The 57,671-nt window shown below is 49.0% G+C and carries 47 protein-coding genes (1 of these 47 running past the window's edge); 30 read left to right on the top strand and 17 right to left on the bottom strand.

The genetic code is table 11. From position 1 onward, the window contains the following. The 3 genes from ACM9J1_RS03245 to ACM9J1_RS03235 all read left to right on the top strand — a co-directional run. Positions 1-921 carry the final stretch of a glutamine--tRNA ligase/YqeY domain fusion protein gene (locus ACM9J1_RS03245; RefSeq protein WP_415580500.1) on the top strand. 1,050 nt of this gene lie to the left of the window's left edge, so 921 of the gene's 1,971 nt are visible here — the last part of the coding sequence; its start codon lies beyond the left edge, outside the window; its stop codon occupies positions 919-921. 114 nt (positions 922-1,035) lie between these two features. Further along, positions 1,036-3,318, top strand: a complete 2,283-nt coding sequence (locus ACM9J1_RS03240) for a T9SS type A sorting domain-containing protein (protein ID WP_415580499.1) — start codon at positions 1,036-1,038, stop codon at positions 3,316-3,318. A gap of 292 nt (positions 3,319-3,610) precedes the next feature. Further along, positions 3,611-3,907 (top strand): YtxH domain-containing protein, encoded by a 297-nt coding sequence (locus tag ACM9J1_RS03235; protein ID WP_415580498.1) that lies wholly within the window; start codon positions 3,611-3,613, stop codon positions 3,905-3,907. Positions 3,908-3,955: 48 nt separating this feature from the next. Here ACM9J1_RS03235 and ACM9J1_RS03230 read toward each other — a convergent pair whose 3' ends face one another. Beyond that, complete coding sequence (locus ACM9J1_RS03230) at positions 3,956-4,924, bottom strand: SPFH domain-containing protein (protein WP_415580497.1); 969 nt, start codon at positions 4,922-4,924, stop codon at positions 3,956-3,958. A 71-nt stretch (positions 4,925-4,995) separates the two neighbouring features. On the opposite strand from ACM9J1_RS03230, the gene ACM9J1_RS03225 reads away from it, so the two are divergent. Both ACM9J1_RS03225 and ACM9J1_RS03220 read left to right on the top strand, forming a co-directional pair. Then, entirely contained in the window at positions 4,996-5,628 is a 633-nt protein-coding gene (locus tag ACM9J1_RS03225; protein WP_415580496.1) for an outer membrane beta-barrel protein, read from the top strand. 3 nt (positions 5,629-5,631) lie between these two features. After that, entirely contained in the window at positions 5,632-6,084 is a 453-nt protein-coding gene (locus ACM9J1_RS03220) for a hypothetical protein (protein WP_415580495.1), read from the top strand. Between the two features lie 2 nt (positions 6,085-6,086). Here the strand turns inward: ACM9J1_RS03220 and ACM9J1_RS03215 are convergent, their stop codons facing one another. Both ACM9J1_RS03215 and gltX read right to left on the bottom strand, forming a co-directional pair. Next, entirely contained in the window at positions 6,087-6,629 is a 543-nt protein-coding gene (locus tag ACM9J1_RS03215; RefSeq protein ID WP_415580494.1) for a hypothetical protein, read from the bottom strand. Positions 6,630-6,633: 4 nt separating this feature from the next. Beyond that, positions 6,634-8,139 carry a glutamate--tRNA ligase gene (gltX, locus tag ACM9J1_RS03210; protein ID WP_415580493.1) on the bottom strand — a complete coding sequence of 502 codons (1,506 nt, stop codon included), beginning with the start codon at positions 8,137-8,139 and terminating at the stop codon, positions 6,634-6,636. A gap of 149 nt (positions 8,140-8,288) precedes the next feature. Here gltX and ACM9J1_RS03205 point away from each other — a divergent pair, with 149 nt between their 5' ends. The 6 genes from ACM9J1_RS03205 to ACM9J1_RS03180 all read left to right on the top strand — a co-directional run bounded on the left by ACM9J1_RS03205 (position 8,289) and on the right by ACM9J1_RS03180 (position 17,830). Next, positions 8,289-11,642 (top strand): DUF4175 family protein, encoded by a 3,354-nt coding sequence (locus ACM9J1_RS03205; RefSeq protein WP_415580492.1) that lies wholly within the window; start codon positions 8,289-8,291, stop codon positions 11,640-11,642. Further along, positions 11,639-12,058, top strand: a complete 420-nt coding sequence (ybeY, locus tag ACM9J1_RS03200) for an rRNA maturation RNase YbeY (protein WP_415580491.1) — start codon at positions 11,639-11,641, stop codon at positions 12,056-12,058. Before ACM9J1_RS03205 ends, ybeY begins: the two co-directional genes overlap by 4 nt. Before the next feature lie 2 nt (positions 12,059-12,060). Further along, the gene (mnmG, locus tag ACM9J1_RS03195) at positions 12,061-13,932 is read left to right on the top strand and encodes a tRNA uridine-5-carboxymethylaminomethyl(34) synthesis enzyme MnmG (protein ID WP_415580490.1); all 1,872 of its coding nucleotides are present in this window, start codon (positions 12,061-12,063) and stop codon (positions 13,930-13,932) included. Between the two features lie 67 nt (positions 13,933-13,999). Next, positions 14,000-14,848 (top strand): class I SAM-dependent methyltransferase, encoded by an 849-nt coding sequence (locus ACM9J1_RS03190; protein WP_415580489.1) that lies wholly within the window; start codon positions 14,000-14,002, stop codon positions 14,846-14,848. A 59-nt stretch (positions 14,849-14,907) separates the two neighbouring features. Then, on the top strand, positions 14,908-15,474 hold the full coding sequence (locus ACM9J1_RS03185) for an OmpH/Skp family outer membrane protein (protein ID WP_415580488.1): 567 nt from the start codon (positions 14,908-14,910) through the stop codon (positions 15,472-15,474). Between the two features lie 76 nt (positions 15,475-15,550). Next, on the top strand, positions 15,551-17,830 hold the full coding sequence (locus tag ACM9J1_RS03180; RefSeq protein ID WP_415580487.1) for a helix-turn-helix domain-containing protein: 2,280 nt from the start codon (positions 15,551-15,553) through the stop codon (positions 17,828-17,830). Here ACM9J1_RS03180 and ACM9J1_RS03175 read toward each other — a convergent pair. Continuing rightward, positions 17,822-18,202, bottom strand: a complete 381-nt coding sequence (locus ACM9J1_RS03175; protein ID WP_415580486.1) for a DoxX family membrane protein — start codon at positions 18,200-18,202, stop codon at positions 17,822-17,824. The two genes, ACM9J1_RS03180 and ACM9J1_RS03175, sit on opposite strands and share 9 nt — an antisense overlap. Then, on the bottom strand, positions 18,199-19,353 hold the full coding sequence (locus ACM9J1_RS03170; RefSeq protein ID WP_415580485.1) for a DNA polymerase III subunit: 1,155 nt from the start codon (positions 19,351-19,353) through the stop codon (positions 18,199-18,201). Before ACM9J1_RS03170 ends, ACM9J1_RS03175 begins: the two co-directional genes overlap by 4 nt. Before the next feature lie 100 nt (positions 19,354-19,453). Between ACM9J1_RS03170 and ACM9J1_RS03165 the strand changes: the two genes are divergently transcribed. The 4 genes from ACM9J1_RS03165 (at position 19,454) to ACM9J1_RS03150 (ending at position 24,412) form a co-directional block, all read left to right on the top strand. Then, positions 19,454-20,641, top strand: a complete 1,188-nt coding sequence (locus ACM9J1_RS03165; RefSeq protein ID WP_415580484.1) for a phosphoglycerate kinase — start codon at positions 19,454-19,456, stop codon at positions 20,639-20,641. 237 nt (positions 20,642-20,878) lie between these two features. Continuing rightward, positions 20,879-22,918: a LysM peptidoglycan-binding domain-containing protein gene (locus tag ACM9J1_RS03160; RefSeq protein ID WP_415580483.1), complete on the top strand. Its 2,040-nt coding sequence runs from the start codon at positions 20,879-20,881 to the stop codon at positions 22,916-22,918. 76 nt (positions 22,919-22,994) lie between these two features. Then, on the top strand, positions 22,995-23,978 hold the full coding sequence (locus tag ACM9J1_RS03155; protein WP_415580482.1) for a DUF4837 family protein: 984 nt from the start codon (positions 22,995-22,997) through the stop codon (positions 23,976-23,978). After that, on the top strand, positions 23,975-24,412 hold the full coding sequence (locus ACM9J1_RS03150) for a GNAT family N-acetyltransferase (RefSeq protein WP_415580481.1): 438 nt from the start codon (positions 23,975-23,977) through the stop codon (positions 24,410-24,412). The genes ACM9J1_RS03155 and ACM9J1_RS03150 overlap by 4 nt, the downstream gene beginning before the upstream one ends. On the opposite strand, the gene ACM9J1_RS03145 is transcribed toward ACM9J1_RS03150, so the two are convergent. The 11 genes from ACM9J1_RS03145 to ACM9J1_RS03095 form a co-directional block, all read right to left on the bottom strand. After that, positions 24,409-25,224: an OmpA family protein gene (locus ACM9J1_RS03145; RefSeq protein WP_415580480.1), complete on the bottom strand. Its 816-nt coding sequence runs from the start codon at positions 25,222-25,224 to the stop codon at positions 24,409-24,411. The genes ACM9J1_RS03150 and ACM9J1_RS03145 overlap by 4 nt on opposite strands. Continuing rightward, positions 25,221-26,858 carry a S41 family peptidase gene (locus tag ACM9J1_RS03140; RefSeq protein ID WP_415580479.1) on the bottom strand — a complete coding sequence of 546 codons (1,638 nt, stop codon included), beginning with the start codon at positions 26,856-26,858 and terminating at the stop codon, positions 25,221-25,223. The genes ACM9J1_RS03145 and ACM9J1_RS03140 overlap by 4 nt, the downstream gene beginning before the upstream one ends. Positions 26,859-26,860: 2 nt before the next feature. Continuing rightward, positions 26,861-27,697, bottom strand: coding sequence for a DUF4349 domain-containing protein (locus tag ACM9J1_RS03135; RefSeq protein WP_415580478.1), 837 nt, complete (start codon positions 27,695-27,697; stop codon positions 26,861-26,863). 39 nt (positions 27,698-27,736) lie between these two features. Then, positions 27,737-28,126, bottom strand: a complete 390-nt coding sequence (gene rnpA, locus ACM9J1_RS03130) for a ribonuclease P protein component (RefSeq protein ID WP_415580477.1) — start codon at positions 28,124-28,126, stop codon at positions 27,737-27,739. A gap of 293 nt (positions 28,127-28,419) precedes the next feature. Further along, a complete protein-coding gene (locus ACM9J1_RS03125) occupies positions 28,420-30,294 on the bottom strand; it encodes a M1 family metallopeptidase (RefSeq protein ID WP_415580476.1) in 1,875 nt (624 codons plus the stop codon). Positions 30,295-30,311: 17 nt separating this feature from the next. Next, a complete protein-coding gene (locus tag ACM9J1_RS03120; protein ID WP_415580475.1) occupies positions 30,312-31,922 on the bottom strand; it encodes a S8 family peptidase in 1,611 nt (536 codons plus the stop codon). A gap of 75 nt (positions 31,923-31,997) precedes the next feature. Beyond that, positions 31,998-33,104, bottom strand: coding sequence for a DUF2911 domain-containing protein (locus ACM9J1_RS03115; protein ID WP_415580474.1), 1,107 nt, complete (start codon positions 33,102-33,104; stop codon positions 31,998-32,000). Beyond that, the gene (locus ACM9J1_RS03110; protein ID WP_415580473.1) at positions 33,104-34,423 is read right to left on the bottom strand and encodes an alpha/beta fold hydrolase; all 1,320 of its coding nucleotides are present in this window, start codon (positions 34,421-34,423) and stop codon (positions 33,104-33,106) included. Before ACM9J1_RS03110 ends, ACM9J1_RS03115 begins: the two co-directional genes overlap by 1 nt. Before the next feature lie 9 nt (positions 34,424-34,432). Then, positions 34,433-36,871 (bottom strand): TonB-dependent receptor domain-containing protein, encoded by a 2,439-nt coding sequence (locus ACM9J1_RS03105; protein ID WP_415580472.1) that lies wholly within the window; start codon positions 36,869-36,871, stop codon positions 34,433-34,435. A gap of 48 nt (positions 36,872-36,919) precedes the next feature. Further along, entirely contained in the window at positions 36,920-37,348 is a 429-nt protein-coding gene (locus ACM9J1_RS03100; protein ID WP_415580471.1) for a MarR family winged helix-turn-helix transcriptional regulator, read from the bottom strand. A gap of 119 nt (positions 37,349-37,467) precedes the next feature. Then, on the bottom strand, positions 37,468-38,325 hold the full coding sequence (locus tag ACM9J1_RS03095; protein ID WP_415580470.1) for an MBL fold metallo-hydrolase: 858 nt from the start codon (positions 38,323-38,325) through the stop codon (positions 37,468-37,470). Positions 38,326-38,517: 192 nt separating this feature from the next. Between ACM9J1_RS03095 and ACM9J1_RS03090 the strand changes: the two genes are divergently transcribed. The 14 genes from ACM9J1_RS03090 (at position 38,518) to ACM9J1_RS03025 (ending at position 50,334) form a co-directional block, all read left to right on the top strand. Further along, positions 38,518-38,847, top strand: coding sequence for a HesB/IscA family protein (locus tag ACM9J1_RS03090; protein ID WP_415580469.1), 330 nt, complete (start codon positions 38,518-38,520; stop codon positions 38,845-38,847). 82 nt (positions 38,848-38,929) lie between these two features. Next, a complete protein-coding gene (sufB, locus tag ACM9J1_RS03085) occupies positions 38,930-40,378 on the top strand; it encodes a Fe-S cluster assembly protein SufB (protein WP_415580468.1) in 1,449 nt (482 codons plus the stop codon). 59 nt (positions 40,379-40,437) lie between these two features. After that, complete coding sequence (locus tag ACM9J1_RS03080) at positions 40,438-40,836, top strand: four helix bundle protein (protein ID WP_415580467.1); 399 nt, start codon at positions 40,438-40,440, stop codon at positions 40,834-40,836. Positions 40,837-40,862: 26 nt separating this feature from the next. Further along, positions 40,863-41,609, top strand: coding sequence for a Fe-S cluster assembly ATPase SufC (sufC, locus tag ACM9J1_RS03075; protein ID WP_415580466.1), 747 nt, complete (start codon positions 40,863-40,865; stop codon positions 41,607-41,609). Between the two features lie 88 nt (positions 41,610-41,697). After that, complete coding sequence (gene sufD / locus ACM9J1_RS03070; protein WP_415580465.1) at positions 41,698-43,014, top strand: Fe-S cluster assembly protein SufD; 1,317 nt, start codon at positions 41,698-41,700, stop codon at positions 43,012-43,014. Positions 43,015-43,107: 93 nt separating this feature from the next. Beyond that, entirely contained in the window at positions 43,108-44,103 is a 996-nt protein-coding gene (locus ACM9J1_RS03065; RefSeq protein ID WP_415580464.1) for a DUF2157 domain-containing protein, read from the top strand. Continuing rightward, entirely contained in the window at positions 44,090-45,259 is a 1,170-nt protein-coding gene (locus tag ACM9J1_RS03060) for a hypothetical protein (RefSeq protein WP_415580463.1), read from the top strand. Before ACM9J1_RS03065 ends, ACM9J1_RS03060 begins: the two co-directional genes overlap by 14 nt. Positions 45,260-45,345: 86 nt before the next feature. Then, the gene (locus ACM9J1_RS03055; RefSeq protein ID WP_415580462.1) at positions 45,346-46,431 is read left to right on the top strand and encodes a hypothetical protein; all 1,086 of its coding nucleotides are present in this window, start codon (positions 45,346-45,348) and stop codon (positions 46,429-46,431) included. 51 nt (positions 46,432-46,482) lie between these two features. Next, complete coding sequence (locus ACM9J1_RS03050; protein WP_415580461.1) at positions 46,483-47,700, top strand: aminotransferase class V-fold PLP-dependent enzyme; 1,218 nt, start codon at positions 46,483-46,485, stop codon at positions 47,698-47,700. Positions 47,701-47,706: 6 nt separating this feature from the next. After that, a complete protein-coding gene (locus ACM9J1_RS03045; protein ID WP_415580460.1) occupies positions 47,707-48,123 on the top strand; it encodes a hypothetical protein in 417 nt (138 codons plus the stop codon). Then, positions 48,124-48,546 (top strand): SufE family protein, encoded by a 423-nt coding sequence (locus ACM9J1_RS03040; RefSeq protein WP_415580459.1) that lies wholly within the window; start codon positions 48,124-48,126, stop codon positions 48,544-48,546. A 2-nt stretch (positions 48,547-48,548) separates the two neighbouring features. Next, positions 48,549-48,872, top strand: a complete 324-nt coding sequence (locus tag ACM9J1_RS03035; RefSeq protein ID WP_415580458.1) for an SUF system Fe-S cluster assembly protein — start codon at positions 48,549-48,551, stop codon at positions 48,870-48,872. Beyond that, a complete protein-coding gene (locus ACM9J1_RS03030) occupies positions 48,872-49,375 on the top strand; it encodes a DUF2480 family protein (RefSeq protein ID WP_415580457.1) in 504 nt (167 codons plus the stop codon). The genes ACM9J1_RS03035 and ACM9J1_RS03030 overlap by 1 nt, the downstream gene beginning before the upstream one ends. A gap of 50 nt (positions 49,376-49,425) precedes the next feature. Continuing rightward, positions 49,426-50,334, top strand: coding sequence for a DUF3078 domain-containing protein (locus ACM9J1_RS03025; protein WP_415580456.1), 909 nt, complete (start codon positions 49,426-49,428; stop codon positions 50,332-50,334). A gap of 56 nt (positions 50,335-50,390) precedes the next feature. Here ACM9J1_RS03025 and hflX read toward each other — a convergent pair whose 3' ends face one another. Further along, positions 50,391-51,617, bottom strand: a complete 1,227-nt coding sequence (gene hflX, locus ACM9J1_RS03020; protein WP_415580455.1) for a GTPase HflX — start codon at positions 51,615-51,617, stop codon at positions 50,391-50,393. Positions 51,618-51,796: 179 nt separating this feature from the next. On the opposite strand from hflX, the gene ACM9J1_RS03015 reads away from it, so the two are divergent. Then, positions 51,797-57,671: fibronectin type III domain-containing protein (locus ACM9J1_RS03015; RefSeq protein WP_415580454.1), on the top strand; the 5,875-nt coding region annotated here is incomplete at its 3' end.

The following is a 57,671-nucleotide window of genomic DNA, read 5'->3' as shown; positions in this document are numbered from 1 at the left end:
GTAAAATTGGTCATCACAAATTATCCTGAAGGAAGTTCAGCATGGCTCGAGGCCGAGAACAATCCAGAAGACGACAACGCCGGTTTCCGCCAGGTGCCTTTTTCCCGTGAATTGTACATTGAGCGCGAAGATTTCATGGAAGACGCGCCGTCCAAATTTTTCCGTTTGTCTATCGGGAAAGAAGTCCGGTTGAAAAACGCCTACATCATCAAAGGCGAAGGCGTCGTGAAAGATGCCAACGGAAATATTACCGAAATCCATGCGACTTACGATTCAGATTCACTCAGCGGCAGCGGCACCGAAGCCAGCCAGCGCAAGGTTTCCGGAACGTTGCATTGGGTTTCTGCGGCGCATGCACTCCAGGCCGAAATCCGGTTGTACGACCGTTTGTTTACGGATGAGTCGCCGGATACGCACAAAGAGAAAGACTTTTTGGAATTCGTCAACCCGGACTCATTGAAAGTTGTCACCGGGTTTGTTGAGCCCAGTTTGAAATCGGCTAAAAATGAAGACAAATTCCAATTCCAGCGGATCGGTTATTTCGTGGTCGATAAGGATTCGACTTCGGAAAAACTGGTATTCAACAAAACCGTCGGGTTGAAAGATGCGTGGGAAGAAAAAGGCAAGAAAGAAGAAAATGCCATCAATAACGGATTGAAGGAAATTAATCGCTATTTCAAGGCGACAACCGATGAAGAACGCGCTGCCGTAGAAAGATCTGTGGCCGAAAATATCCAATCGGTCACGAGCTTTTCATTGCTTCAGAATGCAATTAGAAAAAATGTGAACAACAACAAAAGTTCCTTGCTATTCGTGAACTGGATTTTCAAATACAACAACAATATCTCGAAATCGGATGTGGACCAAGAACTGCTTGAAAAGTTGAATACGATGTCGGAGCGCGCCAAACTGAGCCTATAATTTTATAAAAGCCGACGGTAAACGTTGGCTTTTTTTAAATAAGGTATGTCGAGATTGCGCGAAGCAGAATAACACCATGTAAAAATTAATTTCATTAAAGTGAATTTGAAGTTTATGAAAAAGTTTTACCTATTATTAATGTTCGCAGGGATTTCTGTTTTTGCACAAAATGCGTGGCGTCCGTTGGGACCAGGCGTTTTAGATCAGTTGTCGCCCGACGGTACGGGCGGTCCGGTGGAATTAGACAACACCGACACGCCTTACGTGTATTGTAACGGAAGATTGCTCGCTTTTAACTCGGGTGGTTGGCAGCAAATCGGCGACTCCAACTCCGAAACCTATGCGTTCGATTTAGTGTTTGATTCCGCCAATACTCCCGTTATCGCAGCCAGCGATAGCGATGCAGGTTTTTCTGTCAAAAAAATGATCGCCGGCGTTTGGCAACCTGTTGGCAATTTTACTATATCGGCCGGACCGGTTATCGATGCGATATTGGCAATTAGTCCGTCCGACGAAATTTATATCGCTTACACCGTCGGCTGGGATGTGTATGACCTTTTTATTAAGAAGTTTGATGGCATGGGTTGGAGCGATGTCGGCAATATCGCGTCGGCTGCGGTGCCAATGAGCCTGTGCTCACTGCGGTTTGGACCTTCTGGTGAATTGTACGTTGCGGGAACAGACATGTTTCAAAACTATAACGCAATCGTTATGAAGTTAAACGGTACGTCATGGGAGAATGTGGGCCAACCGTTTCCGTCGTCGACACCGGTATTATCCTTTGACTTCGCGTCCAATGGCGACCCTTACCTTTTGACGAGAACCGGTTTTAACCAGAGCCCGACATTGCTGAAATATGAAGGTGGAAGTTGGGTTACCGTAATGCAACTGCCGGCCGAATATACTTCGGTAATTTTTATGAATATTGGTACAGACTCATCGATTTATCTGACCTACTACACAGCTGTAAATGATGTAGAAGTTATTAAGACTGTCAAGTTGACCGGTGGGGATTTTGTTGAGATAGGCAGTCATGAAATATGGGGCGGTGTTTCTTTCGAGGTCGAACTGAATAGCAACAATGATCCTGTAATTGCTTATAGAACCAATGTATTGTCGGGTTTTAATGTCCTGCGCTATGAATCAGGCGCATTGGTGCAATTGGGTAACGCTGGGTTTAGCGACGAGTATGTCGATGCGCAGCAAGCGATTCCTTTTGAGATAAACCATCACAACATCCCGTATCTCGCGTATAGAAAAAATCAAAATCAAGGTGTCGTAATACGTAAGTTTAATGGATCGTCTTGGGAAGAAGTTGGCAACGATTGTCCCGGTTCGTTTCCAGACAAAATTTTGTTCGACAGCTTGGACCAAACATATGTGCTGACCAGGACTTATACCTCTGATGGTTTTTCAGCGTGGTTAAATCGTTTCTCGGGCACAACATGGGAAAATATATACCAGTCAAATTCCCTTCACGACGTGGCAATTGCTTCAAATGACGACGTTTATCTTTTAGAAGGCGATGCGGTTAAGAAGTATGACGGCATCGGTTGGCAGACACTGCCGTCGTTTTTAGGGCCTTCTGCGAGCGTGTATCGACAGCATATTAGACTAGATAGCCAAAACAGGCCTTACGTGCTAACGCAAACTATTTCGGACGAAAATATCTTCATCTGCCAATTTAAACGATTTGAAAGTGGCAACTGGCAAGATGTGGGAAGCAGCTTTACGATCCCGACCTCAAGTATGGATGTTACTTATGAACTTACTGGCGATGATACGCTTTATTATGCGTACATAAGCGACGTTGATTTCAGCCTTAAATTAACGCGGATCATGAACAGCCAGACAGTCATGCTGGGAGGCATTACTGAAACGCCACTCGGCCTTCCTACATGGGCGGTTGACCAAAATGGAACACCCTACGTAGCTTTCACCCGCGCCAATGCCGTCACAAACGAAATCTATTATCCTCTTGCCTATAAATTCAACGGCTTGTCATGGGAGTTGGTCGATGATATGGTGGTCGATTGTGTTGGATTTGGTACAAATATCAGGGTCAGCAATTTCAACCAGCCATTGACAGCCTTTTTCAATAGGGGATTTTACGTTTATTACTACGGCGAACAAGACAGTTATACCCTTGGGTTGACTGATCAAATCGGAAATCAATCACACCGCATCACACTATCTCCGAATCCGGCAAGAAGCCTGGTTTCAATTCATTCGCAATTGCCGGTCGAAGAAGTAGTGATCTACGACCTATCTGGCAAAAAAATCCATTCGGTCAAAAATACGAATCAAGTTTCTGTCGAAAATCTCTCTCCGGGACTTTACATTGCAAAAGTGAAAACCGGAAACGGAATTCAATCCCTAAAATTGATAAAGGAATAACAATAAATTTTTGAAATCAAAAGCGGACATAACAGTCCATTTTTTCTATTATAGGGTTTCGCAATTAATAATTAATAGTTAATAATTAATAATGATTAAAAGTGGCTTTCAGATTTCGCTTTTAATCCATTTTTGAAAATCGGCAAGGTGATTTTATTTTGTTGGATTCGAAAATCGCTTAAATCGGCTTATTTCGCGTTTGGTGATTTTTGATAGTTCTTTTAACGGTCGGTTAACAGCGAAGTGCGTTTTTTGGCCGTAATTTTATGTGATAACCAAAATTCAAGAAATCATGTCAAAAACAGGAATAGGTTTGGCGCTTCTGGCAGGCGTAGCGATCGGAGCCGGAATCGGAATTTTACTCGCACCGGACAAAGGTTCTGAAACCCGTAAAAAAATTAAAGGCAAAATCGATGAAGGAAAAGAAAATCTCAAAGGCAAGTACGATGATTTGAAAGGCAAGGCAAAAACATCTGCCGAAGAAGCGTACTCAGACATCGTTTCGGATTTGAGCCACAAATCAGAAGACGTGATTTCCTTCCTGGAATCCAAACTGGCGGCGCTCAAAAAAGAAGTCGCCAAGTATTAAAAAGAAAAGAGGCCGCAAAGCCTCTTTTTTTATGGTTCGTCACGTGGGTTATTGTACCGGCCCGTTGTCGTAATCGTCTTTCTCTTCTTTCTTTGATTTGCGTTCTTTCAGGTTGCCTTGTTTAATAGATTCACCTATTTGGTTGGAAGCCGAGAACGACGCCACCATGTTGTTGAGCATATCTGAGGCCGCGCCCGGTGTGTTGGGCATTAATATCAAGTTTGAATTCGTGTCGCCACCGATGGCCTGCAACGTGTCATAATGCTGCGTCACGACAATCAGCGCCGAAGCTTCCTGCGAATTGATCCCGACTTTGTTCAAAACATCCACGCTTTCTACCAAACCGCGTGCAATCTCACGGCGCTGGTCCGCAATACCTTGGCCTTGAAGCCTTTTGCTTTCAGCTTCGGCTTTTGCTTTAGCCACGATCCGGATGCGCGTACTTTCGGCTTCGAATTCCGTGGCGGTTTTTTCGCGGTCGGCGGCGTTGATCCGGTTCATCGCATTTTTCACCTGGATGTCCGGGTCGATGTCGGTCACGAGCGTGTTGATGATATCATAACCATAAGTCGTCATCGCTTCGTTGAGTTCACGTTTTACCGCAATGGCAATGTCGTCTTTTCGCTCGAACACGTCGTCCAGCTTGAGTTTCGGGACTTCGGCGCGCACCACGTCGAACACATACGCCGTAATCTGATCGTGCGGATATTCCAATTTGTAGAACGCATCGTAGACTTTGTCCTTGATGACCATGAACTGGACCGAAACCTTCATCTTGACAAATACGTTGTCCTTGGTTTTGGTTTCGATGATGACGTCGAGCTGTTGGATCTTGAGGTTGATTTTGCCCGCAATCTTGTCGATGATCGGCAGTTTGAGTTGCAGACCGGCGTGGCGGATGTTCAGGAATCTGCCGAAGCGTTCCACGATGACGGCGGTTTGCTGCTTCACCGTAAAGAACGACGAGAGTAAAATGATGAAGCCGAAGAATAGAATGACCAATAGTGCAATGTTCATAGGAAATAATTTAGTTGAAATTTCCGTTAAAATACGAAAAATACTTTAGGTTTGCCGTGAAATCCAGAAACATGAAGAAGTACATTTTTACGGCAATCCTTGCCATAGCGAGCATTTCGGCCCAGGCGCAATATGGCGAGAAAGATTCCAACCGCATCGGCATCAGCGTGGGCGTGAACCAATTCACGATGAATTCGTCTGATTTTGACTCGAAGCCCGGCATCGGCTGGAACGCCGGATTGTCGGTCCGGGGCAATTTCTACAACGATTGGGACATGGTGTACGACATCCGTTTCGCCGAACACAGTTTCACCGTCGAATCAAAAAATCCAATCCTGGACGATGTCGATGCGAAAATCCAGTCGGCCCAGATTTCACTATTGTTTAGCTATAAGTTTATCGAAAACCATCTGAGCGTGGAAGTCGGTCCGATGTTTCAATTCAACGGCAAGCTCGACATCGATGAAGAAGACGAACTGACGACCATCGATGCCCAAGGTACGACCATGAAAGACATCCAGGAAATCAAGGTTTTCAATTTTTACCCAACAGTAGGCATTACTGGCGGCGTGAAACACGTTCGGGCGCACATCTTCGCGCAATACGGCGTGCTCAATACGTTCCGCGGCCTGGAGAAACCCAACGGAGACAGCATTACCGGCAACGGATTGGTCTTGGGCGGCAACATCTGTTTTTACCTCTAATCGTTGACCATCAGGACAATCATATTGCTGTTGTTCTTCGGAAATTTCGGCGTTGCCCAGTCATGGCTTGACGATCAGATGGGCAAGTACATTTCCGTTGAACGAAAGGCAATTCCGCCAGACTTTGGGAAAGATGCCGGCGAGGTTACGATTTTCGTATTGTCGGGCAAGAAAAACTACGACAAAAATCTACGGGAAATCGTTGCCGAACATTACAAAGGCCCGCATGTGTTTGCCACGAAAACCGAACTTAATGTCACTTACGACGATCTGGCAAAATACCGTTTTCTATTTGTCGCCAGCCGTGACGATGACGAAGGCGCGCGCATCTACGAATTCGTGATCCGCGACCGCAAGACTGAAATTTTCTACACGAACCGGCAAACCTGGTTTCACCTCAAGAAAGTCCTTACTTTTTACATACAGCAGCTCGAGCTGAAGCGGCAACACCCATAACGTCAGGGATGATACATGGCGGCCACGTCCGGATATGCTGACGAGTACATGATGGGAAGCGTCATGCCTTCCTGTATATTATGGTATTCGTGTTCGGTCAACAGGATATTCGAGCGGTGTTTGGTGTTGTCGGGCAAGACAAATTCCACATCCATGTTTTGCGTCGTGTGGCCTTTGTGGTTGAAGTACTGCGTTTTATCGACCACGACGGCCAAGGTCACCACGCCGTTTTTCTTGAGTTGATTGCTTGAGAACTGCGTCGTCATCCAGATGAACGCCATCCCGAAAATAAATAATGTACTGATGCAGAACAAACCGGTGATGATCGGGATTTTGTCGTACAGGATTGGGCACCAAACGCCAATTAGCCAAAACGACAACGCACAAGTGATGGCGCCGCCGAGTATCGAAAATAGCACGAAATAATTGTCGGCCACATCGGGCGGAATGACGTAAAAGAAAAACCACAGCTGAAACAGCATCAAGACCAACGGCGTGAACTTGTTGGTCAGGATTTTCTGTTGCAGCGTCAGTTCGTCTTCCATCGGATTAAAGGTTTGCGATGGCATGCTTGATGCGGCCAATCGTGTCTTCTTTGCCGATCATTTCCACGATGTCAAACAGATGCGGGCCTTTCAGCGCGCCCACAACGCTCAAGCGTAACGGTTGCATGACTTTACCCATACCGATTTCGTTCGCGGCCATCCAGGCTTTGACGCTCGTTTCGATGTTGGCCGACGAGAAATCTTCCACATTTTCCAATACGTCAATCAAATCGCTCATCAAACCGGCGGTTTCGTCTTTCCAGTTCTTGGCCGCTTTTTCGTCATAAGACGTCGGGGCTACGAAGAAATAGTCGCCCAAATCCCAGAATTCAGATACGAAATGTGCGCGTTCCTTGATGAGCGACGCCACGCGTGTGACGTAGTCAAGCGGTTTATCAATGCCTTTTCCGATGAGGATTTGCTGGAAATCTTTGGCCAGCAACGTATCGTCGCGTTTCACGAGATATTGGTGGTTGAACCATTTGTTCTTCTCCGGATCGAACTTCGCGCCTGCTTTGTGCACGCGGTTCAAATCAAAGGCTTCGACCAATTCATCAAGTGAGAACAATTCTTTGTCGGTGCCGTCGTTCCAGCCCAAAAGCGCAAGGAAATTCACGACGGCTTCCGGGAAATAACCGTTTTCGCGGTAACCCGACGATAGGCCTTCGTCGCTTTTCCATTCCAGCGGAAACACCGGAAAGCCCATTTTGTCGCCGTCGCGTTTAGACAATTTCCCATTGCCGATGGGTTTCAAGATCAACGGCAAGTGCGCAAATTCAGGCGCATCCCAGCCGAAAGCGCGGTACAGCAACACGTGCAGCGGCATTGACGGCAACCATTCTTCGCCGCGGATCACGTGCGAGGTTTCCATCAGATGGTCGTCGACGATGTTGGCCAAATGGTAGGTTGGCATGCCGTCGCTCTTGAACAATACTTTGTCGTCAAGCAAGTTCGTCTCAAATTTGATGTCGCCGCGGATGATGTCGTGCAACTGCAACGTCTGGTCAACCGGCGTCTTGAACCGCACCACATAGGGTTCACCAGAAGAAATCCTTTTTTCGATTTCAGCCGCAGAAAGCCGGAGAGAATTGTCAAGCTTTTCGCGGTTGTGATGGTTATAAATAAATGTTTTCCCTTTGGCTTCGTGGTCTTTGCGGTGCGCATCGAGCGCTTCTGCGGTATCGAAGGCGTAGTAGGCGTTTCCGGAAGCAATCAGCGCGTCTGCGTATTGTTTGTACAAATCCTTGCGTTCGCTCTGGCGGTACGGCCCGAATTTCTCGTTGCGGCCAACGGTTTCAGAAGGCGCAATCCCGAGCCAGTCCAGCGCTTCGAAAATATAGGCTTCGGCGCCCGGAACGAAACGATTTTGGTCTGTATCTTCGATCCTGAGATAGAAAACCCCGCCGTGTTTCTTGGCGAACAAATAGTTGAACAAAGCCGTCCTCACGCCGCCGATATGCAGCGGTCCGGTTGGGCTGGGTGCAAAACGCACGCGAACTGGTTTAGACATTTGGTGAAATTTTGGGCAAAGGTATGAAGTTTAGCGTCGAATGTCGAACGTCAAATGTCGAATGTCGCGCATCGGAATTGCGAACTGGAAATTTTCCGAGTTTTTTAACAGTTTAAAACTTTACCTTTAGCGGTTATAAAATTGGTTTTGTGGAACGAGCGAACGTTATTTACCAGAAACTTGAAGCTTTCATCCGGAAGTATTACACCAACGAACTCTTGCGTGGCGCGATTTTCTTCGTCGGGCTCGGGTTGATTTATTTCCTGTTTACGTTGTTCATCGAGTATTTCCTTTGGCTCAAACCAGCGGGAAGAACGGCATTGTTCTGGGCGTTCGTGGCCGTGGAGTTGTTCCTTTTGGTGCGCTACATCGTGTTTCCGCTGACCAAACTCTTCCGTTTACAGAAAGGCATCGGGTATGACGAGGCGTCGAAAATCATCGGCAGCCATTTCACCGAAGTCAGTGACAAACTCACCAATTTCCTGCAGCTTTCCGGCGATCAGAACAAGTCTGAATTGCTCTTGGCGTCGATTGAGCAGAAGGCCGCCACATTGCAACCGATTCCGTTCGGCAATGCCATCAACCTCAAGAAAAACCGCAAGTATTTGCCGCTGGCCATTCTCCCGATTTTGCTGTTCTTGTTCTTTTACGTGTCGGGCAATGGCAGTTTCATCTCGCAAAGCCTGACCCGCGTGGTGAATTACAACCGCCAATTCCTGCCGCCTGCGCCATTCAGGTTTGTGGTCTTGAACGACAAGTTGCAAACCGAACAAAACCGGGATTTTATATTGAAAATCAAGACCGAAGGCCGCGTTGTCCCTGAGAATGCGATGATTTACATTGGCGATGAAAGCTATTTCATGGAAAGCAGCAAGCCCGGCGAATTCACTTATCGCATCCCGAAACCCGCGCAGAATCTGGCGTTTCACGTGGAAGCAAACGATGTGGAATCAGCCGAATATGAATTGGCCGTCGTGGCCGTGCCTGCCATCGCGAATTTCGAAATGGCATTGCGTTTCCCGGGATATCTCAACCGCAAACCGGAAACCATCAAAGGCACCGGAAACGCCGTGTTGCCCGAAGGTACGACCGTGACCTGGCGCATGACCACACAGGCTACCGAGAAAGTCGCCTGGACAGACCAAAGCGTGACACTTGCCTTCAACCGCGAGGAGAATTTCTTTACGCTGTCCAAACAGATTGCGCAGAATACCGAGTATCAAATCAGGACGTCGAACCGGAAAGTCCTTGATTATGAGAAGTTAAACTACCGGATTTCGGTCATCAAGGACCAATATCCAACCATAGACGTGGGCAACGCGCCAGACAGTATCAAGACCGAAAAGAATTACGTATTGGGCAAAATGGCCGACGATTACGGCCTGTCTAAGTTGCAGGTCGTGTACTATCCGAAAGACCAGCCGGAGGCCGCCAAACGCTATAATTTGCCCGTGAAGAAAGATATTTTTGACCAGTTCGTGTTCGCGTTCCCGTCAACACTTCCGGTGCAACAGGGCGTTTCCTACGAATACTATTTCGAGGTGTTCGACAACGATGCGCCGCACGGCTTCAAGAGCGCCAAGTCTTCGGTATTCTCGAACCGCATCCAGACCGACGAGGAAAAACAGGATGCCGAACTTCAGCAGCAGAACGACAACATCAACAGTCTCGAAAAGTCCTTGAAGAATCAGGACAAGCAGATTTCCGAGATGGAAAAGCTGGAGAAAATCGGGAAGGAGAAATCCAATCTTGAATTCAAAGACCAACAGAAGGTGAACGACTTCATTAAACGCCAGAAGCAACAGGACGAAATGATGAAGGAGTTTTCCAAGAAAATGGAAGACAATCTGGAGAAATTCAATCCCGACAAAAAAGACGCCTTCAAGGAAGAATTGCAAAAGCGCCTGGAGAATTCCCAGAAAGACATGGAAAAAAACCAGAAGCTTCTGGACGAGCTCAAGGAACTGAACGACAAAATCCAGAACGAGGAATTGTTCGAAAAGATGGAGAAGTTCAAGCAGAACGCAAAGAATCAGACCAAAACGCTCGAGCAATTGGTGGAGTTGACCAAGAAATATTACGTCGAGAAGAAAGCCGAACAATTGGCCGACAAACTCGAGAAGTTGGCCGACAAGCAGGAAGATCTTTCCGATCAGGACAAGGAAAACACCGCCGAGAAACAAGAAGACATCAACAAGGAGTTCGATAAGATCCAGGAAGAACTCAACGAACTTGAAAAGGAAAATAAGGAGTTGAAGGCGCCGGTCGAGTTGCCGGACACTGAAAACAAGGAAAAGAACATCGACGAAGACATGAAAAAGGCTTCGGACGAACTTAAGAAAGACAACAAAGGAAAGGCGAAACCCAAGCAGAAAAGCGCCGCCAAACAAATGAAGGAAATGAGCCAGTCCATGAAAGAAAGCATGGCCGCCGGCGACATGGAACAAATGGAGGAAGACGTCAAGATGCTGCGGCAAATCCTAGACAACTTGCTGGCGTTCTCGTTCTCGCAGGAAGATCTAATGAAGCAGTTCAAAGGGTTGAAGCGCAGTTCGCCGTCGTTTAATAAAAACCTGAAAATCCAGCAGGACTTGAAGCAGCAATTCAAGCACGTCGATGACAGTTTGTTCGCGATGTCTCTGCGTAACCCGAAAATCGCAGAAGACGTCACCAAGGAAATCGGGAATGTACATTACAACATCGATAAGGCATTGGAATCCATGGTGGAATCGCAGGTCGCGAAAGGCGTGTCGCACCAACAATATACGGTAACGGCAGCCAACAAACTCGCCGATTTTCTGGCCAATACCATGAACAGCATGCAAATGTCTTTGTCTGCGTCGGGCGCGGGTAAACCCAAACCAGGTCAAGGACAAGGCGACGGGCCGCAATTGCCGGACATCATCAAGAAACAGGAAGGCTTGGCGCAGAAGATGAAAGGCATGAAAAGCGGCGACAAACCCGGCGAAGGGAAAAAGCCCGGTGAAGGCGATAAGCCAGGGCAACCCGGCGGCAAGAAGCCCGGTCAGGCAGGACAAGGCCAGAACGGCAAAGGGAATTCGCAGGGCGAAGGCGGCGAGAACGGGGAAGACGGCGAAGGCGACGCCCGCAACATCATGGAGATTTATCGCGAGCAACAACAATTGCGGGAAGCCTTGCAGAAAGAACTCAACAAGCAAGGTTTGGGCGGCACCGGCCAGAACGCAATCGACCAAATGAAGCAAATCGAAAAGCAATTGCTCAACAAAGGCTTCAACAACGAGGTTTTGCAGAAGGTGATGAACCTCAAATACGAATTGCTCAAGCTCGAAAAAGCCATACAGCAGCAAGGTGAAGAAAAGAAACGCCAGTCTGAAACCAACAAAAAGGAATTCCAGAATAACTCGAACGCGCTGCCTAAGTCGCTACAGGATTATTTGAACAGCATTGAGATATTAAACCGCCAAAGCTTACCTTTGCGCCCGAATTACGACCAAAAGGTCCAGGAATATTTTAAGGGATGATCACATTCAATTACGAGACAGATTTTGCGTTGGCCGACGAAGACCGTTATGCCAGCTGGATTTCCGGCGTGATTTCCTCTGAAGGCAAGAGCGAAGGCGACATCAATTATGTCTTCTGCGACGATGATTATCTGTATAAAATCAATATGGAATATTTGCGGCATGATGACTTGACCGACATCATCAGCTTTGATTATTCTGTAGGAAACGAATTACACGGCGATATTTTTATCTCTGTAGAAAGAGTGCGGGAAAACGCCGATGATTTCAAGGTTTTGTTTGACGAGGAATTGCGGCGTGTCATGGCGCACGGCGTGTTGCATTATGCCGGATATAAAGATAAATCTGATGCCGATTCAGAGTTGATGCGATTGAAGGAAGAAGAGAAAATGAAAATGTTCCACGTGAAACAATGAGCATGTTCGAGAATATATATGATGTGATCGTCGTCGGCGCCGGACACGCGGGTTCGGAAGCTGCTGCGGCTGCTGCCAACATGGGTTCAAAAACCTTGTTGGTCACGATGAGTTTGCAGAACATTGCGCAGATGTCTTGCAACCCAGCCATGGGCGGCATAGCCAAAGGGCAAATTGTCCGGGAAATCGATGCGCTCGGCGGTTACTCAGGGATTGTGTCAGACAAGACGGCCATTCAGTTCAAGATGCTCAACAAGTCAAAAGGTCCGGCCATGTGGTCACCGCGCGTGCAAAGTGACCGGATGCGTTTTGCCGAGGAATGGCGTTTGATGTTGGAGCGCACGCCCAATCTTGATTTCTATCAGGAAATGGTCCGTGGCCTCATCATCGAAAACGGGAAGATAAAAGGCATCAAGACGTCTTTGGGCGTCGAAATTAAAGCCAAAGCCGTCGTACTTACCAACGGCACATTCTTGAACGGATTGATCCATATCGGCGAAAAGCAATTCGGCGGCGGCAGGGCAGGCGAGAGTGCGGCGTATGGCATTACCGAAGATTTGATAAGTGTAGGGTTTGAATCAGGCAGGATGAAAACCGGAACACCGCCGCGTGTTGACGGTCGCTCGCTTGACTATTCAAAAATGCACGAGGAAAAAGGCGACGAAAAGCCAGAGAAGTTTTCGTATTCCGACGAAACCAAGCCGCTCACGATTCAAAAGTCTTGTCACATGACGTACACGTCGCAAGACGTACACGATATTCTCCGCGAAGGTTTTGACCGCTCGCCAATGTTCAATGGCCGCATCAAAAGCCTGGGCCCAAGGTATTGCCCATCCATCGAAGACAAGATCAACCGCTTCGCCGACAAAGAACGACACCAACTCTTCGTTGAACCCGAAGGTTGGAACACCGTTGAGGTTTATGTCAATGGATTTTCAACGTCGCTGCCCGAGGACGTGCAATTCAAAGCATTGCGGTCGGTGGCTGGATTCGAGAACGTGAAGTTCTTCCGTCCGGGTTACGCCATCGAGTACGATTATTTTCCACCGGTGCAATTGAAGCATACGCTCGAAACCAAACTTGTGGAAGGATTGTATTTCGCGGGCCAAATCAACGGCACGACCGGTTACGAGGAAGCCGCATCCCAAGGATTGATGGCCGGCATCAACGCGCATTTGAAAGTACACGAAAAAGAGCCGTTTATTTTAAAACGAGACGAAGCATATATCGGTGTTTTGATTGACGACTTGATTACGAAAGGCACCGAAGAACCGTATCGGATGTTCACCTCACGTGCCGAATACCGCACATTGCTCCGTCAGGACAACGCCGATTTCCGCTTGACGCCGATGTCGCACGCCATTGGATTGGCTTCCGACAAGCGGATGAAACGCATAGAAGAGAAGTTGGGCAAATCATCTGCGATGGTTGAATTTTTCAAGGAAACCAGCGTAACCACGGACGAAGCAAACCCGATATTGGAAGCCAAGGAATCGGCACCCATGGCCCAAAACGACAAAATGTTCAAAGTGTTTTCTCGCCCGCAGATTGAATTGGCAGACATGGTTCAATTTAACGATGTCCGGAAATACATCGATGAAAACGCCATCGACGAAGAAATCCTGGAACAAGCCTATGTCCAGGTAAAATATTCAGGCTATATCGAAAAGGAGCGCAACAACGCAGACAAGCTCACCAGATTGGAAGATGTGCGCATCCCGGAACAGTTCGACTATGATAAAATCAAGTCGCTATCCTACGAAGCAAAAGAGAAATTCAAGAAAATCCGGCCGGTAACGATTTCACAAGCGTCACGCATCAGCGGGGTTTCGCCAAGTGACATTTCGGTACTGCTCATTTATATGGGTCGATAGTTTCACGTGGAACGACAATCGAAAACCCTTATCAATAAAGGCATTACCGCGATTTTATATTGTTGACATGAACATTAACCAAGACAAACATTTCATCACGCTATTAGATCATTCGGTTTCAAAGGAATCTTTTTCACTGTTCCTAGACGAAAATTTAGCGTTGCTCGCAACCGTTCCGCAACCCAGTGCTGACCAACTGCCCAAATATTATGAGAGCGATGACTACATTTCACATACCGATGGGAAGCGTACGCTGTTCGAAAAAGCCTATCATTTCGTAAAAGGCATCGCGCTTAAGCAAAAAACCAAGCTCATTTTGAAGTACCAAAACCGTGGTGCTTTGCTGGATCTCGGTGCGGGAACTGGCGATTTTTTGAACGCCGCAAAGGCTGAAGGATGGCAAGTAACCGGCGTTGAACCGAGTGAAAAGGCACGGGAAATCGCGGCCGGTAAAAACCTGACTCTGTATCCGGACACCGCGAATTTGCCAGACCATTCATTCGATGTCATCACGATGTGGCATGTGCTCGAGCACGTTCCGGATGTAAACAGCCAAATCATCACGTTGAAACGGCTGCTCAAACCCGGCGGAACCATCGTCGTTGCCGTGCCGAACTACAAATCTTACGACGCGAACTATTACGGCGAGTATTGGGCGGCTTATGACGTGCCGCGGCATTTGTGGCATTTTTCCAGAACCGCTATCGAAAAGCTTTTCGGGTCGCACGGGATGGTTTTAAAAGACGTGCTTCCGATGAAGTTCGATGCATTCTACGTGGCGTTGCTGTCCGAGAAATACCAAGCCGGAAAGATGAATTATTTCAAGGCATTTCGCATCGGCTTAAGGTCTAACGCCAAGGCTGCCAAAACGGGCGAGTATTCGTCACTCATTTACATCCTGCAAAATAAATCGTAAAGGCCACCGCCGCATCGCAAAAAATAAATACTTTTGCAACCACTTAAAAAATCCCATCCATGAAAAAAATCATCGCTATTGCCGTGATCGCGCTGGCCGTCGTTTCGTGCAATAAAACTACCGAGGCCGCGGCCGTTAAAACGGCGTATATCGACACATCGAAATTGATGGAAGATTACACCGCTTCCAAAGACATCGAAGCCAAATACAAAGCAAAATCGCAGGAAATGGGCAAAGGCTTGCAAGATAAAGTCGCCAGATTCCAGGCTGAAGCGCAAAGTTTCCGCAGCAACGCACAAGCCAACGGCCAGGCGTGGGCGCAACAAAAAGGCGCAGAGCTGGCCAAACGCGAACAAGAATTGCGCTATGAGCAAGACGCGTTGTTGCAGCAACTCCAGATGGAAAGTGGTAAGGAAATGGACACGCTCATCAAGAGAACCAAGGATTTCATCAAGCAATACGGCAAGGAAAAAGGCTACGATTATATCTACGGAACAGGCGAAGCCGCTACGATTTTGTACGCCAAGGATTCTTACGACATCACGAAAGAAGTCACCAAATTGCTGAACGACAAATACGCTTCAGAAGGCAAGAAAGAAGAACCGGCCGCAGAAGCCAAGAAATAAATTTAAGAAAATTTACGGGAAAACCTTCACCAACTGCGGTGGAGGTTTTTTATTTTTATCGGCATTGAAGAACGCCATGCACAACCATTCAGACGCAGCTGCTTATGTACTCCGGTTCATTAACCAAACCAGCCAGTCGGTATTCTTGACCGGTCAGGCCGGAACGGGCAAAACCACGTTGTTGCGGGAAATCATCCAAACGACACACAAAAATACCGTCGTTGTGGCGCCCACCGGGATTGCGGCGCTCAATGCCGGAGGCGTGACCATCCATTCCATGTTCCAACTGCCGCTGGCCACGTTTATTCCAGAGGCGGCGGTGCATGGAACTTTCCATGAGAATGCCCGCATCGAAACCCGCGATACGCTGCGCCGCCATTTCAAGGTTTCGGGGCAGAAACAGGCCGTCATCCGCAACATGGAACTGCTCATCGTGGACGAAGTCAGTATGTTGCGCGCGGACTTGCTCGATGCAATGGACTTCATGTTGCAATCGGTACGGAAGAACAAAACCCCGTTTGGCGGTGTGCAGGTGTTGTTCATTGGCGATTTGCTCCAGTTGCCGCCGGTGGTCAAGAACGAGGAATGGGACGTGTTGCGCAAATATTACCGTGGGAAATTTTTCTTCAATGCGCGGGTTGTGGCGCAACATCCGCCGATTTACATCGAACTTTCCAAGATTTACCGACAGTCTGACGATTTGTTCATTTCGATTCTCAACAATCTGAGAAACAATACGATAACTTCATCGGACGTCAATACCCTGAACCGTTATGTGAAACCATCGTTCGATGTGGAAAGCCATCCTGGTTTTATCACCTTGACCACACACAACGCCAAAGCCGATGCGCTCAACACGCGGGCACTCGGGAATCTCAGCCAGCGTGCTATTTCTTTCTACCCGGAAATCACCGGCGAATTCCCTGAAAAGATTTTCCCGGTGGACGAAACCCTGACGCTCAAGGAAGGCGCGCAAATCATGTTCATCAAAAACGATCTGTCGCCCGAGAAAGAATACTACAACGGAAAAACGGGCCGAATCAAGTCTTTGTCGCCCGAGGAAATCCTCGTGTATTTTCCGGAAGAAGACAAAACCATCGAAGTCGATCGGTACGAATGGCGCAACATCCGCTATTACGTGGACGAGGTCACCAAGGAAATCCGCGAGGAAATACTCGGGACGTTCGTGCATTACCCGATCAAGCTGGCCTGGGCGATCACCGTCCATAAAAGCCAGGGCTTGACGTTTGACAAAGCCGCGATTGACGTATCGAACGTTTTTGCGCCCGGACAGGCCTATGTGGCTTTTTCGCGTTTGCGGTCCTTAAACGGGCTTATTTTGCTTTCTCCGCTCCAAATCAACGGCATCGCCAGCGACGAGGAAGTCCTGCGTTATGCCCAGCAAAAAGCCGATGACGAGAATCTGGAAACGGCATTGCAACACCAGACCAGACGTTACCTTGCCGATACACTGAAAGACGGTTTCACGTGGAAAGACCTGTCGCAAATGTGGCGCAACCACGCGTTCGGCTACCGCGAAGAAGGCCCGAAATCCGTGAAACACAACCATTCAGATTGGGCCAAACGCAACGCCGATTTGATGGCGACGCTACTCGAGCCGTCCGGGAAATTCTTGTTACAACTTGACCGGCTTTTCGCTGCCGAATCCCTGGAAATGGATTTCATTGCCGAGCGCGTCGATGCCGCATACGATTATTTTTTCCCGTTTCTCGACAAGCTCGAAACGGAAATCCTCACCAAACTCCACGAAATTTCCCGGCTCAAGAAGGCCAAAGCGTTTTACGAAGAACTGTTGCTGCTCGAGGAAATGCAAGTGAAAGCCGTCCGAAAATTGCTCCACGCGAAACAATTGGCCGCCGTGGTGGCGCAAGGCAAGGAAATCTGCAAGGAAAACCTCGTCACAGATTTCATCCGGAAATACCGGCAGCAGAAAATCGAATCGGTCAAGATGGCGTTCCTGGCCCAACACGCCGAGCTCATCGAAGACGACGCGCCGGAAACACGTTACGCCAATCCGGGCAAAAAGCGCAAGAAAGAACCGAAAAAGTCCACGCTGGAGGAAACCTTCGAGTTGTGGCAGCAGCAATTGTCCATAGAAGACATCGCCGCCCAACGCAAACTGACACCGCAAACCATTTTGTCGCACCTGTCAAAACTCATCGCATCGAAACAAGTCAACATCCGCGACGTATTGCCCGAAGACAAAGTCATTGCACTGGCGCGCGCTTTCGTGGGTTATACCGAAGAAACCTTGCAGCCGCTCAAGGAAAAATATGGAGATGAATTCACTTGGGATGAACTAAGAATGTTCAAGGCCAGCCTGAGCTTACGCTAACCAATAGACGGCCATCACCGCAGGAATGAAGTAAATGGCAATTGTTCTTGCGCCGTCGTAATCTTTTGCGATGCGTTGTCCTAAAAGTAACAAAATCAGGGCAATACAGGAAAAAACCGCGCCATAGAAACCATAAACGTGTTCGCGGGTCACTAGTAATTCCACAACGCCGACCAGGCATAAAATCCCCGAAACGAGTTCGAGTGCCAGGATCAACATCAATAATTCGGGCACGCGGTTGCGGATGAATGTCTTGGCGAAATGCCCTTTGAGCCATTCCACGTTGCCTTTCCAGTCGGAAACTTTGTCGTATCCGGACTGGATGAACGTTACGGCCAGAAAGCACAGGATTAAGATCGATGCAATATTCATAGGGATTTTTTATGGATCAATCGGGTCAGTTTGATGGACAAATCCGTCAGGACAATTTTGGCGTTGCCGTTGCGCTCGATGTGGTACATCGCGTCCTGCAATTCCTTGAAAATGTCCTGGATGTTGTTGCCGTGCACAAACGGCGCGAAATTCTCCAGCCGGAATTTGTCGATTTTCGGCTCCATGTACACCAAACTCGTCACCTGGTAATTCAGCAGCAACGTCTGGCGGAACATATCGATGCAATACTCAAGGAATTTTTTCTGCGTTTCGCGGCCCAGCGAGGCAATTTTTTCGCTCCACGCCACCAGGTCATTGATGGCCGAAGCGTTTCCTTTGGCCCGGAATGCCGCGCGTACCCATTGGACGAACCATTCCTCAAATGGCGTGTCTTCGGAATCGTCGTGGAGCAAATGCAAGGCTTTGTTGTAATTGCCTTGCGCCTGATGTGCGATTTTCTTGGCCAAACGGCCGTCGATGGTATGGGTTGATGCGAGCACTTCCGCTATAGTGTCTTCGTGCAAACGGTTGAAATTCAGGATTTGGCAGCGCGACCGGATCGTCTCAATGATGTCCTGCTCATTTTCGGTGATCAGGATGAAGACGGTTTTCTGCGGCGGTTCTTCGATGATCTTCAAGAGTTTGTTCGCTGCTTCGATGTTCATCTTGTCGGCCATCCAGACAATCATGATTTTGTAACCGCCTTCAAAAGACTTGAGCGCCAGTGACTTCAAGACTTCCTGCGCGTCTTCCACCCGGATTAGGCCTTGCTTGTTTGCGACGCCCAAAATCTGGTACCAGTCAAACAAACTACCGTATGGGTTTTTAAGTACGAACTCGCGCCAGTCGGTCAGAAAATCGGCGCTTTTGGGTTTGGTCTTGACCTCGTCCGTGGAAACTGTCGGGTAAACGAAATGCAAGTCAGGATGTTGCAGATGGTCGAACTTGAGGTTGCAGGCATCGTTCCCACCTTCATTTTCGGCACCGGGGTTATTGCACAAAATGTACTGCGCATAAGCAATGGCCATTGCGAGTGTGCCGCTACCTTCCGGCCCAACGAACAACTGCGCATGCGGAATGCGTCCGGCCTGCGCGGTTTTGATCAAATGATTTTTAAGGTAATCCTGTCCTAGAATATCGCTGAATCGCATGAGGCAAATATAGCGGAAAACACGGGCAGGACGCGGGCGGAAGCCCAAAAAAACAAAATGCGTATATTTGCGCCGTCATCAGTTAAACCACAACACACCCATGAAAACCCTTTCCGATTTTAACTTCAAGGATCAAAAAGCCATCATCCGCGTAGATTTCAACGTGCCGCTGGACGAAAATTTCAACGTGACCGATACGACGCGCATCGAAGCCGCCAAGCCGACCATCGACAAGATTTTGAAAGACGGCGGTAGCGTGATCCTGATGTCGCACCTCGGACGTCCAAAGGGAAAAGAAGATCAATATTCGTTGAAACACATCGTTGGCGAAACGTCGAAAATTCTTGGCGTGAACGTAAAATTCGCGGAAGATTCGCGCGGTGATGTCGCCAAAAATGCGGCCGCCGATTTGAAACCTGGCGAAGTCCTGCTTCTGGAAAACCTGCGTTTCTACAAAGAAGAAGAAGCCGGCGACAAAGAAATGGCGAAAGAACTCGCGTCATTGGGCGACATTTACGTGAACGACGCTTTCGGTACGGCGCACCGCGCGCACGCCTCAACGACCATCATCGCGGATTATTTTCCTGAAAATAAAACCTTCGGGATGTTGCTGGCCAAGGAAATCGAAAGCATCGAAAAAGTTTTGAAACATGCCGAGCGTCCGGTAACGGCGGTTTTGGGCGGCTCGAAAGTATCGTCTAAAATTACCGTAATCGAAAATATCCTGGACAAAATTGACCACATGATCATTGGCGGTGGCATGACTTTCACGTTCATCAAAGCGCTCGGCGGCAAGATCGGCAACTCGATCTGCGAAGACGACAAGCTGGAACTGGCGCTGGAAATCCTGGAAAAGGCGAAAGCGAAAAATGTCCAGATTCTTTTGCCGGTCGATGTAGTGGCAGCCGATGCGTTCAGCAACGAGGCGAATACGCAAATTGTTGACGTCACGCAAATCCCGGACGGTTGGCAAGGGTTGGACGCAGGGCCGAAATCACTGGAAGCCATCAAGAAAGTCATCCTCGAATCAAAGACGATTTTGTGGAACGGCCCGCTGGGTGTATTCGAAATGGAAACGTTCTCGAACGGCACCATCGAGTTGGGCAATTTCATCGCGGAAGCGACGAAGAACGGGGCGTTTTCACTGGTGGGCGGCGGCGATTCCGTGGCTGCCGTGAAGCAATTCGGATTCGAACCGAAGATGAGTTATGTGTCTACCGGCGGTGGCGCGATGCTGGAAATGCTGGAAGGAAAAACGCTTCCGGGAATTGCCGCAATCCAAGGCTAAAAGCCGTTGATAAAGTTGTTAATTAACGACTTACCGGACAACATTTGTGAGAATTTTAAGTTACATAATTTTACTATATCGTTATAGAATTCTTATGTTTGCAATTCTAAGGGTTTGATAGATAGCATTTTAACAAATACAATCAACAACCGAACCCACTGTTTTTCAATAATATAACACGCGAAATAAAGTTTCTGACGGACTGGCTCCGGCCCATCAAAAACATAAAAACGTATCATGAAAATAAGACAAACTGCCTTAACCATTGCCTCTTTTTTTGCCCTGCAGCTGTCCGCCCAGCAACTTCCGGGCGGCGGGCAAATCGTAAAGAATGAACCCAAACTAACGTATCTCGATTCCATCAAGGCCACTTTCGTGAAAGACCACATGGCCGCGTGCGTAGACAGCCTTTGGTTGCAAGAGTTGACCAGCCTGGATTTGTACGACAACCTCACCGAAGACATCAAGACCATCAACCTCGACCAGAAAGTTGAGTATGAATTGTCTACCGCGCTGTTCAAGGAAAGGCTCAAGAAGCTCGACGAGAAATCGCCCTTCAATATCGAATACAACCCAGGACTGGAAAACATCGTAAAGGCTTGGCTGAAAAACCGCAAAAATTCGTTTGAGCGATTGATGGCCATTTCCGAATATTATTTCCCGATGTTCGAGGAAGCGTTGGCCCGCCAAAATGTGCCGCTGGAAATCAAATACCTCGCGGTCGTGGAATCGGCGTTGAACCCGAAAGCCGTTTCCCGCGTGGGCGCCACCGGGTTGTGGCAGTTCATGTACCAGACCGGAAAACAATACAACCTGCACATCGATTCTTACGTTGACGAACGCTCCGATCCGTTGAAAGCCAGCGACGCCGCGGCGCAATACATGGCCAACATGTACAAGATTTTCGGCGACTGGGATTTGGTCTTGGCGTCTTACAATTCAGGACCAGGCAACGTGGCCAAAGCAATCCGTCGTTCGGGCGGGCAGCAGAATTACTGGAACATCCGCAAATATTTGCCGAATGAAACCGCGGGTTATGTACCGGCTTTCCTGGCCACGATGTACATTTACGAATACCACAAAGAGCACGGCATCGTTCCGGAGCGCGCGCTGGTGAAGCATTTCGCCACCGATACGGTCATGGTGAAACGCCAGTTGAGCTTCAAGCAACTGTCAGATTTGCTCGACATCCCGGTAGCGCAACTCAAGATGCTCAACCCGTCGTTCAACAAAAATGTGGTGCCGTACTATTTTGACAAAACCCATTTCCTGCGTTTGCCGCAAGACAAGATTGCTTTGTTTACGTCCAACGAAGACAAGATTTACGCGTATGCGGCTTACGAAGAAACCCTGCGCGAAAAGCCGTACTCGCAATTGGCTTCGGCACGACGTTCGAACGATTCGCTTTACGAAGACAGCACACGCGTGGTAAGCCGTACGAAATACCACAAGGTGCGTCGCGGCGACAACCTGAGCGAGATTGCGGCGCGTTACGACGTGTCCATCGCGCAGATCAAGAAGTGGAACAGGCTCAAAAACAACAAAGCGCCATTGGGCAAAAGCCTGAAAATCGTAACCACTGAAACCATCGCCTACAGGGCAAAGAAAAAAGAGCCGAAGCAACCGGTGGAAGATAAAACTACCGCCGTGGCCGTTGACCTGAAAGCCGCGAAAGAAGCCACCAAGAAGTTGGCGAACAGTACGCCGGAAGCGAAGAACGACGTGGCCGAAAGCAGCACGCCAGAATACTACGTCGTGGAAGCTGGAGACAATCTGTATGGCATCGCCAGGAAATTCAATGTTTCGGTTAAAGACATTAAAGGCTGGAACAATTTCGACGACGACGATTTGTTGGCCGGCACACGCATCAAAATCCTGAAAGATGATCAGGAACCAGCCGTAGCCGACAATGAGCCAACATACAAAACCGTTGAATACACCATCAAAAAAGGGGATTTCTTAGGTTTGGTCGCCAAGAAAAATCACGTGACGCTGGAGCAGTTGCGCGAATGGAACAACCTTGAAGACAACAACGTGGTCATTGGCCAGAAAATCATCGTCAACAAGATCGAGGTGACCGAAGCCGTCGCTTCCAAAGGCAAGAACGATAAGGTATCGAAAGGGAAAAACAACAACCACTACTATGTGCAAAAAGGCGACTCGCTGTTTAGCATCGCCAAGAAATATCCTGGCATTACCGTCTCCGACATCAAACGTTGGAACGGCATCAAGAATGAAAACATCAAACCCGGTATGAAACTCAAAATAAACGGGTAACGAAGAAATCATTTAATCGGACGAGTTTAAATGACTTCAACAAAATCTTCTTTACATTTGGGCTTTATTCACGATGATGAAAAAAGCCCTTTTTTTATGCCTTGCCGTTTTGTTGCTGTCTTGTGACCGCGACGCGAAAACATTGCAGGCATCGGGCAAGCTCAACACGATTTCGGTCATCATCGACGACGAACTCTGGAACGGTACCATTGGCGACAGCATCCGCAATAAGTTCGCGGCGCCCGTAGTGGGATTGCCGCAGGAAGAACCGCTGTTCGACATCAACCAGTATCCGCTTAGGCTACTCGAAGGTTACATGACCAACAGCCGAAACATTTTGCTGGTCAAAAAGGAACGCAACGCCAAATTCAAAATTGTCAGCGACGAATACGCCAAACCGCAGCACGTGTTCCACATCACGGGCGCCAACACCGCAGAAATCCTGGCGCTACTGGAAAAGCACACCCCGGAAATCATTGCCAAGATGCGCAGCACCGAAATCGCCGAAGCGCAGAAATACATCGACACTTCCCTACTCGACGTGTCGCGCCTCAACAAGAAATTTGGTGTAACGATGCACATACCTTCTGGCTACTCGTATGTTTTGCAACGGCCTAAGTTCACCTGGATCAAAAAGGAAATGGTCAGCGGCAACATGAGCGTGATGCTTTATAGCGTACCACTCAAATGTCTCGACAAAGGCAACGACGCCATACGGAACATCATCACCATGCGCGATTCCATCGGAAATCTCTACGTGCATGGGCGCGTTTCCGGCAGCCACATGATGACCGAAGGCGCGTATGCACCGTATTTCCGGCAGACATTGATAGACGGGCGAAAGACGTATGAAACCAAAGGCACGTGGGAACTCAAAGGCGATTACATGTCCGGGCCGTTCATCAATTATGCGATAAAAGACAAAAGCCGGAACCGAATCCTGGTGGTTGAAGGATTTTGTTATGCGCCGTCCAAGGACAAACGCGATTTGATGCTGGAACTCGAAGCGATTATTAAGTCGATAAAGTTTTCATCGGTCAAGCAAAAGGGTAAACGATGAATTGGGAAATTAAGCGATTTGACGCACTTTCTTTGGTTGAAATGTATGAAACCCTACAATTGCGCGCGGAAGTCTTTGTCGTGGAGCAAAATTGCGTCTATCAGGACATCGACGGCAAAGACGCGAAAGCGATTCACGTACTCGGAAAAACAGGCGGAAAAATCGTAGCCTATGCCCGACTCTTTCGGCCCGGCGATTATTTTGAGGAAGCGTCTATTGGCCGTGTGGTGGTCAAACCAGAATTCCGGGACCGGAAACTAGGCCACGACCTGATGCGCGAATCGATTGCGGCGTTGGCTGAACTGGGCGAAACCCGGATTGCAATATCGGCCCAATTGTATCTGAAGAAATTCTATGAATCGCACGGTTTTGTGGCCGAGGGCGCGCCATATCTCGAGGACGACATTCCGCACATCCGGATGGTCCGCGGCTAAACTTTCGTGATCACCAACTCCACGCGACGGTCGTACTCCTGCCCTTTTCCCAGCGGCACCGTGTTGCCGTAGCCTTTGAAAGTCATGCGTTTTTTGTCGATCTTTTTGAACACCAGATATTTATAGACCGATTGCGCGCGGTTTGTGGACAACTGGCGTTTGCGCGTGCCCAAATCAATCGCTTCCCGCTGAAACGGCGGCGTGCAACAAATATGTCCTTGGATTTCAAATTCGATGTTCTTGTTTTTTTGCAGATAGCGCGAAATGTCGTCCAATTGTTTTTTGGCCTTGCCGCTCAACACGCTGCTGCCACGGTCAAACAACACGTTTTCCAGATAAACGTGGTCGCCTACGATGGGCTTTTTGGGCATTTCGGTGTACATGCCCGGCAACTGGATTTTCGGCAGTGGCTTGAGGTTCAGTACAACATCCACACGGCGGTTCTTGGAGCGTTTCTCCGGAAGGTTGTCCACCAAATCGTCGTCAATCATGATTTTACCCTTGCCTTCAATGGTGACGATGACTTTGTTCTTGATGCCGTTTTTGGTGAGCACTTCCTTGATGGTGTTGGCCCGATTGGTGGAAAGCTTGAAGTTGTATGCATCTTTCCCGACATCGTCCGTATAGCCGAAAATCTGTATGGATTCAATCCGGGTCGAGTCGGTGCTGCGGATGTAATCGACTACGGCTTTGGCCTGCCTTTCATCGATGGTGTGTTTGTTCAGGTCGAAATAGACCGACTGGATCACTTCTTCCTGCGCCGATGCTACTCCGAAGAACAGCAGCGGGAGCAGTTTCAGGAAATGCCTCATATTTTCAAGATCTTATTGTACTCGGCCATGTTGTTCAAGATCGCGATGGCTTTGGTAATTTCAGAATTGTTTTTGGTGTAATACTGGTATAAACCTTCTTTGTACTGGTAACGTTTAATGAGTTCATCCAAGAGTAAATTCTTGATTTCCTTTTGGTTGGCCGTCAACTGCGCATCTTCCCCGCGCTGCAGGGCGTTCATCAGTTGCTGGTATTCGGTGTTGATCGATGTGTCGATTTTTTCCTTTTTGGCGGCTTCCAAAGTCTTGCGCAAAGCCACTTCGGTTTCGGTGTCGAACTGGAAATTCGTGCGTTTCAAGTAGGCTTTGAAATCGGCATAATCGGCATCGGTAATAGTCGGGATTTTTGTGCCCAGATCCGGATGTTTGTAGTAGTATTCGGTGGCGAAATTAAAGATGCCGTCGTTCTTGATGAGCGCTTCCGCAATCGGGCTGTTTTTCGATTCCGATAATTCCACATCGGGCTGGATGCCGCCGCCGTCGTATACTGTGCGGCCCTTGCGCGTTTTGAAGGCGTTGTATTTCGATGCGTCGGTACGGGTAGCTTTTCCGTCTTTGTCCTTGTGCGCGTAATCGAGCGCCTGGATGCAGCGGCCCGACGGTGTGTAATAGCGCGAAATCGTGACTTTGAGCTGCGTGTTGTAGCTCATGTCGATTGGGCGTTGCACCAAACCTTTCCCGAAACTGCGGCTGCCCACGACTACGGCACGGTCCAAATCCTGCAAGGCGCCGGCCACGATTTCTGAGGCCGAAGCGCTATGGCCGTCCACCAAAACCACGAGCGGAATTTCCAGGTCAATCGGGTCGCGCTGGGTTTTGTAGGTGTTGTTGTGTTTCTCTATTTTCGATTTCGTGGTGACGATGACTTCGTTTTTCGGCACGAACAAATTGCAGATGTTCACCGCTTCGGCCAACAAACCGCCCGGATTGCCGCGCAGGTCCAAAATGATGCGCTCTGCGCCTTCCCTTTTGAGTTGTTCCAACGCTTCTTTGGTTTCCAACGATGCCTTCCGGTTGAACTGCGACAGCACGATGTAACCGGTTTTGTCGTCGATTTTCGAGAAATACGGCACTGCTTTCACATCGACTTCGCTCAAGACCATTTGCGTGTCGTACACTTTGCCCTGGCGGCGGTATTTGATGTCGATCTTGGCGTTTTTCGCGCCGCGCAACAGCTGGCCCGCGTCTTCCTTGAAATCGGAAAGGTTGACGTCGCCAATCTGGAAAATCTCGTCTCCGGCTTTCAATCCGGCCTTGTCGGCAGGGTAACCTTTATACGGTTCCTTGATGATCAGCGCGCCTTCCTTGCGGGTAATCATCGCCCCGATACCCGTGTATTCGCCGGTGTTGTTGATCTTGAACCGCACCACATCAGCTTCGTTGAAATACACCGTGTACGGATCCAGATCGGCCAACATCGCCTTGATGGCTTTGTCCATGAGCTCCGCCGGACTGGTTTCGTCCACGTAATTCATGTTGACTTCCTTGAATAGCGTCGTGAAAATCTCGATCTGTTTGGCAATTTCGAAGAAGTCTTCCTTGAAGCTCGCCCCGACGTAGAGAAACCCGCCGGCCACAATCGGGATGATGTATTTTTTCTTGATGAAAGTGTACATGTTTATTTGTTTTTGCGCTTTCTGAATTTCCGACGAAGCCAGAAAATCAAGCCCACTAAAATAAGAATTATTGGCCAATTCCCTATCAGTTCGAGGAAGAATGACGAAATCGAATCAAAGCCTTCGGTAACGGCGTTCCAAAGGCGTGCGCCGAACGACATTGTCACGCCGCTCTGGGTTTGTGTCACCTTGTAGAATTCGAGCGTCACCGTGCTCATCGCCACGCGGTTTTGCAAGTAACGCAGTTGTCCTTCTTTGGATTCGATGTCTTCGCGAACCGCGGACAGCTTCTCTTCTATTTCCAGCATTTCAGAGACTTTGTTTGCTTTCGAGAGCAGTTCCAGGTAACGCGCTTCGAGTTTCTTTTTGGCTTTCAGTCGTGCGTCGGTATCGATGTATTGTTCGGTCACGTCCTGCGCCGAGATTTCCTTCCGGTCAAAATACGACACGCCTTTTCCGGCATCGGTCAGGAATGCATCAAAAGAACCGTTTGGAATCCGGATGGTGAGCGTCCGCGTAAGCGTGTTGTATTCCTTGGTTTCGGCGTCATTCTGGATTTGCGCTTTGTATTTCTTGGTGGCGGCCACAACCTGCCCGTAGGTTTCATCCATGTCTGTGGTTTGGAACCGCAGGTTGGCTTCTCGGATGACTTTTTGTTCGATGGCCGGTTCGGCTACCGACGGTGCATTCATCTTTACTTCGGCAACTTCCATCGCTTGATCCGTGGCCGCATAGGCTACTTCTTCGGTTGGCGCAACAACTTCGTCGGTGGTTTCAGTCTTGGTTTGGTAGCATGACGAAAGCATCACGCAAGCCGCGAAAATCAGGATTTTGTTCATGTGGGATTTTTTGTTAAAACGCTGACAAATACGCGTTTATTACACGGACGTCTTTTCGGCCCGCATGGCTTCGCCGAACTTCTCGAAAAGCGCGATTGTTTTGGCGTTGATGTCCTGAAAAGACAATCGGTCTTTGGTCTGGTAAAGCAACATCATCGCGTACGGTTTGTCGAGATTTTGGAAGAGTGATGCCTTGTTGAGCCGATAGGTTTCCCGGAGCACACGCTTAAAATAATTGCGGTCGTGCGCGCGCTTAAAGTGTTTTTTCGACACCGATACGCCCAGTTGTATCAAGCCGGTTTCAATCTCTGCGTGTTCCAAATACACGAGCCGCAACGGGAATTTCGAGACCGATTTCCCTTTTGCGAAAAGGGCGTCGATGGTCTTGCGGCTTTTGAGTTTTTCGTGTTTCGGGTACTTGGCGTCCATGCGGCAAAGGTAAGATTTCAATTCGGATGGCTTGAAATACGCTTTAAAAAACGCTAACCTGCTGCGCAACTGTAAATTATATAAACTTTTCTTTAGAATTTTGAAACACTGATGGGCATATCGGGTTGTATCTTTACAACATCAGAAAAGCAACAAACGAATCGATATAAGCAGTATCCGCGGGTTGAAGAAACAACTGCTGGAAAAAGCGGATAGTCAAAACCCAACCACACAACTAGCCATGCTATTAAAAACCTCCTGACATTCAGGAGGTTTTTGATTTTAGTACGGTGTTATTTTTTAAAGACATTGTCCGCCGGTTTCACATCGGCCATCAAACCACTCGGATCGATGACAATACGCTGTATGGAAGCTTTGCCTTTCTGGATTTCGAAGAAATAATCTGGGTTGCCCCAAGCCCAGTCGGGCAATACGGTGCGTTTCATCTCCGGATACGGATTTTCTTTCACGAAGCTCATCATCCGGAGTGGAATGTAAAATCCTTCCTTGGTCCCGTCGGTATATTCCACGACAATGTCAATCGGCATCGGCATACGCCCAACTCTTTGCAGCGAAACGCCGGTACGCTGAACGCCGTCGGTGGCGCTTTCCACGTTCTTGATGGCGTAGTCGATGGTATTGGTGGTTTGCGTCCAATCGATTAGATACCAATCCAAGTTCGCGCCCGATACTTTCTCGGCGCAGCGTTTCATGTCGTTCGGTGTCGGGTGCTTGAATTTGAAGTCGTTGTAAAATTTCCGCACGGCCTTCATCAGGTTTTCCTTCCCGATGACATAGATCAACTGGCTCAAAAACAGTTCGCCCTTGCTGTACGATGAAATGCTGTAGGTGCGGTTCTCGTCGTAACGGTCGGCGTGCGTGGTTTGCGGTTGCTCCTTGCCCGAATTCACCAGCGAATAATAGCCGTTGTAACCCGAGAACGGATTGGCTTGTTTCTCGGTCGAGAGTTCGTTGATGGCCAAATCTTCAATGAACGACGTAAAGCCTTCGTCCATCCAGCCGTGTTTGGATTCGTTGGTGGCCAAGACGTGCTGGAACCAGGAATGGCCCATTTCGTGCGCCGTAACGCCTACCAAACCGTCGAAGCTGCCTTCGCCCAAAATCAACGTACACATAGCGTATTCCATGCCGCCGTCGCCGCCCTGGATGACCGAATATTGGTCGTAAGGATATTTCCCTACGGTTTTGTTGTAGAACTCCATCAGTTTCACCGTAAGCGGCTGTAGGTTTTTCCAGTTGTCGATAATTTTCGGATTGTTCTTGTACAGGAAATGCAACGTAGCGCCGCCCGGAACTCGGGCCGTGTCATGCAGATAATTTTTGTCGGCTGCCCAAGTAAAGTCGTGTACGTTCGGCGCAATGAAATGCCAGGTCAACGTTTTCTTTTTGCCGTAATCGACGTTGACGCCCGCATCCTGATAGCCGTGCCCGATCTCGTTTTTATTTTGAAGATATCCCGAACCGCCCAGCACGTAGGCCTTGTCGATCGTAATCTTTACATCGAAATTACCCCAAACGCCGTGGAATTCCCGCGCGATGTACGGGTCGGCGTGCCAGCCTTCAAAATCGTATTCGGCCATCTTCGGATACCATTGCGCCATGGAAAGCTCCACACCTTCGGCATTGTTGCGCCCCGAACGGCGGATTTGCACCGGAACCTGCCCGTCAAAATCCAGCGTCAATGTGGTCTTAGCACCGGGCAACAGCGGTTTGGCCAGCGTGACTTCCAAGATGGTTTCCACTTCCTTTGCGGTCGCCGAAACACCGTCCTGCTTGAAATTGCTGATTTTCAGAAACCCGATTTCGTTGGGTTTCAAATTCTTGATGCGGCTGTCCTTGACATCTTTCCCGTCCGCGCCTTTCGTCTTGGTCACCATGCGTCCGTCCGGATCTTTGATGTTGCGCAACCGCATGTCCATTTCGCTGCCGGGCTGGAACGCATTCGGGTACAAATGATAGAAAACGCGCCGCAAGGTATCGGGCGAATTGTTCGTGTACACCAACTCCTGCTTGCCTTTGTACCGGTAGGTTTTGGTGTCCATCTGCACATCCATTTTGTAATCGACGTGTTGTTGCCAATAGCCTGACTGGGCAAAAATATTGGCGCAGGCCAGCAAGGCCAACGAAAGGATTAGGTTTTTTCTCATGCGATAAAAATACGGAATTACCCTTTTACCTTTTTCTGCGGAAGGTTTTTCGAAAGTTTTTCTGCCATCACCAGCGCGTTGTAAGCATTGACGATGTTGCCCGATTTAGACGCCTCGGCAAATGGGCGTTTTTCTTTTTTCTCACCCAGTTCTACTTCAATCGGCAGCGGCGTGCCTGAATCCATCAAGATACGCTTAACCTGAGTAGCCGACAATTTCGGGAAATAGGAACGGATGAGCGCCGCTACACCAGCTGCATTTGGCGCCGCGAACGATGTGCCGTCTTCAGGTTTGTAAGTATTGTTGGGCAGCGTGCCGAAGATTTGCACACCGGGCGCAAACACATCGACGTTGTTTTTTCCGTAGTTCGAGAAATTGGCCACTACGTTCTTCCCGTATTCGTAGTTCAACGCGCCGATGGTGATGACATTGTCTGCAATTTCGGTCTTTCCATCCGGCGAATCAGTCGGGTACGAACGGTTCTCGGCGATGTCGAGGTCTTTGCCGTCGTTGCCCGCCGCAAAAACGATTAATACGTCTTTCGATGCGGCGTATTTGATAGCGTCCGAAACCCATTGCGTGTGCGGCGAGAAGTATTTCCCGAAGCTGCCGTTGATGACTTTCGCGCCATTGTCAACGGCATAGCGGATGGCCAGCGCAATGTCTTTGTCGTATTCGTCGCCGTTGGGAACCGCGCGGATGGCCATGATTTGCGTGTTGTTCGAAATCCCGTCGGTGCCTTTGCCGTTGCTACGCTCGGAGGCGATGATGCCCGATACGAGTGTGCCGTGGAAAGACGCCTCTTTTTCAGGGCCGGTCACGTTGTTGTTGCCGTACTTGTTGTCCTTGATGTCGTTTGGATTGTCGCCCACGATTTTGCGTCCGTCGAAATCGGCGTTGAGGTTGTACTCAAGCATCTCGCGTGTTTGCTTCTCGAAGTCTTTCAGGTCGGTCAAAAAGGTTGGCCCAGCCTGCACGATGATGGACATCATGATGAATTTGGCTTGCGACAGTTCTGCGTCCGAACCCGGATCCATGGCGCGCAATTCCTCGAGCGTGTAGATGTCCTTCCCGATTTTCGCGTCGACTTTGCTTTTCGCCGACTGGATAAAGTCAAGTTGTTGCTTGGCCGACAAGGCTTCCCCGCGTTTTTTGGCCAATTCGCTTTTGGCTTTTTTGTAAGTGTCCGAACCGTCGTCGCCTTTCTTGATGATGCGGATGAGTTCGAGGTTTTCATTGACCGCGTCGCCCAGGAAATTCCAGCCATGCACGTCGTCCACAAAGCCGTTTTTATCGTCGTCCTTGCCGTTGCCCGCGATTTCCTTCGGATTGGTCCAGACCACCGACTTTAAATCTTCATGGTCAATGTCAACACCTGAATCAATCACTGCTACCGTGACTTTTGCCCCTTTCCGGTCTTTGATGAATTCTGCGTACGCCTTATCGACACTCATACCGGGAATGGTGTCTTTTTGCAAATCAAGAAAACTCCAACGCTTGAGTTGTTCGTCGGTGAGTTCGGCTTTTTTCTCGGTAATGCCGCCGGTAGTGGCGCTTTGCGCGTGTGTTTGGGTTGTTGAAAAGGCCAATGCCGCCAAAAGCGCAATGCCCGTCCTGAATAATTTCATAGGATGATTTTTAAAGCTGTCGAAATTAGGCCATTCCCACCGAAGCCTGTTACAATCTTAACAATATTTTACCGCTCAATTGATGTCTTTTCCGGCGCGGAGTTTCTCGATGCTGGCCATGACGTTGTCGCGGTTCACTTGGTCTGGTGCCTGTTTGCGCGCCGCTTCCAAGTATGACATGGCTTTTTTGTAGTTGCCGATGGCCGAGTAACCGCGCGCCAGCCCGATATTGGTGGTGAACACGTTAGGGTTTTTCTTGTAGTTCAGTTGGAAGACTTCCAGGGCTTTCTGCGGTTTCTTTTCGCCGATGAGTTGTCGACCATACTGATGCAATTCAATCATTTGGCCCAGCAACAACGCTTCGTCCATGAGTTTGTCGGCTTCCTTGTTGCGGTTCAATTTTTTAAGTACGGCGGCTTTCGTGGACAGCGTCTGGAAGTTTTTTTGCCCGATGAACCGCGCATTGATGGCCATGTCGGCCCATTCGAGCGCCTGATCGTCTTCATTATGTTGCAAGGCGTAACCCGCGGCTTGGACGAACGCCTGCCAGGTAAAACCGGGTTTGGTGCGCAGTTCGCTTTTGAAAGTTTCCATCTGGATGCAATGCACATCGGCCGAGATCTTAAACGGAATCATCCTGTTTTCCCAGAGCAACGCTACGGTGGCGTTTTCGTCAGTCTGTTCGATGAACTCGTACTTGAGCCATTCTACAGGTTTCTCCAGCGTGCGGTGCCGAACCGTTACCCGAAGCGCATCTTCGGTCGGATCGTAATAAAAACTGCCCCATGCATTGGCGCGTTTGGAGAAAATCACGGTATCGTCCGTTTCGCCCAAAATGAAATGCAAGCCGTACGTTCCGGCGTCAAGGTTTTTCCCTTCTATGGTCACCGGATGCGAAAATGAAATCGTCGTGTTTTCGTTCGCACCGCCACGCCACGGCGCCGCATTTGACGTCCCGAAGCCCAGGTCTTTCAGGCCGTAATGCGCCACGTCGGTATTCCAAATTTTGCCTTCGCGGCCTTTCACGCCCGGTCGGTGGTAGTCAATGGTGATTTGGGCCAAGCCGATGAATTCCGTCACCGAAGCACGTTTGTTGTCGCCGAGATTGCCCGTGGAGAGCGCGTATTGTGATTGCGAAACGGTTGCGGACAAAAGCACCAGCCATAGTAGAATATTTTTCATCATATCTTTGTTTTGAGCCATTTGACGGTTTCCTCGGCAATGGCAGGGTTAAAGTTTCCTTTGGCGTATTGGCCTTCGCGGAAATTCTTGACCGCTTCCGGCCAATCTTTGCTCTTCATCATGAAATGGTCGAGTTCGGGAATGGTGATCCAGATGGCGCTTCCGGGATGTGCTTCGTTGACGGTTTTTTCAATCATCATCGGTTCCACCAACGAGCATTGTTCGTAATCGGTTGCGCCATGCAGGATCAAGACCGGGCAGTTCACCTCTTGCCAACTTTTGGCCAGGTTCAATGCGTCTATTTGTTGCCAGAATTTCCAATGCCTGCCCCACATGTCGTTACTGCCTTTTTTGTAGCCGAGTTCAGATACGACAATCGGACGGTATTCAGGTATTTCGGCCAGTTCTTCGGGCGATTTCTTGTTGACGAAGAATTCGTGGTAAATTTTCTGGATGCCACGCATGAAATCTTCGGTTTGCTGGTAAGTCAGGTTGTCCAGCAATGGCTTTTGGACACGATGCATTTCCAATAGAAACTCATTCCACGGCCTGAACACGCAGCCAAAAACCATGATGCCCGCTGGTTTATGCCGTTTCCCGACTTCGGGCGCAATCGTGCCGCCCATGGAATGTCCCCAGATGAACAATTGTTTCGTGTTGACGAACGGCAGTTTTTCCATGTATTGGTAGCCCTCGTCAAAGCTTTCGATATCGGTAATAAGATCGGCTTCGGCGCAAGGCGCGCAGTTGAAACTGTCTCCAAGCCCAGATTTTTCAATCGTTACAACGGCAAACCCACTTTGTAACCAGGCCGAAATCATTTTGCCGTTGTAACTTTTTGAATAGTTCTCTATGCTGCCGCAGCCATAACCAGGGATGAGTAAAATTGCGGGCAGGTTGGTTTTTCCTTTCGGCCGATACGTCATCGTGCGCAGATAGCCGTTTCTAAACTTCACCCAATCGTACAAAATATCGGCATCAGTACGCGTTTCAAACGGTTTCATTATGGCTTTGGCCGAAGCTTTTTTCATTTTTCCGTCGCGGCTGAAAGTCACCGAAAGGTTTTCTCCTGCCCGGATGTTCGTCACCGCCGGCGAGAAAGCATCCAGCGAAAGCGTCGGCGTTCCGTTCACCGATTGGATGACATCTCCTTTTTGCAATTTAAGCGTGGCCATCGACGAATTCGGGATGACGCTGTCTATGCGAACGCCGTTGTCGGCATTTTTCACCAAAACGCCAATGAGGGCTTTGCGTTGCGGCAATTGCCCAACAACAGTTTGCGATGCGATCGCGAGGAAAAGCAGCAGTATTTTTTTCATGACAAATAGTTATCCGTTGGCCGAACCTGCCCGTTGCTTGATGTCATCGGCGCCGCCAGTCCTGCGCCTTGGCTGGTTGTTGCCTTGCCCGAAATTGTAGGTGTAAGACACGGCAATGACCCGCGTGTTACGGCTTACCTTGAAGCGTTCGGTGTAATTCGTGAATTCAGAATCGGCGGTGGTGCGGTTGGTCCAGAAGACATCGTTGGCCGCAAGTTTCAAGGTGCTTTGCTTCCACTTTTTCTGCACGCCCAGGTTCAGGAACCAAATCGGGTCAACATCCATGAATGCATAGATTTCACGGCCGCGGTAATTGCCCGTGACTTCGGCGGAATATCCGTTTCCAAGCTTAAAATTGTTGACCAAATTGCAATTGAAATTAAAATTGCCGCGGTCATCGAGCGTCGTATTGGCCACGGTTCCGGAGTACGAACCGTAGTAAAAATTGAAACTGTAATTGGTGTTCCACCAAGGCGTAAAATCGAGGGGCGTGATGATGAACAGCCCAACGATATCCGCGGTGTTGAGGTTTTTGTCGGTCTGGACGGTGATCATCGGGTCGTCGTCTGAAGGCGCAATGACTTCGGTAATGTTGTCGGTCGTTCTTGAAAAACTCAAGGTCGAATAGATTTTCTGCTTGAAGACATGCGTCACTTCAATCGAATGTGTCGTCTGCGGCTTCAAGTACGGGTTGCCTTCTTTGTAAGTTGTTTGGTCGAGGAAAAACTTGAACGGGTTGAGTTGCTCGTAACTCGGGCGCGTAATCCGGCGCGAATAATTGAATTCCAGGCTGTGGTTGTCGTTGAATTTATAACTGGTGAACACACTTGGGAACAACTGCGTATAGCTATCGTCGAAGGACGTGCCGTCAACCAATTGCTCGCCGGTGATGTTGGTGTTCTCGACGCGGAAACCGAGGTAAAAACCCCAATTGCCGATGTCTTTCGAGGCATTCACGTAGGCCGCGTTGATGTTCTCTGTGTAGATGAAATGGTTGCTTTTGGTCGGGTCGAAAATGGGCGTGCCCGAACTCACATCGAAGAATTGCAAATCGTTGTCGGCCTTGACATAGCTTGATTTAACGCCAGATTCCAGTTTGATCTTGTTGCTGAGTGTTTTGACGAAATCACTTTTCAGCGCGAAAATGTTGAGGTTGCCGTCCAAATCGCCGCGCAACAAATATTGCGGCAAGAATTCCACGTTGTTGTTGTCGAAATACTTGGTCTGGAAATTTTGCTTGGTGACGTTGCCGTAGTTGGCGTAATCGAAATCGGTGATGATGTCGGTTCCGAGCGTATCGATCGTGTACTTGTGGTTGAGGTTCACTGAGGCGTTGTGCCACTTGTCGCGCGACCGGTTCCAAGTGATGAAGCGCTGTTCCCGAAGATCGTTTTCGTCGTACACGTCCGAGAAATTTCTGCCGGTCGGATTGAAATTGTTGCTCACGGCGTTGGCGATAATGCCGAGCGTGTGTTTTTTGTTGACGGTCCAATCTGCGCCGGCGCGGCCAATGTGGTTGCGGAAATTCATCTTGAGCGAATTGATCTGGTCATACCGCCCGGTGAAATTGCCGTCCTCGAAGAAACGCCGGTCGAGGTTCAAATCGTTGAACCATTCGCTGTACGCAAAACTGTAACTCCCGAAAACATTGACGTTTTTGTTGCGATGATTCAAGCTCAAACTGTTGTTCAACCGAGGATATTTGCCTTGGCTGTAGGACGAAGTCACGGTGCCGTTCGTGCCTTTTCGCTTGTCCTTTTTCATCTTGATGTTGATGATAGCCGAACCCGCTGCATCGTACTTCGCACCCGGATTGGTGATGAATTCTATTTTATCCACCGAACTCGACGGAATGCCGCGCAGATAATTGGCGAGGTTGCTGCCTGAGAGTGGCGTGTTCTTGCCGTCGATCTGGACGATGACGCCGCCTTTCCCGCGCAGGCTGATGTTGTCGTTTTGGTCCACGTTCACGCTGGGCGCCTTTTCCAATACTTCGAATGCCGACGCGCCGGTTGCCCCGATACTGCTTTCCACGTTCAGGATTATTTTGCCTTGCTGGCGCTCGATGTATGGCTTGGCTTTGGTCACCACGACCGCCGACAGTTCAGTGGTTGGTGTCGGCAGTATCGTGGTACCAACAACAAAATTTTCGTTGGCGGTGAATGCATCGCCCGTAAATCTTGGGATTCCGTTCACCGATATCTGGATGTTGTATTGGCCTTTGGCGATGTTGGAAAAAGTGAAGTTTCCATTTTCGTCGACCGCTTCTGTCTTGGCGATTTTTCCGTCACCGGCAATCAGCGTGACGATGGCATCCGTCGCCGGCGTTTGTTGCGGGGAAACCACGCGGCCCGAAATAGCGATTTTATCTTCCTGGGTTTGTCCGAAAGCCACCGAAGCGATGACCGAAACCAGCATTAAGGCAAGTGAATAAAACAGTCTGATCATGATTTTTTGATTGATGCGCGGTTTGGCTGATGATTCGCCGCGGGATGATTAACTACAATTTTCTGTGATGATTTTCAATGTTTTGTTCAATATTTCCAATTCGTCCTGGGCAATTCCGTTGAGTGCCACCTGCCGGTTTTGCAACACCAGGGTTTGCACTTTCGCAATCACTTCACGGCCTTCGACGGTGACGTTCAGCACGGTTTTGCGCCGGTCGTCAGGGTTGAGGTCGCGCTCCAGATAACCGGATTTGACCAATAACGCGATGATGCGCGTCACCGAGGCGTTGTCCTTGAACACTTTTTCGGCCAATTCCTGTTGCGTGATGTCAGGGTTTTCCAATATCGCCTTGATGACCAGCCATTGGTCTATCGTAATGGTAAAACCGTTGTCGCGCAACCGTTTTTGCGCATAACTGCGGTACGTCCGGATGGCTTTATCCATGTGATAGAACGTGATGTCTTTGAGTTTTTCCATGAAAAAGAAAGTTTTAGCTTCATTCGCCCAAAGATAATGAACGGCGAATCAATATTTGACATATCAAATATTATCGGCTAAAACTTTCTCAACTCTAACCTCGGGCAGTTAGTACACGGTTATAAAATATTGTTACAATCGAACACTTCTTTTAACCGAACGCCTTTGTCGGTGCGCTGTACCGTGATGATGGGGTTGTGCGCGTCGTGTTCTAAAAACAGGTAGTAGTTGTTGTCGGCGGCCTCGAGCAGGAACTTTTCCTTTTCCGGAAGCGTCAGCAGCGGACGCGTGTCGTAACCCATGACATACGGGAGCGGAATGTGCCCGGCCGTCGGGAGCAAATCGGCCATGAAGCAAATGGTTTTGTCGCCGTACTTGATTTTCGGGATCATCATTTTTTCGGTATGGCCGTCGGCGAAAAAGATTCCGAAACCGAGTTCAGAATTGTCCAAAGTGTCTCCTTCCGGACGCTTGATGAAGTTTAGCTGGCCGCTTTCCTGCATCGGCAAAATATTCTCGGTCAGGAACGAGGCTTTTTCCCGCGGATTGGGCTTGGTTGCCCATTCCCAATGGTTGTCGTTGCTCCAGAATTTGGCGTTCTTGAACGCCGGTTCGTAACCGGTTTTGTCCTTGTTCCATTGTACCGAACCGCCGCAGTGGTCAAAATGCAGGTGCGTCATGAACACGTCGGTGATCTGGTCGCGGTGGAAACCGTATTTCGCCAGGGATTTGTCGATCGATTCGTCGCCCCAAAGCGAATAATACCCAAAGAATTTCTCCGATTGCTTGTTGCCCATTCCGGTATCGATCAAAATCAATCGGTTCCCGTCTTCAATCAAAAGGCAGCGTGCGGCAATGTCAATCAGGTTATTTTCATCGGCCGGATTGGTTTTGTTCCAGATGGTTTTCGGGACAACGCCGAACATGGCGCCGCCGTCGAGTTTGAAATTGCCGGCTTCAATCGGGTAGAGTTTCATCGCAGGAAAATTAGTCGTCCAAAAATACTGAATTTCCCGACGGACTGAAATAAATCACGGCTATATTGTAATCAGTTATAAAAATGTTACACAACGCCTTATAAAAAGCGAATTGTAGTATCTTTGCGGCGACCAAAGTGTGCGGGGTTTTTTCCGTAGGTTTTTGGAGAAATAAAACAGCAACGAAGAGCCATGATAAAAGTATCTGAATCAGCGAGCCGGAAAATCGTCGAAATGATGAAAGACGACGGCTTCGACGCATCGAAAGATTACGTCCGCGTAGGCGTCAAAAGCGGCGGCTGCAGCGGTTTGTCATACGAACTGAAGTTTGACAAAGCCCTAGGTGAGAATGATAAAGTCTTCGAAGACAATGCCGTGCGCATTGCCGTGGAGAAAAAATCGTTTTTATACCTGGCCGGCACGACACTCGAATATTCCGGCGGATTGAACGGAAAAGGTTTCGTGTTCAACAACCCGAACGCCAGCAGGACTTGCGGTTGCGGGGAATCATTTTCACTTTAGACGAAAGACTAAAGTCGAAAGTCAAAAGAATTAGGACAAACTAATCTTTCGACTTTTGACTTTCAAACTTTAGACTTAACATATGTCAAAATACACCGAAGACGATTTAAAGATCGAACTCGAAAACAAGGAGTACGAATACGGATTTTATACCGACATAGAATCTGAGACGTTTCCTGTTGGCCTGAATGAAGATATCGTCCGCGCGATTTCCCTGAAAAAGGAAGAGCCGCAATGGATGACCGACTGGCGCATCGAGGCGTTCCGTGCGTGGCAGGAAATGACCGAGCCGGAATGGGCGAACGTGCATTACCAGAAGCCAGATTTTCAGGCGATTTCGTACTATTCGGCCCCGAAGAAAAAAGACAAATACGCCAGCCTCGACGAGGTTGACCCGGAATTGCTCGAGACATTCAAGAAACTCGGCATTTCGCTCGACGAACAAAAGAAACTCGCCGGTGTGGCGATGGACATTGTCGTCGATTCGGTGTCGGTGGCCACGACATTCAAGAAAACGCTTTCTGAAAAAGGCATCATTTTCTGTTCGATTTCAGAAGCGATCAAAGAACATCCGGAACTCGTCCAGAAATATTTGGGAACAGTGGTTCCGCAGCGCGACAACTTTTACGCGGCGTTGAATTCGGCGGTTTTTTCCGACGGTTCATTCTGCTACATCCCGAAAGGCGTGAAATGCCCGATGGAATTGTCCACGTATTTCCGCATCAACCAAGCCGGAACCGGACAATTTGAAAGAACATTGGTTATTGCGGACGAAGGCAGCTACGTGTCATACCTTGAAGGTTGCACCGCGCCAAGCCGTGACGAAAACCAATTGCACGCGGCCGTGGTGGAACTCATTGCGCTCGACGATGCCGAAATCAAATATTCGACCGTACAAAACTGGTATCCGGGCGACAAAGCCGGAAAAGGAGGCGTGTTCAACTTCGTGACCAAGCGCGGCTTGTGCGAGAAAAACGCCAAGATTTCCTGGACGCAAGTTGAAACCGGAAGCGCGGTGACTTGGAAATACCCATCGTGTGTCCTGAAAGGCGACAATTCAGTAGGCGAATTCTATTCGATTGCCGTGACCAACAATTTCCAGCAGGCCGACACCGGAACCAAAATGGTCCATCTCGGGAAAAACACCAAATCAACAATCATCTCAAAAGGCATTTCCGCGGGCAAGTCGCAGAACAGCTACCGCGGCCTGGTACAAATCGGGCCACGCGCCGAAAACGCGCGCAACTTTTCGCAATGCGATTCGCTCTTGATGGGCAACAGCTGCGGTGCGCACACATTTCCGTACATCGAATCGAAAAACCCGTCGGCCAAGATCGAACACGAAGCCACGACCTCGAAAATCGGCGAAGACCAAGTATTCTATTGCAACCAACGCGGCATCCCGACCGAAAAAGCCATTGCGCTCATCGTGAACGGATTCAGCAAAGACGTGTTGAACAAACTGCCGATGGAGTTCGCCGTGGAAGCGCAGAAGTTGTTGGAGATTTCGCTGGAGGGAAGTGTGGGATAGAGAAGTTCAAAGTTCAAGGTTCAAAGTTTAGAGTATACGCCAATAAATAATTATATGCCATGTCAACCATTAAACGATTTGAAGATTTAGAAATCTGGAAAAATGCCCGAAGACTTGCAAAAGAAATCCATGAAATTTCAGAGCGAACAAAATTGAAGTACGATTATCGATTCAAAGATCAGATTAAAGCATCTTCTGGGTCGATAATGGATAACATAGCAGAAGGCTTCGAACGAAACGGGAATAATGAATTTAGGCAATTCCTGTCGATAGCAAAAGGTTCTGCGGGAGAAACAAGGTCACAGCTTTATCGCGTTTTTGACTGCGGCTATATAACGGAAGCCGAGTTTACGAATATCCGAAGAGAATACGAGAACTTAAGTGGAAAGATAAACAACTTTATAACATATTTAAACTGTAAGGAATTCAAAGGGAGTAAGTTTTTCAAGCAACTTTGAACTTTGAACCTTGAACCTTAAACAAAATGCTTAGTATAAAAAACCTCCATGCTTCGGTTGAAGACAAAGACATTCTCAAAGGGATCAATCTTGAGGTGAAAGCCGGCGAAGTACATGCCATTATGGGTCCGAACGGCTCCGGAAAATCGACGCTGTCGGCCGTAATTGCCGGTAACGAAAATTATGAAGTAACTGAAGGCTCCATTACGCTTGACGGCGAAGACCTGGCCGATTTGGCGCCGGAAGAACGCGCGCATAAAGGCGTGTTCCTGTCGTTCCAGTATCCGGTAGAAATCCCGGGCGTTTCGGTGACCAATTTCATGAAAACCGCCATCAATGAAAGCCGCAAGGCCAAAGGCTTGGAGGAAATGCCGGCCAATGAAATGCTGAAGCTCATTCGCGAAAAATCAGAACTTTTGGAGATCGACCGCAAATTCATGTCGCGCTCTTTGAACGAAGGTTTTTCGGGCGGAGAAAAGAAACGCAACGAAATCTTCCAGATGGCGATGCTAGAACCCAAATTGGCCATTCTCGACGAAACCGATTCCGGGCTTGACATCGACGCGCTGCGCATCGTGGCCAACGGCGTCAACAAACTCAAAAGCGACCAGAATGCCATCGTGGTCATCACGCATTACCAAAGACTTCTCGATTATATCGTTCCAGATTTCGTCCACGTCCTTTACAATGGCCGTATCGTGAAATCGGGCGGGAAAGAACTGGCCTACGAGCTGGAAGAAAAAGGGTATGATTGGATTAAGAACGAGAATTAGAATGCATTCAAAGTTCAAAGGCCAAAGTTCAAAGTTACAACCTAAACTTTGAGCTTTAAACCTTGAACCTTGAACCTTGAAATTTAAAATGGATTTAAAAGATAAATTACTGGCATCCTTCATGGCCTTCGAGGAAAGCGTCGATGTGGATTCGTCATTGCACGACATCCGCACGGCTGCCATCAAGAATTTTGAGGCCAAAGGTTTCCCGAGCAAGAAAGAGGAAGCCTGGAAATATACCTCGCTCAACCAGTTGCTCAAAAATGATTTCTCGGTATTCCCGAAACAGGAAAACGCCGTGGAATTTGCTGAGGTCAAACGCTATTTCCTACACGAGATTGACACGTACAAAGTGGTGTTCATCGACGGAAAATTCTCGTCGTTTTTGTCATCGACCACGCACGACGGATTGGATGTATGCCTGATGTCGTCGGCCTTGACCAAGCCCAAATACAAAATGGTCATCGACGAGTATTTCAACAAAATCGCCAACACCGACGAAACGTTGACGTCGCTCAATACGGCCTTTGCGCAAGAAGGCGCATACATCAACATTCCGCGTGGGAAAGTGGCCGACAAGCCCATCGAAATCATCAACTTTTCCACCGGAACCGAAGCCGCGCTCATGGTGCAGCCGCGCAACCTGATCATCGTGGGCGAGAATTCGCACGTGCAAATCATCGAGCGCCACCAGAGTTTGAACGACAATCCGGTGCTGACCAATGCAGTGACTGAGATTTTTGCGGCCAAACGCGCCATCGTCGACTACTACAAAATCCAGAACGACAGGCTCGAAGCCTCGCTTATCGATAACACCTATATTTCGCAAAAGGAACAAAGCATCGCTTCGGTGCATACATTCTCGTTTGGCGGAAATCTCACGCGCAACAACCTGAATTTCTACCACAAAGGCGAGCGGATTGATTCGACCCTGAAAGGCATCACGATCATTGAGGGCAAACAGCATGTCGATCATTATACGCTGGTGCACCACGCCACGCCGAATTGCGAATCGCACCAAAACTACAAAGGCATTTACGGCGACCGCGCTACCGGTGTATTCAACGGGAAAATCTACGTGGAAAAAGAAGCGCAGAAAACCGACGCCTTCCAGCAAAACAACAACATTCTGCTCAGCGACAAGGCCACGATCAACGCCAAGCCGCAACTGGAAATTTTCGCCGACGACGTGAAATGTTCGCACGGTTGCACGATTGGGCAATTGGACGATCGCGCCATGTTCTATATGCGTTCGCGCGGAATTCCAGAAAAGGAAGCGAAAGCATTGTTGATGTACGCGTTTTCGAACGAAGTCATCGAAAGCATCAAAATCCCGGAACTTAAAAACAGGATTACCAAAATCATCGCTACTAAATTGGGCGTGAAAATGGGTTTCGATCTGTAAGCCGAATATGAATGAAAATTGAGCCTTGCCTTCGCAGGGCTTTTTTTGTGCCCGAACGAAAGTATTTTCGATATATTTGGACAAACCAACCCTATGGAACAACCTGAAAAAGACCGGTTAACCGATGCCCTTTTTGACCGGGAATTGATTTCGGGCGAGCAGCGTATTACGATTAAAGCGTACCATTCGCTCGGGATTTTTTCGCTGCGAAACGAATTGTCTTTCTTGCTTTACACGGCGGTTTTATTGTTCACTTCCGGCATCGGCATCTTGATTTACCAAAACATCGACAGCATCGGGCATATGGCCATTCTCGCCTTGATCCTGGTCATGACCGGCATTTGTTTTTATTTCTGTTTCAAGAAAGCGCCGACATTCCGTTGGGAAGAAACGTTTTTTGAAAGCCCAACGTATGATTATCTGGTGTTGCTCGCCACGATCTTGAGTTGCATTTTCATCGGCTATGTACAAGTGCAATACGAGCCGTTCGGGCCGGGCATTGGCGTAATGACGCTGCTTTCTGCGGCTGCGGCGCTCTTCTCGGGTTATTACTTCGACAACCGAAGCGCGCTGTCCATAGGCGTTACCGGGCTGATTGCGTTCGTCGGGATTACCATTACACCGCGCGCTGTGATCGACAACAACATGTATACGACCGATGCGCAAACCTACACAGGCATTGCGCTCGCGGGTTTGCTGGCTTTTTGGGCCGAATATGCTTGGCGAAAAAACCTCAAGAAGCATTTCCGTCTGGTCTTTGACACGTTTGCGCTGCATTTGGCCGGATTGTGCTGCATCAAAGGCATGTTCGAGCCGTATTGGTTTGCGATGGTGCCGATTTTGGCTGGCGCGTGTTTTTATTTTTATCGAAAAAGCCACGAAGTAAACGCCATTTCTCTTTTTGTGTTTGCTTTGGTGTATGGATACATTGGTGTAAATATCTTGATGGCGAAGTTCATCGAAGCGACCGAATTCTATGAATTTTTCACCGTGTTGACGATTCTGGCACCGGTATATTTCATCGCGTCAATTTTCCTGTTCATCAAATTAATCAAACGATTCAACCAACAGTCAGATGACCGCGATTGATCCCGAAATGCTCGAAAACCTCCGGTTGGCCGAAGAACTCAAGCGGCTCAAGTCTGGCGGATTCGTCACGGCCGAGCACGTTGTCCATGCTAAAGCGACGCTGGAATTGCCGAAGACCAACAGCAACATCTTGGCGCGGATTGCATTTTTCCTTTTGGGCTGCTTTTTATTTTCGTCTTTGGGCGGACTGAGTTCGTTGGTACTCCTCAATCTCATGGACATTTTTGGAAGCCACTACGAAATCATGCTCTTTTTCTACGCCGCCATTGGGTTTGGTATGGCCGAATTGCTGGCAGCCAAATATTATTATGCATACGGATTGGACGATGCGTTTGTCATCGGTTGCCAGTTGCTGTTTGCGACCGGCGTTGGCGTGATGCTCGATTCGGCGACGGCCGGTTTCTTGGCGCTCGGCGTTGTTGGGTTGCTCACGTACATTCGTTACGTTTTGGCCGCTTCGGCGTTGTTTGGCGTGATCGGGATTTCAGGTTTTTTCGCCAGTTTGGTGATTTCAGACGGCGTTTTGAGTAACGGATTTTTGCCGTTTTTGATGTTGTTGGTTTCGGTGGCGCTGTTTTTCGGATCACGGAAATTGTCCGGAACCGAACGATACATGCTGTACGAAAATGGACTTGGCGTGGTCAAGGCGTGCAGCCTGATTTTGGCCTACTTGTCGGTGAATTATCTCGTGGTTCGACAACTTTCCGAAAGCCTGATGAATGTAGTCGTCGCACCGGGCGAAGATATTCCTTTGGCGATCCTGTTCTACGGATTTACTTTCCTGATCCCGGCGTTTTACCTCGTGTATGCCATCAAGGCCAAGGACCGGATGTTTTTCATCGTAGGGTTGCTGGCCGTTGCTTTTACGGTCTTTACGATTCGATATTATCATAGCGTATTGCCTATTGAAATGGCGCTGACCATCGGCGGTTCGCTCTTGTTTGGCGTCAGCTATTTTTTCATACGGAAAATCCGAAATAATGACACCGGAATCACTTTTAAGCCAGACCGCTACACAGACAGCGAAGCACTTTCGTACGCCCAAGCGGTCATCGCCAATTCTCACGCGCACATGAAAAACGTGATGCCGAACGATTCGCCCATGCCATTTGGCGGCGGCGGTTTCAGTGGCGGCGGTGCGGGCGAGAATTACTGATAATCGCAACATCCCGAACGTCACGGCGCAAGAATCAAAACTGTTGTGCAGCGCAGGATGTTTATTTTTGGCTAAAACCGAACACCATGAATAAACCACTTCTATTTTCCCTGATTTTCTTGGCGCTGGCTTGCACAGACAAAAAAACTTCCGAAACTACGGTAGCCGCAGACGGATCGACTTCTGAAGAAACCACCGAAAACGCCCCACTCATCCCGCATCCGCTCATTGACAATAAGGGCCAAATCATGGCGCACATGACCTTGCCGGCAAACTGGAAACTGCACAGCGAACCCGGCAAAGCAGCGTTTACCGGCCCAAACGGCATTTCGGTTTATAACATCCCGATGCGGAATTTCGCCTGGACGACAGACCCGATGATGGCCAATGTCTATCGGCAAAATGGCGGCAGGTTGCGCCAACCGATGTCTGGTGAAGCCATCGTCAAACAAGACTTGGAACCCATCGCAAAAAAGGAAGGTTCAAAATTGATTCGCGTGTATGATGCGCCGGAGATAGCCAAAAGCGATGGCAGCATCCAGGACATGATGTACCGGATCGGGCCATCCAGCACGCGTTATCAGGCGGTCATTAGCGAATGGGAAGACGCTAAGGGCAATCCGTATGCGATGATTTTACACATCAGCGCTAGCGACATGGGCGGCACCGTCATGTGGAATTATTACGGCCACGGACTGGACGCGCCTAAAATGCGCTATGAATCGGCCAAGAAAACCTTGATCGACGGATTGGCCAGCCTGCAATACAACCCGCGGTATTTTGACCGATACAACCAACAGGAAATGAACCGCGAAAGCGCGAGTTGGGCCGCACACAACCAGCGGATGGCCGCGCGGCAGCAACAGTTCGACACGCAGCAGCAAATCTTCAAGGAGAAATCCGAGGCCATCAACAATTCGATCAAGGCGTCTTACAATGAGCGAAACGCGTCGTCAGACCGCAACCACAATCGCTTCCTGAATTACATCAAGGATGAAAATACAGTGGTCAACAAAAGTGACGGCCAGCGTTACCAAGTACAGAGTGGTTCCAGCCAATACTGGATGAACGATCAGGGCCAATACATCGGGACCAACGACCCAAATTACGACCCGAACCGAAACCAAGGCACGCAAAACCAGACTTGGAGTGAGGCGCAAATGACGGACTAACTTAACATCTGTTTGTCTAAATTAACGCGTGTTATTTCGTACTTTTGCGTCATGTTTGACATCAGCAACATCCGCAAAGATTTTCCCATATTGTCGCAACAGGTCAACGGCAAACCGCTTGTGTATTTTGACAACGGCGCGACCTCGCAGAAACCCCAAGTGGTGATTGATGCGATTTCGAAATACTACGAAGTCATCAACGCCAACATCCACCGTGGCGTACACACGCTCAGCCAGATTGCCACCGACGCCTACGAGTCGTCGCGCGAAAAAATCAGGGCGCACATCAACGCCTCGCACGCCCACGAAGTCATTTTCACTTCCGGGACAACCGGCGCCATCAATTTGGTGGCTTCAGGTTTTTCCGAATTTTTAAAAGCGGGCGACGAGATTTTGGTATCGGCGCTGGAACATCATTCCAACATTGTTCCGTGGCAGTTGCTTTGTGCCAAGACTGGCGCGGTCTTGAAGGTTATCCCGATGGACGAAAATGGCGAACTGATATTGGCGGAATACGACAAATTATTGGCATCCGGAAAGGTGAAAATGGTGGCCGTGAACCACATCTCAAACGCGCTGGGCACGGTAAACCCGATTGCTGAAATGATCAACAAAGCGCATGAAGTCGGCGCTGCCATCTTGATTGACGGGGCGCAAGCGGTACCGCATATGCAACCCGATGTACAAGCTTTGGATTGCGACTTTTACGCTTTTTCGGCCCATAAGATGTGCGGCCCGACCGGCGTAGGTATTTTATACGGCAAGGAAAACTGGCTCCAGAAATTGCCACCTTACCAAGGCGGCGGCGAAATGATCAAGGAAGTTACTTTTGAAGGTTCGACATGGGCCGATTTACCACATAAATTTGAGGCCGGAACGCCCAACATCGCCGATGGCATCGCGTTGGGAACAGCCATCGATTATATGCACGACATCGGGTTTGAAAACATCCAGAAACAAGAAATGGAATTGCTCGCCTATGCCACCGAAAAGTTGTCGGGCATTGAAGGCTTGCGGATTTTCGGACCGAAAGAACGGAAAACTTCCGTAATTTCGTTTAATATCGATGGCATCCATCCGTACGACATCGGGACGATACTCGATAAGATGGGCGTTGCCGTAAGGACAGGCCATCATTGCGCCCAACCGGTGATGTCGTTTTTCTGCATCCCGGGAACAGTCCGGGCGTCGTTTTCGTTTTACAATACGAAGGAAGAAATCGATATCCTCGTGGCCGGCATCGAAAAAGCAAAAAGAATGTTATCCTAAGAACACATGAAAATAGTAGCCATTTTATTGATGAGCATTTTCCTGGCCGCCAATGGTTGCGAGGATTTGAAAGACACGACCATCCACTACAACGCCCATTCGCGCGGCATGTATCTGGACATTGAGGTGAAAGACGGCGCAGTGTCTGTCGTAAACCAACGTAAAGGCACGCCGAAAACCGCGAAGCTTTCCCAAGACGATCAAAAAGAATTGGGCGCACTCGTGAAAGCCATCGAACTGGAAACCATCCCAGACATGAAATCGCCTTCCGAAGCGCGTTTCTACGACGGCGCGGCCATTGCAACCTTGACGGTTACGCAGGGCGAGGAAGCCTATGAATCTCAAGCGTTTGACCACGGACAGCCGCCCGCCAAGCTCAAGGTTCTGGTGGACAAACTGCTCACTTTTGTACCCGCAGAGTAAATGGAAATCAAGGAAATCCAAGACGAAATCGTCGACGAGTTTTCGATGTTCGATGATTGGGACGAACGTTACCAGTATGTCATCGACCTGGGGAAAAGCCTACCGCTGATCGACGAGAAATACAAGGACGACGACCACATCGTCAAAGGCTGCCAGTCCAAAGTATGGTTGCACGCAGACCGCCACGACGGAAAAGTCGTCTTTACGGCCGACAGCGACGCCATCATCACCAAAGGCATTATTGCGATTCTAGTACGTGTGTTTTCGGGCCAGAAACCAGCCGACATCCTGGCCGCCGACATGGGTTTCATAGACGAAATCGGGTTGAAGGAACATTTGTCGCCGACGCGCGCCAACGGATTGGTTTCGATGATCAAACAAATCAAGATGTACGCTTTGGCATTTGAATCACAAGCGAAATAAACATGGAAGAATACAACGACACCCAAAACCTTGGCGAGAAAATCGTCAAAACCCTCAAAGGCATTTACGACCCGGAAATTCCCGTGGACATCTATGAACTCGGATTGATTTACGACGTGATGATCAACACCGACGACGAAGTGAAAATCCTGATGACGCTGACCTCGCCCAACTGCCCGGTGGCCGAATCGCTGCCGCGTGAAGTAGAGGAAAAAGTCCGAAAAGTGGACGGCATCAAGGATGTTGAGGTCGAAATCACCTTCGATCCGCCGTGGAGCAAAGACTTAATGAGCGAAGAAGCGAAACTCGAACTCGGCATGTTGTAATGGAGGAAATCGTCAATAGGGTAGCGGCCAGCAAACTGGAAGTGTTTGACCTCGAGGATTTTTATCCGGCGGGCAAACGCATTAGTCTTGACTTGTCGCAATGGCTCGAAGAAGGATTCATCCTGCGCGAGAAAGATTTCCGCGAAGCGTTGAAAAACCACGATTGGCCAGTCTATCAGGAGGCATACGTTTCCATTTTTTGCAGCACGGACGCCATCGTTCCGGCTTGGGCGAGCATGCTCGTCACGGCACATCTCGCGCCTTTCGCCAAGAAAATCGTCGCGGGAAATCTGGAAGCCATCGATACGGTACTTTACCAGGAATTGTTGCCGACGCTGGATTATTCCTCTTATCGGGACAAGCCGGTCATCATCAAAGGCTGCTCGAAAAAGCCAGTGCCGACGAGCGCTTATTTGCTCGCCACCAAACTTTTGCAACCCGTCGCCAAAAGCATCATGTACGGCGAAGCGTGTTCGGCGGTACCGCTTTTCAAGAAAAAGTGATGGCCCGCAGCGGTTTACATTCGTATCTTTGCACCATAAAACCGATAATCATGAAGAAACTTGCCCTTACCTTGTTTTTGATGGCCGGGCTTACTGCGTGGTCACAAACCAATCCATCGGACGCACCGGTGACCGACACGATCAAACACTGGAAATCCAAAGGAAATTTTTCGGCGTTGTTCAACCAATCTACGTTTGACAATTGGCTGGCCGGCGGAGAGAACAACATCTCCGGAACGCTCGGCCTCAACTATGACATCAATTACAACAAAGACGGATGGAACTGGGACAACAAAATCATGGCGTCTTACGGCGTCGTGAAAACCCGTACGAGTTCTTTCGCCAAGAAAACCGATGACAGGCTCGAAATCAATTCGTTGCTCGGCCGCCAAATGAAAACCGGAAGCCGGTGGTTTTATTCGGCGTTTATGAATTTCAGGACGCAGTTCACTAAAGGCTACAACTATACAAAAGACGCCAACGGTGCCGAACAACGTGAAGAGTACACCAATTTCTTTTCGCCGGCTTACCTGAGCTTCGGTCCGGGCGTCATGTACAAGAAAGACGACAACTTCAAATTCAACATCGCGCCGGCCACCAGTAAACTGACTTTCGTTGATGCCGCTTTTACGCTTCCGAACGAGGCTTATTTCGGAGTGGAAGAAGGCGAATCGATGCGCTACGAATTGGGTATGAATGCGTCCTTATATTATAAGGTAGGCATCGTGGCCAACGTGTCGCTCGAAAACATCCTGAATTTGTATTCCAATTACCTCGAAGATCCTCAGAATGTCGATATTGATTACCAGTTGAACATTGTAATGAAAATCAACAAATACCTGGCAACCAATATTAGTTTCCAGACGATTTACGACGACAACGCATTCCGTGGATTCCAGGTGCGCCAAGTGTTCGGCGTGAGCTTCAACTACGGCTTTGGCGACGCGGCGAAGAAGTAATTACCGTACTTTCAAAAATAAAAAAATCCATCATTGCCGATGGATTTTTTGTTTGGTTAAAGTGCGTCTTCTACGGTATCTTCCCAATCCGGATACAAGAAATTATTATATGGGAATCGCGTGATGTGGATTTTCCGTACGGCTTCGTAAACCCGGTGCCTGAATTCCTCGAAGTTTTCTTTATTGGTCGCCGAAATGAACAGCGTGTTTTCGGCGCCGAGTTTGGCCATCCAAGTCGCTTTCCATTGGTCGAGCGTGTTGTGACGTGTTGTTTTTTCGGTCATCAAATCGTCTTCCTCGATGACTTCCGGATGATAAGCATCGATTTTATTGAACACCATGATCGTGGGCTTGTTCTGGCTTTTGATTTCCGAAAGGATTTGGTTGACCGACTCGATGTGGTCTTCAAAATCCGGATGCGAAATATCGACGACGTGCAGCAGCAAATCGGCCTCGCGGACTTCGTCGAGCGTGCTTTTGAACGATTCCACCAGTTGCGTCGGAAGTTTCCGGATAAAACCAACGGTATCGGAAAGCAGAAACGGCAAATTCCTGATGACGACTTTGCGAACGGTCGTGTCTAACGTCGCGAAGAGTTTATTTTCTACGAAAACATCGCTTTTCCCAATGGCGTTCATCAAGGTAGATTTGCCCACGTTCGTATAGCCTACCAGCGCCACGCGAACCATTGCGCCACGGTTGCCGCGTTGTACGGCCATTTGTTTGTCGATGACTTTGAGCTTGTCTTTCAAGAGTGAAATCCTATCGCGGACGATACGGCGGTCGGTCTCAATCTCGGTTTCGCCCGGACCCCGCAACCCGATGCCGCCTTTCTGGCGCTCCAAGTGCGTCCACATACCGGAAAGCCGCGGCAGTAAATACTGGCATTGCGCCAATTCTACTTGCGTTCTTGCGTACGATGTTTCGGCACGTTGCGCGAAGATGTCCAAGATGAGGTTGGTCCGGTCAAGGACTTTGCAGTTGAGGTCTCGCGAGATGTTCTTTTGTTGCGACGGTGAAAGCTCGTCGTCAAAAATCACGGTGGAAATATCGTGTTCCTTAATATAGGTATGGATTTCGTCCATTTTGCCCGTACCCACGAATGTCTTCGGGTTTGGGCGTTCCATCTTCTGCGAAAAACGCTTTACCACTTCGCCGCCTGCCGTATAGGTTAGGAATTGAAGTTCGTCGAGATATTCGCGCAACTTTTCCTCAGGCTGGCTTTGGGTGATGATTCCCACCAAAACGGTTCGCTCAAGTTTTCTGGTATCTTTCTCTAGCATGGTCTGTTTGAAAATACAAAAGTACGATTTGTAAATGCTCGCGCGACGACCAATTGTTGATAACTAACCACAATTAGTTAAAAAACGAGATTTTCCTAGGTATTTCTAAAAATTTGTTAAATTTGGAACTCAAAATTTTTTTGCAATCTTCTATAACCAACTAAAAAAAGTATGTTGTTATGAAAAAAACTACATTATTAATCCTGACCTTATTGCTTTCTCTCGCGGGCTTTGCGCAGCCAGCGTTCAAAGAAAGCTTTGAGAGTGCAACACCGCCGGCTCCGGTTTGGGATTTGGGTACCACCGGACTGGGTTCAAACGGTCAGTGGGCGATTTTCGACAATGGTGTCGGGCCCAACCAAAGCTGGACGATCAACACTGCGGTGACCACACCTCCAACGGTCTGCGACGGCGTACAGTCGGCGTACATCAACCGCGAAAACATTGGGGCGTTGAACACCAGCCAAGACTTCTTGGCCACGCCGCTCATTACGATTCCGGCCAACGGTCAATTGCGGTTCTTGACCCGTACAACGCTGACGGGCGACCAAGGAACAAAGTACAAAATCATGTGGGCTCCGGCGTCTGCAGCGCAAAACAACCCGGCGGCTTACACCTTAATCCAGGAATTCTCCGAATCCACACTGGTAGCAGTGTTCAACGTTTGTGAGGAGAAAGCAGTGAGCTTAAGTACGGTTGCAGGCCAACAGGGCTACATTGCATTCGTGCGGGAATACACCCAGCCGGATGCTGCCTTGAGCGGCGACCGCTGGCTCGTGGACAACGTCCGGATCGACTCGCAATGTATCGATCCATCGGCCCTTGCGGCAGGCTTGATTACCCAGTCTTCGGCGCAATTGAGTTGGACTGCAGGTGCGGGCCAAACCCAATGGGAAATTGCCATCGTTTCTTTTGAAGATCCTTTGCCAGCTTCGGGAACATTAATTTCAGACAATCCTTACACGGCTACCACGACTTTACCTGCGGGCGTGCCGTTTACACCTTCCACACAATATAAGTATTGGGTACGGGCGGTTTGCCAGTCAACGTTTACCAGTGAATGGATAGGACCATTTGCCTTTACGATGTCTTCGCCCGGATTGACGTGCGCGTCACCAATCGTTGTAGATACGCTACCTTATTGTACGACCGATAACACGGCCAACTATAGTGACTCGACAGATGCAGAGCAACCTGACAATTGCGCTGGCACTACAGCCAACTACATGACAGGTAACGACGTATTTTATTCTTATACCCCGACAACAACCGGAGCCATCAGCATCTCGATGACGCCAACCGCGACGTTCTCGGGAATTTTTGTTTATGACGGTTGCGCCAACGTAGGTGTTGAGTGCGTGGCGGGTGTCGCGAATTCGAACACAAACATCCGTGAAATCGCTAGCCTTACCGTTGAAGCAGGACACCAATATATTATTGTCATCTCCACCAATGCGACGCCGCAAACTACCGGATATACGCTTTGTATCCAGCAGTTGAATTGCGCGCCGCCGAATGCGTTGAGCGCAGTAAGTACCGGCCCAACAAGCGCCAACCTTTCTTGGGGTAACCCAGGCGGTGCTTCTTCTTGGGAAGTTTTCGTGCAGACGCCGGGTTCTTCAGTGCCAACTACACCGGGCGTAACAGCCAATACAAATACAAACTTCGGTGTGACTGAATTGACCGCCGACAGCATTCCGCTCACTTTGGGATGCTACCAGTATTGGGTACGCGCAGCTTGCGGTGACGGAACGTTTAGCCCTTGGGCAGGACCATACCAGTTCTGTACAACTACTTGTACGAGCGGTTGTAACTACAGCTTGGTCATGACCGATACTTTCGGCGACGGCTGGAACGGCAACACCATGACCTTGACGCAAGGCGTGTCAACTACCACCATTGGCCCAACATTTACCGATGGCGAAGGTCCGGTAACCATTCCGGTAACGCTTTGCGACGGTGACTTTACCCTGACCTGGAACACAGGCGGTAACTTTGCCGGCGAGGTTGGTGTTTCCATCGTCAATAACTTCGGACAAACCATATTCACACACACACCTGGCACCAACCTTCAGGGCCAAGTATTGTATACGGGCACCGTAGATTGCGCGACACCGGCGTGTTTGCCGCCAACGACTCTGACTTCGGTTTCTTCGAGTATTGACTCGGTTACTGTGTCATGGGCACCGGGCGGTCCTGAAACAGCATGGCAAGTCATCGCCGTTCCTGACGGAGATCCTGCACCATCGGCCACTGATCCGGGATGGCTTGACGCACCGTTTTTCCCATTTACCATTCCAGGTTTGGCCGCGGGCTCGAACTATGACGTGTATATCAGGGCGGTTTGTTCGCCAATACAGACTAGTCCTGCAGCCGGCCCGCTGAATGTCGTGACTTCCGTTTGCGAGGCTGCACAACAATGTCTTTACACCTTTACCATGGTCGATAGCTTCGGCGACGGTTGGAACGGCAACACCATGTCGGTAATTCAAAACGGTGTTGTTGTAGCCACTTTGACTGGCCCTACCAACGCGGACGACCAAAACCCAGTAACGGTTCAGGTGGCTTTGTGTAACGGTATTCCATTCAACTTGTTTTGGAACACCGGCGGTACATTTGCCAATGAAGTAGGCATTACGATCACTTCATTCCTTGGCGAAGTATTGTTCACGCTTATTCCGGGTCCGGGGCAACAAGGTCAAACTTTGTATGAAGGAACCGGTGAGTGCGTACCGCCAACTTGTTTGAAGCCAACCAATGTTGTCGTATCAGGTATTACCCTCGATTCTGCTATCGTTACATGGCAAGACAACAACACACCGGCCGCGACACAATGGGAGATCATTGTGCTTCCAGCCTCTGATCCTGCACCGCTACCAACGGTAAACGGTACGCTAATCAGTACCAATCCATACACTTTGACAGGCTTGAACCCTGCAACCCAATATACCGTTTATGTTAGGGCGGTATGTTCAGATACTGATAGCAGTTTCTGGAGCTTGGGCACAGACTTCAATACCGTAGTTTGTTTGCCGAATAACCTTTGTGAATACACTTTCGTGATGGTTGATTCATTTGGCGACAGCTGGAATGGCAATACCATGACCGTGAGTCAGAATGGAATTGTTATGGCTACCTTGACTGGCCCAACCAATGCGGACGACCAAAACCCGATATCGGTGATTGTTCCATTGTGTAACAATATTCCGTTTGAATTGTTCTGGAACACCGGAGGTAACTTTGCAAATGAAGTAGGTGTTTCGATTGTAAACACATTGGGCGACACAATTTTCAACCACGCGCCAGGTGATGGAAACCTGCAAGGGCAAACATTGTTTGAAGGCACCGTGACGTGCGTTCCGGTAACTTGTCCGAAACCGGTTCAATTGACCGCTACGCAGATAACGTCTACTACGGCCTTGTTGGGATGGACAGAATCAGGAACCGCTACGCAGTGGGAAATCTTGGTGGTGCCGTTTGGTACAACACCGCCGGTTTTTGCCGATTCAGGAACACCTGCAGGCGTGAACCCAATCCTGATTACAGGCCTCACGCCAGGCGCACAATACACTTTCTATGTAAGGGCTATTTGCTCTGATACAGATGAAAGCAACTGGTCTGCCGCCTTTAATTTCAATACTTTGCCAGCGAATGACGAATGTACGGGAGCCATTATGGTTCCTGTGAATTCAAACTCTTCTTGTAACCAATCTGTGATAGGTACTGTGTCAGGAGCAACGGCTTCTTCGCAGATCAATAGTTGTGCGGGCGCATCGGACGATGACGTTTGGTTCCAATTTGTGGCGAGCGAATTGTATCATAACGTGTCATTGTCGGGCATTACGAACGGTGCCGATTTGAACTTTGCAGTTTATAGCGGAGACTGCGGAACGCTTACATTGAATCAGTGCTACACGGATACGTCAGGTGCAGTGAACAACTTGGTTCCTGGCAATACTTATTTTATCAGGGTATGGTCAACATCGGATACTCCTATAAATTCATCCTTTACGCTTTGCGTTACTACACAGTCGAACTGTGAGAATGCGTCAAACGCATGTTCAAATACACAGTACACCAATACGACCGGAGTAACCAATCTGGGCCAAATCGGTTGTTTATTTACATCGCCGAACCCAAGGTTCTTTATTATCGAAATTATCCAAAACGGCCCGATTAACTATTTCATTCAGCAATCAACTACTCCTGGCGGACCACCAGACCTTGATGTTGATTATGTTGCTTGGGGTCCGTTCACGGATCCTGACGTGATGTGTAACGGTATCCCGTTGAACGGTGCAGTACCGTTGACAGGACTGACTACAGGTTGCAGCTATTCTGCCGCTCCGACCGAAACATTCAATATCGCGAATGGTCAAATCGGCCAGTTTTACGTTCTGTTGGTCACAAATTTCTCTGACGACCCGGGCTACATTACGATGACTCAAACCAATGCGAATCAGCCTGGAGCAGGCGAGATGGCTTGTTGCCCAGAGGCAAACTTCACGTATCCATCTAACTCCTATTGCACAACAGACGCTAACCCAACACCAACCGTTGTAACTGGAAGTTTACTAGGTACGTTCTCGGCATTGCCGGCAGGATTGGTATTTGTCGATACTGCGACAGGCCAGATTGACCTCGCGGCATCAGCCCCAGGGGTGTACGTTGTCAGAAATACTTTGGTTGCTGATGAAAGTTGTGACGAAAGGTATTTCGATTTTACAATCACAATTTCTGCTCCAGTCAATGCGACGATTTCGTATCCGGCGCCGGCAGCTTACTGCTCTAGCGATACGAATTTGATTCCTATTAATTTCTCCGGAACCACAGGAGGAAATTACTCGGCTTCTCCATTCGGATTGTTTATCGATCCATTGACAGGAACCGTTAACCCGAGCCTTAGTGCGGCGGGTGTATATACAGTAAGTTATAACATCTTGTCTGCAGGCGCTTGTGCTGCGGTTCAGCCAACAACTACTATCGAGATTATCGCTGCGCCGAATGTGGGCGATATTGCCGATGTCACGGTGTGCGATAGCTACACGCTCCCAGCGTTGACAGTTGGTAACTACTATGATGGTCCTGGCGGAACGGGTACGATGTATAATGCAAACGACGTTATCTCGTCAAGCATGACCATGTACGTTTACGCGACGAACAACAATTGCACGGATGAAGATTCGTTTGCGATTGTGATAAATGCTACGCCGGTACTTGACCCGGTGAGCAATGTCACATCATGTACAAGCTACTTCCTTCCGGCACTTAATGTAGGCAATTACTACACCGGTCCGGGCGGAACCGGAACCCAATTGGCAGCGAATACAGAAATCACAACTGACCAGACCATTTATGTCTACGCAGCCAATGGTTTGTGTACAGCCGAAGCGAGTTTTACGATTACTTTCGGAGCGTTAGTGGTAACCAACCCTGGCGACCAAACGGTTTGCGACAGCTACACACTTCCGGTACTTGCGGTAGGCAACTACTTTACCGGAGCTGCAGGAACTGGACAGCCGCTTAACGCGGGTGACGCCATTACAAGTACGCAGTTGATTTACGTATATGGCGTGTCTGGAACTTGTACGGACGAAGCATCATTTACTGTGACGGTAAACACTGCAGCTGCGGACGTCATCGGAAATCAAATTGTTTGTAACAGCTACACATTGCCAGCTTTGTCTGCCAATAACACCTATTGGACACAGCCTGGCGGAACTGGAACACAGTTGTTTGCGAACGATGTAATCACTACAAATCAGACGATTTATATCTACGCGCAATCTGGCACTACGCCGAATTGTACGGCTGAGAGCAGCTTTACGGTATCCGTGGGCTCAATTACCGCCGACATTTTGAACGACGTTACGGTATGCGATTCGTACGTATTGCCTGCGTTGTCTGCGGACAATTCGTATTGGACGGGAACTAACGGTACGGGTACGCAGTTGTTCCCTGGTGGTTCGGTCACTTCGAGCCAGACGATCTATATCTGGGCGAGCCTTGGCGCGTGCAGTGACCAGAGCGACTTCGTGGTGACGGTCAACCAGA

Source organism: Flavobacterium longum, assembly GCF_965137575.1.
GTDB lineage: Bacteria > Bacteroidota > Bacteroidia > Flavobacteriales > Flavobacteriaceae > Flavobacterium > Flavobacterium longum.
The sequence above is the reverse complement of the archived record's forward strand: the minus strand, read 5'-3'. Positions and strand labels throughout refer to the sequence as shown.

Bases quoted from the DNA above. Each gene is read 5' to 3' on its own strand.
- mnmG (WP_415580490.1), top strand. From the start codon at position 12,061: ATGTTCGAGAATATATATGATGTGATCGTCGTCGGCGCCGGACACGCG.
- ACM9J1_RS03140 (WP_415580479.1), bottom strand. From the start codon at position 26,858: ATGTACACTTTCATCAAGAAAAAATACATCATCCCGATTGTGGCCGGC.
- ACM9J1_RS03080 (WP_415580467.1), top strand. From the start codon at position 40,438: ATGTCAACCATTAAACGATTTGAAGATTTAGAAATCTGGAAAAATGCC.
- ACM9J1_RS03240 (WP_415580499.1), top strand. From the start codon at position 1,036: ATGAAAAAGTTTTACCTATTATTAATGTTCGCAGGGATTTCTGTTTTT.
- ACM9J1_RS03050 (WP_415580461.1), top strand. From the start codon at position 46,483: ATGTTTGACATCAGCAACATCCGCAAAGATTTTCCCATATTGTCGCAA.
- ACM9J1_RS03095 (WP_415580470.1), bottom strand. From the start codon at position 38,325: ATGAAACTCTACCCGATTGAAGCCGGCAATTTCAAACTCGACGGCGGC.
- ACM9J1_RS03155 (WP_415580482.1), top strand. From the start codon at position 22,995: ATGAAAAAAGCCCTTTTTTTATGCCTTGCCGTTTTGTTGCTGTCTTGT.
- ACM9J1_RS03025 (WP_415580456.1), top strand. From the start codon at position 49,426: ATGAAGAAACTTGCCCTTACCTTGTTTTTGATGGCCGGGCTTACTGCG.
- ACM9J1_RS03175 (WP_415580486.1), bottom strand. From the start codon at position 18,202: ATGAATATTGCATCGATCTTAATCCTGTGCTTTCTGGCCGTAACGTTC.
- ybeY (WP_415580491.1), top strand. From the start codon at position 11,639: ATGATCACATTCAATTACGAGACAGATTTTGCGTTGGCCGACGAAGAC.
- ACM9J1_RS03065 (WP_415580464.1), top strand. From the start codon at position 43,108: ATGGAACAACCTGAAAAAGACCGGTTAACCGATGCCCTTTTTGACCGG.
- ACM9J1_RS03105 (WP_415580472.1), bottom strand. From the start codon at position 36,871: ATGATCAGACTGTTTTATTCACTTGCCTTAATGCTGGTTTCGGTCATC.
- ACM9J1_RS03125 (WP_415580476.1), bottom strand. From the start codon at position 30,294: ATGAGAAAAAACCTAATCCTTTCGTTGGCCTTGCTGGCCTGCGCCAAT.
- sufD (WP_415580465.1), top strand. From the start codon at position 41,698: ATGGATTTAAAAGATAAATTACTGGCATCCTTCATGGCCTTCGAGGAA.
- ACM9J1_RS03235 (WP_415580498.1), top strand. From the start codon at position 3,611: ATGTCAAAAACAGGAATAGGTTTGGCGCTTCTGGCAGGCGTAGCGATC.
- ACM9J1_RS03160 (WP_415580483.1), top strand. From the start codon at position 20,879: ATGAAAATAAGACAAACTGCCTTAACCATTGCCTCTTTTTTTGCCCTG.
- sufC (WP_415580466.1), top strand. From the start codon at position 40,863: ATGCTTAGTATAAAAAACCTCCATGCTTCGGTTGAAGACAAAGACATT.
- ACM9J1_RS03055 (WP_415580462.1), top strand. From the start codon at position 45,346: ATGAATAAACCACTTCTATTTTCCCTGATTTTCTTGGCGCTGGCTTGC.
- ACM9J1_RS03060 (WP_415580463.1), top strand. From the start codon at position 44,090: ATGACCGCGATTGATCCCGAAATGCTCGAAAACCTCCGGTTGGCCGAA.
- ACM9J1_RS03225 (WP_415580496.1), top strand. From the start codon at position 4,996: ATGAAGAAGTACATTTTTACGGCAATCCTTGCCATAGCGAGCATTTCG.
- ACM9J1_RS03230 (WP_415580497.1), bottom strand. From the start codon at position 4,924: ATGAACATTGCACTATTGGTCATTCTATTCTTCGGCTTCATCATTTTA.
- ACM9J1_RS03045 (WP_415580460.1), top strand. From the start codon at position 47,707: ATGAAAATAGTAGCCATTTTATTGATGAGCATTTTCCTGGCCGCCAAT.
- rnpA (WP_415580477.1), bottom strand. From the start codon at position 28,126: ATGGACGCCAAGTACCCGAAACACGAAAAACTCAAAAGCCGCAAGACC.
- gltX (WP_415580493.1), bottom strand. From the start codon at position 8,139: ATGTCTAAACCAGTTCGCGTGCGTTTTGCACCCAGCCCAACCGGACCG.
- ACM9J1_RS03115 (WP_415580474.1), bottom strand. From the start codon at position 33,104: ATGAAAAATATTCTACTATGGCTGGTGCTTTTGTCCGCAACCGTTTCG.
- ACM9J1_RS03110 (WP_415580473.1), bottom strand. From the start codon at position 34,423: ATGAAAAAAATACTGCTGCTTTTCCTCGCGATCGCATCGCAAACTGTT.
- ACM9J1_RS03165 (WP_415580484.1), top strand. From the start codon at position 19,454: ATGAAAACCCTTTCCGATTTTAACTTCAAGGATCAAAAAGCCATCATC.
- ACM9J1_RS03135 (WP_415580478.1), bottom strand. From the start codon at position 27,697: ATGAACAAAATCCTGATTTTCGCGGCTTGCGTGATGCTTTCGTCATGC.
- ACM9J1_RS03035 (WP_415580458.1), top strand. From the start codon at position 48,549: ATGGAAGAATACAACGACACCCAAAACCTTGGCGAGAAAATCGTCAAA.
- ACM9J1_RS03040 (WP_415580459.1), top strand. From the start codon at position 48,124: ATGGAAATCAAGGAAATCCAAGACGAAATCGTCGACGAGTTTTCGATG.
- ACM9J1_RS03215 (WP_415580494.1), bottom strand. From the start codon at position 6,629: ATGGAAGACGAACTGACGCTGCAACAGAAAATCCTGACCAACAAGTTC.
- ACM9J1_RS03090 (WP_415580469.1), top strand. From the start codon at position 38,518: ATGATAAAAGTATCTGAATCAGCGAGCCGGAAAATCGTCGAAATGATG.
- ACM9J1_RS03180 (WP_415580487.1), top strand. From the start codon at position 15,551: ATGCACAACCATTCAGACGCAGCTGCTTATGTACTCCGGTTCATTAAC.
- ACM9J1_RS03150 (WP_415580481.1), top strand. From the start codon at position 23,975: ATGAATTGGGAAATTAAGCGATTTGACGCACTTTCTTTGGTTGAAATG.
- sufB (WP_415580468.1), top strand. From the start codon at position 38,930: ATGTCAAAATACACCGAAGACGATTTAAAGATCGAACTCGAAAACAAG.
- ACM9J1_RS03170 (WP_415580485.1), bottom strand. From the start codon at position 19,353: ATGCGATTCAGCGATATTCTAGGACAGGATTACCTTAAAAATCATTTG.
- ACM9J1_RS03185 (WP_415580488.1), top strand. From the start codon at position 14,908: ATGAAAAAAATCATCGCTATTGCCGTGATCGCGCTGGCCGTCGTTTCG.
- hflX (WP_415580455.1), bottom strand. From the start codon at position 51,617: ATGCTAGAGAAAGATACCAGAAAACTTGAGCGAACCGTTTTGGTGGGA.
- ACM9J1_RS03030 (WP_415580457.1), top strand. From the start codon at position 48,872: ATGGAGGAAATCGTCAATAGGGTAGCGGCCAGCAAACTGGAAGTGTTT.
- ACM9J1_RS03120 (WP_415580475.1), bottom strand. From the start codon at position 31,922: ATGAAATTATTCAGGACGGGCATTGCGCTTTTGGCGGCATTGGCCTTT.
- ACM9J1_RS03145 (WP_415580480.1), bottom strand. From the start codon at position 25,224: ATGAGGCATTTCCTGAAACTGCTCCCGCTGCTGTTCTTCGGAGTAGCA.
- ACM9J1_RS03190 (WP_415580489.1), top strand. From the start codon at position 14,000: ATGAACATTAACCAAGACAAACATTTCATCACGCTATTAGATCATTCG.
- ACM9J1_RS03100 (WP_415580471.1), bottom strand. From the start codon at position 37,348: ATGGAAAAACTCAAAGACATCACGTTCTATCACATGGATAAAGCCATC.